The following is a 57,671-nucleotide window of genomic DNA, read 5'->3' as shown; positions in this document are numbered from 1 at the left end:
TATAAAAAAAGGTAAATTACAATTCCAAATGCCGAGTGTAGAAGATGTTCAACGTCATTTGACAGACAATATTAATGCGATTACTTGGGCGGGATTAGAAATAAGAGGGACAACATATCATTTTAAGATTGTTGAAAAAAATGAGCCGAAAAAAGAAAGTGAACAACAGCCACAAAACTTAGTAGCAAAAAAAGAAGGGATTATTACAAAAACATTTGTGGAAGTTGGGAAGCCGGTTGTCATGAAAAATGACCATGTAGAAAAGGGGCAACTTCTCGTATCCGGGATGTATGGTAATGAGGAGAATCCGACAGTTGTTTCGGCTAAAGGGATTGTATATGGAGAAACGTGGTATAAATCTGAGGTGGATGTTCCGTTAAAGACACAATTTCAAGTGTATACTGGTAATTCATACAATGAATATTTCCTTAAATTTGGGAGTACTAAAATAAAAATATGGGGATTTCTACAGGATAAGTATAAGCGCTCTCGTACTGAAAGTGTAAAACATGATGTGAAATTATTTGGATTTACATTACCAATTGCATACGAGAAAGATATTGTACGAGAAGAGGAAGAAGCGAACCGAGAATATACCGAAAAACAAGCAATGAAAGTAGCGAAAGAGATGGCAGAAAAAGAACTGAAGAAAAAATTGGATGAACATGCTATGATTGTAAGTGATAACATTTTGAGTAAAGAGGTTGAGGCGGATCACCTAAAGGTCACATTACATTATACAGTGATTGAAAATATTGCAGAGCCACAACCAATATCTGAATCCGATATTCAAGGAGACTGAGTAATGGCAGAACAATTAGTAGAAATGAACCAACAATTGGAAAACCCCAACGAAGCAATCGCTCTTTTTGGGGTAAATGATGCTCATTTAAAAGTAATTGAACGAGAACTTAGTGTATCGATTGTGACTAGAGGAGAATCTGTTCGTGTATCTGGGGCAGATGAAACTGTGGTGCTCGTAGAAAAAATCTTACAACAGTTACTTGTTGTTATCCGTAAAGGTGTATCAATTTCGGAAAGAGATGTTGCGTATGCGATTCAGCTTGGGCAACAAGGGAAAATTGCTCAATTCGAAGAATTATATGAAGAGGAAATTTTTAAAACGGCAAAAGGTAAATCCATTCGTGTGAAAACGATGGGGCAAAGACGATATATTCATGCAATGAAAAAGAATGATATTGTGTTTGGGATAGGACCTGCTGGGACAGGAAAAACATACTTAGCCGTAGTAATGGCTGTGAGAGCTTTAAAGCAAGGGTATGTAAAGAAAATTATTTTAACAAGACCTGCTGTAGAAGCTGGAGAGAGCTTAGGGTTTTTACCAGGTGATTTGAAAGAAAAAGTAGATCCGTATTTACGTCCACTATATGATGCGTTACATGATATTCTTGGACAAGAATATACACAACGTATGATGGAACGTGGTGTAATTGAAATTGCACCTCTTGCTTATATGAGAGGGCGTACTCTTGATGATTCATTTGTTATATTAGATGAGGCGCAAAATACAACTGGTGTTCAAATAAAAATGTTTTTAACACGATTAGGTTTTAGTTCTAAAATGGTTATTACGGGGGATCCCTCACAGGTAGACTTGCCAAAAGGGGTAAAGTCAGGTCTTTCTATTGCTGCTAATATTTTATCTGGTGTATCAGGTCTTTCGTTCATTACATTGGAACAAACGGACGTTGTGAGACACCCGTTAGTGCAACGTATTATTGAGGCATATGATAAAATGGAATGATCCTATTTGTCAGGATCATTTCTTTTTGTATGATAAGGTTGGCGAATGACATATTTTTTACTATCATTAAAGACGAGGGAAATAAACTATAGGTGAGAGTGGATAAAAATGTTGTCCAAAAAGTATCGTTACCTAGAAGAAATGAAAGCTATAAATAGTTTCACTTTATTTCTGGAGAGGAGAAGGTATTGAAATCATGTCAAGATCTCAAGAAATTTCTAAGTGGTTTCGTAATTTACAACATTCGAAAAAACTAAGTTGGATTTCTTACGTTTTATTAGGGGCAGTGCTGTTTTTTGCACTTATGAATAATGTAAAACCAGAGCAATTAGATGTTACAACATATTCTATTGCGAAAAAAACAATCCATTCTCCTATTAAAATTGAAGATAAAGTTACAACGGACAAAAAGAAAAAAGAAGCCGCTACAAAAGTTGAAGATCAATATACATATAAAAGTGAGTATAAACAAAATAAAGTGGATATTGTGAATGACGTCTTTGCTAAAGTAGATGAAGTGATACAAGAGATTAAAGCGGTTGGACCGGATGAGCAAAAAAAGATTACTGATGCTGAAAAAGTGGACAAGTTGAAAAAAAAATTGCCTACTGATTTAACGAAAGAATTATCTGATTCAAACTTACTAAACTTAATTAATGCGGATTCGAACCAATTAGTATTAGCGAAAGATGCAACAGTTACAGCTATTAATAGTATCATGACTGAGCATGTTAAAATGGATGAATTGAAGGATGCGAAGGAACGATATGTAAGTGAGATGAATAGTGTTAATGTTGATAATGGTTTAAAGGAATCTATTAAGGCGTTAGGGAAATATGCGATTTCTGCAAACTATTTTTATGATCCGACCTTAACAAAAGAGAAGAGAAAAGCGGAAGAAGATTTAGTTCCACCTGTTTATATTCTTCAAGGGCAAGTCCTTGTTAGAGAAGGTGAAACGATTTCAAGTGATATGTACAATCAGTTGAAATTAGTTGGCCTGTTAGAAAAAGGGAACAGTTTTCAACCCTATGTTGGGTTAGCGGTACTCATTGGTGTGCTATTGTACTTTATGCATAAGCAGTTTGAAGTGTTTTTACAGCGGAAAAGAGAAGATAGGCCGTATGTCTTAGCGTATATTACAATTTTGTCTATCACGATTGTTTTAATGAAAATCATTAGTTTGTTTCAAAAGCTTGAGTATGCAGGAATCGCGTATGTTGTTCCAGTTGCAATGGGAACAATACTTGTAAAATTAATGATTGGTGATCGATTTGTATTTTTAACGAGTATGATCTTTTCTGTATGCGGAAGTATTATGTTTAATGAAGGTGTAACGAGTACACTGAATTATAGTGTGGGGATTTATGTTTTATTAAGTTCATTATCAGTTAGTATTTTCTTGAGAGAAAAAAATCGTCGTACGATGATTTTACAAGCTGGTATACTCGTTTCTGTATTAAATGTAGTCGTATTAGCGGCTTTGCTATTATTACGTAACGGGAATTTTTCGCCTCTTGAAATTGGGGTGCAATTATTAATGGCTGCTGTTTCGGGTATTATCTCTTCTGTTCTAGCTATGGGGATTTTACCGTATTTAGAAAGTGGTCTTGGGATTGTATCGAGTATGAAATTGATGGAACTTTCAAGTCCGAATCACTCGCTTTTGCGTAAAATTTTATTAGAAGCACCAGGTACATATCACCATAGTGTAATGGTAGCTAATCTCTCAGAAGCTGCTTGTGAAGCAGTTGGAGCAAATGGAGTATTAGCGCGTGTAGGGGCGTATTATCATGATGTAGGGAAAACGGTACAACCACAGTTTTTTATTGAAAACCAAATGGGTATTGAAAACCCGCATGATAGATTAGACCCTGTAACGAGCAAAGATATTATAATTGCTCATGTAACCGATGGGGTGAGAATGTTAGAAGAACACCATATACCTCAAGAAATTATCGATATTGCTGGACAGCATCATGGTACAACGTTACTTAAATATTTTTATTATAATGCGATTAAAGAAGATAAAGAGAAATATACGGAGGAAATGTTCCGCTATCCAGGATCAAAAGCAACTTCTAAAGAGTCGGCGATCGTTGGTATTGCTGATAGTGTGGAAGCGGCGGTACGTTCGATGAACCATCCAACACCAGATCAGATTAATAATTTAGTGCAAAGTATTATTAAAGATCGCCTGCAAGATGGTCAATTTAGTGAATGTGATTTGACATTTAAGGAACTACAAATCGTTGGAAAAACGTTATGTGAAACGTTAAATGGTATTTTCCATTCCCGTATTACATATCCGGAACCGCCGGAAGAAAAGGAGAAAGAATGAGTTTATTAATTGATTTTATTGATGAAACAGAAGAAGTGAAAGACGAATATATAAGTTTGATTCGAGGTTTAGTAGAGAAAGCAGCCCAAATGGAGAACATAGAAGAAGGCGCAGAATTATCGGTTACATTTGTAGATAATGAACGTATTCGTGAAATAAACCGTGATTACCGAGATAAGGATCAGCCTACGGACGTTATTTCTTTTGCTATGGAAGAAATGGGAGAAGGCGAAATGGAAATTGTCGGTGCAGAGATGCCGCGTATGTTAGGAGATCTTATTATTTCTATTCCGAGAGCAAAAGAACAAGCTGAAGAATATGGACATTCTTTTGATCGAGAACTTGGGTTTTTAGCACTACATGGCTTTTTGCATTTGCTTGGTTATGATCATATGACAGAAGAAGATGAGAAAGAAATGTTTGGAAGACAAAAAGAAATTTTAGAGGCCTTTGGATTAGGACGATGAAAACAGGAAAACTTTTAGATAGTTTTGGATATGCTATAGCTGGTATATACTTTTGTCTTCGTCATGAACGAAATATGAAAATTCATTATTTAGCCGCAGTCATCGTTATATGCTGCGGCTTTTATTTCCATATTACAACAATGGAATGGATTGTCGTACTTATTGTGATAGGGATTGTAATGAGTTTAGAGATGGTGAATACGGCTATTGAAAAAACAGTAGACTTAGCAACCGCCGATATTCATCCGGTTGCAAAAATTGCAAAGGATGTTGCAGCAGGTGCAGTTTTATTATTTGCAATTATAGCTGCTGTAATTGGTGCTATTATCTTTTTACCGTATATGGTATAGTTGCATTCCGAAGCTTTTATTAAGCTTTGGGAGCGCCGTGAAGGCCTTTAATGAAAGAGTGTATCTATTCACATCTATGAACGGAAAGGATGCGGGAATATGAATAGCGAACAATTAATTCAGGAAGCAACCGAAGCGCGTAAACGAGCGTACGTACCATATTCTAAATTTCAAGTAGGTGCAGCTTTACTAACTCAGGATGGAAAAATATATCGTGGATGTAATGTTGAAAATGCATCATATGGTTTATGTAACTGTGCAGAAAGAACAGCGTTATTTAAGGCAATTTCTGAAGGGGATAACGAGTTTGTAGCTATTGCAGTCGTAGCGGATACAAAGCGTCCAGTACCTCCTTGTGGAGCATGTCGACAAGTTATGATAGAATTATGTAAACAGGATACGAAAGTATACCTATCAAACTTACATGGTGATGTTCAAGAGACAACAGTCGGAGAATTGTTACCAGGAGCATTTTTAGCGGAGGATTTACATGAATAGAAAAGGTTATAAATCAGGTTTTGTCTCTATTATTGGCAGACCGAATGTTGGGAAATCTACATTTTTAAATCGTATTATTGGCCAAAAAATTGCCATTATGAGCGATAAGCCACAAACAACTCGTAATAAAATTCAAGGTGTATATACAGAAAATGATTCACAAGTAGTTTTCATTGATACACCAGGAATACATAAACCTAAACATAAACTAGGCGATTTCATGGTGAAGATGGCTCAAACGACATTAAAAGAAGTTGATATTGTTTTGTTTATGGTCAATGCAACTGAAGGATATGGTCGTGGTGAGGAATTTATTATTGAGAAATTACAAGAAACGAAACAACCGGTATTTTTGGTAATTAATAAAATTGACCAACTTCATCCAGAGCAATTGCTGGAGTTGATTGATCAATATCGTAAATTATATGAGTTCGCGGAGATTGTGCCAATTTCTGCATTGGACGGTAATAACGTTGAAGCGTTAATCGGAGCAATTAAAAAGTATTTACCAGAAGGACCGCAATATTACCCGGATAATCAAGTAACGGATCATCCAGAGCGATTTATTATTTCAGAGCTTATTCGTGAAAAAGTATTACATTTAACACGTGAAGAAGTACCGCATTCTGTAGCGGTTGTTATTGATGCAATTCAAAAGCGTGAGGGCGGAGCGGTTTATATAAACGCAACGATTGTTGTTGAACGTGCATCACAAAAAGGAATTATTATAGGCAAGCAAGGGAAGATGTTAAAAGAAGTCGGTAAGAGAGCTCGTTTTGACATTGAAGCACTTCTTGGTTCTAAAGTATTTTTAGAAGTATGGGTGAAAGTGCAAAAAGATTGGCGTAATAAGATGTCACAGCTTCGTGACCTTGGTTTCCGTGAAGACGAGTATTAATATGAAGTAAAGTTGTGATCAGTGGATGTTTTGTTCATCCGCTGATTATTGGTTTTTATGAACCTTGATAAATTAGGAAAAATTTTTCTCACATGAAAATGAACAAAATGGGTCAACTTAATAACAACAAAAGAAATTGGTTTATAGGCTACGCTTATTGAGAAAGGTGGATTCTTATGCTAGATTTTACCTGGAAGTTTTTCTCCAAAACAGGAAGCATTGAAACGTATTTGCTTTTGAAAGAAATGGAAAAAGACGTAAACGATGAGATGGATCAACATGAAGAGGAGTTAGCGCATCTAGACTCTCCAATTTCTTGACCCGTTTTGTTCAAACCTTGGATGGTGACGAACATGTTTCAAAAAGTTGAGGGCATTGTTATCCGTACGACAGATTACGGAGAAACAAATAAGATTGTTACAATATACTCACGGGAATTTGGTAAGGTAAGTGCAATGGCAAGAGGGGCGAAAAAGCCGAAGAGTCGGTTAGCAGCTATTTCGCAACTTATGACACATGGTCATTTTCTTATTCAAATGGGATCTGGACTTGGAACTTTGCAACAAGGCGAGATTATTTCATCTATGAAAGAAATTCGTGAGGATATATTTTTAACTGCTTATGCATCATTTATTATTGAATTAACCGATAAAGCAACAGAAGATAAGAAGCATAATCCGTATTTATTTGAAATGTTATATCAAACGTTGCATTATATGTGTGAGGGTGTTGATCCAGAAGTATTATCATTAATTTATCAAACGAAAATGCTTCCGGTATTAGGGATGCGCCCGTACTTTGATACATGTGCTATTTGTCATCAAGAAACAGATTTTGTCGCCTTCTCTGTCCGGGAAGGCGGTTTTCTGTGCTCGCGTCATGCGGAGCAAGATCCGTATCGTATTCCGGTGGGAGAGGCTGTTCATAAATTATTACGTCTCTTTTTTCACTTTGATTTACACCGGCTCGGTAATGTATCGGTGAAGGATAGTACAAAAAAACAAATGCGCACAGTATTGAATACATATTATGACGAATATTGTGGGATTTATTTGAAAACAAGGCGTTTCTTGGAACAACTTGATAAGTTTCAAATATAAAAAGGGCCGTATACGGTCCTTTTTACATACTTTCTTTTTCGAATAGCATATTTAGTATATAATATTTAAGAGATAGTATAACTTTTTTCGTTGTGCATTAAAGGTGGTGATTATCATAGAGCTGAATAAACGGCAAGAGCATATCATTCAGATTGTAAAAGATCACGGTCCTATTACAGGGGAGTCAATTGCTGGGCAATTGGGTTTAACACGTGCAACGCTAAGACCAGACTTAGCAATTTTAACGATGGCTGGTTATTTAGAAGCGCGTCCACGTGTAGGTTATTTTTATACGGGTAAAACCGGGGGACAGCTATTATCTGAAGCTGTTAAGAAAATTAAAGTGCAAGATTATCAATCTAGACCGGCTGTAATTGATAAAAATGTATCAGTATACGATGCAATCTGTACTATGTTTCTAGAGGACGTTGGTACATTATTTGTTGTAGATCAAGCTACTTTATTAGTTGGCGTTGTATCTCGTAAAGATTTATTACGAGCTAGCTTAGGAAAGCAGGATTTAACCTCTCTTCCGGTTAATATTATCATGACAAGGATGCCAAACATTGCGATGTGTCGCAGGGAGGATTCTTTATATGATATTGCGATGGAATTAATAGAAAGACAGATTGATGCGATGCCGGTTGTGAAGGATACGAAACAAGGTTTAGAAGTGATTGGACGAATTACAAAAACAAATATTACACGTGCGTTTGTAAATTTAGTAAATAACGAATAAGTGTAATTTGTTTAAAGTGAGGTAATGTAATGGATAATAAAATCGTATATGTCGTATCTGACTCTGTAGGAGAAACGGCTGATTTGGTTGTTAGAGCGGCAATGGGACAGTTCCCATTCGCTCCTGATATTAGGCGTGTACCGTATGTAGAAGATACAGGGACATTAAAAGAAGTAATCTCGATTGCCAAGAGCAATCAAGCGCTTATTTGTTTTACGTTAGTAAAGCCTGATATGCGTCAATATTTATTGACAGAAGCGGCAAAAGAAGGAGTAGAGGCATACGATATTATCGGACCTCTTATCGATCAAATTGAAGAAATTACAGGGCAAGTACCAAGGTATGAGCCAGGTGTCGTTCGAAGATTAGATGAAGAGTACTTTAAAAAAATTGAAGCGATTGAATTTGCAGTTAAGTATGATGATGGTAGAGATGCACGTGGTATTTTAAAAGCTGATATCGTGTTGATTGGAATTTCACGTACATCAAAAACACCACTTTCACAATATTTAGCGCATAACAAACGTTTGAAAGTTGCTAATGTACCACTTGTACCGGAAGTGGATCCGCCTGAGGAATTATATCAAGTGGCAAAAGAGAAATGTTTCGGTTTGAAAATTATACCAGATAAGTTAAATCATATTCGAAAAGAACGATTGAAATCACTTGGATTAAGTGATGGAGCAACATATGCAAATATTAATCGTATTCAAGAAGAAATTGATCATTTTGAGGAAGTAATTAGTAAAATAAATTGTCAAGTGATTGATGTATCAAATAAGGCAATTGAAGAAACAGCAAATATTATTGTGAATGCAGTGCAAAACCAAAAAATGTTTTAGCACATTTACCAAAGGTGAATGTGCTTTTTTCGCTCGTGAGAAGGCGTTAGAGGAAGATGCGAAGTAGAGCATGAACTTTCGGCTTAGTAATAGAATATAGCGGAATGGTTATACTTATATTCTTCTGTTTTTTAATTATGCTAAAGGAACGATTTCGTTATCTTTAAGTGTAAGATGAAAATTAAAGGGATATGTAGCGTAGTTGAAGAAAATATATTATAATAAAAAATTGTGATAAAAACCTATATTTTACGTTTAGACTTTAATTTTTCAGAATAAACTAGGGATAGGATTTTCGAAAAAGACATGTATTTACGTTAAATCGACAAAATCTAGACAAGAAAACGCACATTATGGAAGGATTCACAGAAGGGATGTAGAATACAGAAATATGCAAAACATCAGATAAGATATTATTTGATGCAGATGCGTATCCCGTGAAGAATGCAATTGTGCAAGTTGGAACAAAATTTTATGTCGAAATTTTGTTTGTCGTATCCTATGCTCATCGTTCAAGAAAACAGCAAGGTAATTGGGTCTATGTAGATTCTGAGCAAGATGAAGTTGACTGTTATATTTATTAACATGCAAAAGCTACAGATCTCATGATCATACAGGCTATAGTGCTTCTTGCTAGTCTTCTTGTGAAAAAGGAGTATATGTATTGTCTCCAGGAGATACATTTGTAACAGATGAGCAAATGTATACAATTTTATATAGTAGTATGTATCTGCGAATTTACGCAGACTGGGGACTTATACGAAAGGTCCAAAATCGTTTACACAATGTGATCGACAGTACTTTCTAACAAATTTAGAAAAATATTGTCGAATTATAAAGGAATCTTTTAATTTATATCGAATACAAAATACGACACGGAGATGGAGTTATGGGGAACAGAATTCCTGAAGAAGTTGTTGAACAGATTCGGACATCATCCGATATTGTAGAAGTGATTGGTGAGTATGTTCAACTTAGAAAGCAGGGGCGTAACTATTTCGGCCTTTGTCCATTTCATGGTGAGAATTCTCCTTCATTCTCTGTTTCATCTGATAAGCAAATTTTTCATTGTTTCGGATGTGGAGAAGGTGGAAATGTATTTTCTTTTCTTATGAAAATGGAAGGACTTGCTTTCACAGAGGCTGTTCAAAAGCTTGGCGAAAGAAATGGAATTGCAGTTGCAGAATATACATCAGGGCAAGGACAACAACAACAAGAAGACATATCTGATGACACTGTCATCATGCAACAGGCTCATGAACTTTTGAAAAAGTATTATCATCATTTATTAGTAAATACAGAAGAAGGAAATGAAGCACTTTCATATTTATTAAAACGTGGTATTACAAAAGAGATGATTGAGAAATTTGAAATTGGTTATGCATCACAAGCTTGGGATGCAGCGACGAAAATTTTACAAAAAAGAGGTTTGTCGCTATCTAGTATGGAACAGGCTGGCCTTCTTGTAAGAAGTGAGAAGGATGGCAGTCATTATGACCGCTTCCGCGGAAGAGTTATGTTTCCGATTTATACTTTACAAGGTAAGGTGATAGCGTTTAGTGGAAGGGCATTAGGAGATGACACTCCGAAATATTTGAATAGTCCTGAAACACCGATTTTTTACAAAAGTAAGCTGTTGTATAATTTCCACCAAGCAAGGCCGTTTATTAGAAAACGTGGGCAGGTTGTCCTTTTTGAAGGTTATGCCGATGTACTAGCCGCGGTGAAAAGTGGTGTGGAAGAAGCTGTTGCGACAATGGGAACAGCTTTAACTGAAGAACAAGCGAAACTTCTGCGACGTAACGTTGAAACTGTTGTTCTTTGCTATGATGGTGATAAAGCAGGGCGAGAAGCGACGATGAAAGCAGGGCAATTACTATTGCAAGTTGGTTGCCAAGTAAAAGTTACATCCTTGCCAGATAAGCTTGACCCTGATGAATATGTGCAACAATATGGGACAACCGCTTTTGAAAATCTTGTGAAATCAAGTATAAGTTTTGTTGGTTTCAAAATAAATTATTTGCGTTTAGGGAAAAATTTGCAAGATGAGTCTGGCAAAGAAGAATATGTAAAAAGTGTTTTAAAAGAGTTATCATTGCTACAGGATGCGATGCAGGCGGAATCATATTTAAAATCATTATCGCAAGAATTTTCGTATTCAATGGAAACACTTTTGAATCAATTGCACCAATATCGCAAAGAACAAAAGGTACAGCAAAAACAAATAAAGCAGGTTTCTAAGCCATCTCAAATTGTTCAAACGAAACCGAAATTAACAGGTTTTGAAAGGGCAGAAAGAGAAATTATTTACCATATGTTGCAAAGTGCAGAAGTGACAGTGCGTATGGAACCTCATATAGAAGATTTTTATACAGAAGAACATAAAGGGATTTTATATGAACTATACGCATATTATGAAAAGGGAAATGAACCTTCAGTCGGAACATTTTTAAGTTGGCTCTCTGATGAAAAGTTGAAAAATATTATTACTGATATTTCGACGGATGAATTTATTAATCCAGAGTACACAGAAGAAGCGTTACAAGGTCATTTGGAGGCGCTAAGACGCCATAAAGAAAAACTTGAAAAGATGGAAATTATCTTTAAAGTAAAACAAATGGAAAAAACAGATCCTGTAGAGGCTGCTAAATATTATGTGGCATATTTACAAAGTCAAAAAGCAAGAAAATAGCTTTTTCGATAAAGTTTTAGTATAATGAATGTTTGTATCTCGCGTAAGGAGGGGAACAGATGGCTGATAAACCAGCTCGTTCTAAACAAATTGAAACTGAAATGACCCTTGAGCAAGTGAAAGAACAACTCACTGAGCTCGGAAAAAAACGTGGCGTTCTTACATATGAAGAGATTGCAGAACGCATGAATGGATTTGAAATTGAATCCGATCAAATGGATGAATACTATGAATATTTAGGTGAACAAGGGATTGACTTAGTTGGTGACAATGACAACGACGAAGGTCCTAATAATCGTCAAATTACAAAAACGGAAGAAGAATTTGACCTTAATGATTTAAGTGTGCCGCCAGGTGTGAAAATTAATGACCCTGTTCGTATGTACTTAAAAGAAATTGGTCGTGTAGACTTACTATCTGCTGAAGAAGAAATTCGACTTGCGACACGTATTGAAGAAGGCGATGAAGAAGCAAAACGCCGTCTTGCGGAAGCAAACTTACGTCTTGTAGTAAGTATTGCAAAGCGCTACGTGGGCCGTGGTATGCTTTTCTTAGACTTAATCCAAGAAGGAAATATGGGTCTAATTAAGGCAGTTGAAAAGTTCGACTACCGTAAAGGTTTTAAATTTAGTACGTATGCAACTTGGTGGATTCGCCAAGCTATTACACGTGCGATTGCAGACCAAGCGCGAACAATTCGTATTCCAGTTCATATGGTTGAAACAATTAATAAGTTAATCCGTGTACAACGTCAATTATTACAAGATTTAGGACGCGAACCATCTCCTGAAGAGATTGGTGAAGAAATGGATCTTGCTCCAGAAAAAGTACGCGAAATCTTAAAGATTGCACAGGAGCCAGTTTCTCTTGAAACACCAATTGGTGAAGAAGACGACTCCCATTTAGGTGACTTTATCGAAGACCAAGAAGCAACATCGCCTGCGGACCATGCAGCGTATGAATTGCTAAAAGAACAATTAGAAGATGTGTTAGATACACTAACAGATCGTGAAGAAAATGTTCTGCGTCTTCGTTTTGGTTTAGATGATGGACGAACTCGTACGCTTGAAGAAGTTGGGAAAGTATTCGGCGTAACGAGAGAACGTATTCGTCAAATTGAAGCGAAAGCACTTCGCAAATTAAGACATCCAAGCCGTAGTAAGCGTCTTAAGGATTTCTTAGAATAGGCTACCTTTAAGTTTACTTCACTTTTGTGAAGTAAACTTTTTTGTTTTGTTAATTTTTGTTAAAATTTAGCTATCGGCAACGATTACAATTTCTTGTAATTTATTTTACAGAATTGTCTTTTGATTTGCAAATGCTCATTTTTCGATTTTTCGATTTATTTTGTTTATTATATACAAAATAATATGTAGAAAAGTAAAAAATATGATGAGAAACGTTAGTAATTATCGAAATAATATGCGATATAATAGTGAAAATCAATAAAATGAATTTACGGAATATTTTTAACAAATGGTAGTTTGCTCTTTTCTGATAGGGTGTTTTCAAGTACAATATAAATGACTGAATCATCTAACTATTTAGCGGTATAGAGGGGGGAGAAGAGATATGAAACGTAATCCGTTGATTCCGTTCGCTCTTATTGCAGCATTAGGTATTATCGTTATGTTTGTATTTTCATTTCAGGGGCTAAATAAATCTAAAGAGTTAGCTGATGCAAAAAATGGCGGGAAACCAGCACAAACAGCATCAAAGCCAGAGGATATTGTAAAGCAAAGCTGTACGARCTGTCACGGTGATCAGTTACAAGGGGCAGTGGGACCTAATTTACAAAAAATTGGTGGGAAACTTTCGAAAGATGAAATTAAAGAAGTTCTTTCAAAAGGAAAAGGAAATATGCCAGCTAATTTAATTCCAGCTGATCAAGCAACGAAAGTAGCTGATTGGTTATCGAAGAAAAAATAAAGTTTCGTATTACAAGCCTTTTGCTTTTGTGCAAAAGGCTTGTTTTTCTATACTTTCTAAAATACGATTAGTAATAGAGAATTGAAGTGTTGTTATGGACTTGCAACAACTACTATAAATTCATTATCATGGAGACAGACTGAGAAGAGAAGGAGTAATGGAAATACATGAATGAAGTAAAGCTTTCGAAACGATTAGAAGAAGTTGTGAGGGAGATTCCGGTAGGCTCTACAGTAGCTGATATTGGATCGGATCATGCGTATTTACCGTGTTATACAATTATAAATAATATTGCTACGAAAGCAGTTGCAGGAGAGGTTGTAGATGGACCGTTTCGCTCTGCACAAGCAACTGTAGCTGAAAGTGGCTTACAAGATAAAGTAGACGTTCGTAAAGGGAATGGATTAGCTGTTATAGTGCCAGGAGAAGTAGATGTTATTACGATTGCTGGTATGGGTGGAGCGTTAATTCGTGACATTTTAGAAAGTGGTAAAGAAAAATTAGAAGGTGTAACACGTTTAATCTTACAGCCGAATATTGCAGCACACCATATCCGTGAATGGTTTATTGAAAATGGATGGGAGCTTATCCGTGAGAAAATTGTAATAGAAGACGGAAAGATTTACGAGATTTTAGTCGGAGAACGAGGAGATACAGCAGTACCTTACTCTGAAAATAAACAAACTGAATTGTTTATGGGTCCATTTCTAATAAAAGAAAAAAGTGAAGCTTTTGTTGAAAAGTGGGAAGGGGAATTGAAAAACTTCCAAAATATTTTAAAACAGTTAGAGCGTGCAGCAGAGTCTGAAGAGAAGAAAGCGAAGCGTGCAGAAGTAGAAGCGAAAATGAAAATGATAGGAGAGGTTTTATCATGAGTAAAATTCCAAATGGCCATGAAATTATTTCTTTATTTGAAGGTATGTATCCGAAGCATTTAGCGATGGAAGGGGATAAGATTGGCTTACAGATTGGAGCGCTTAATAAACCTGTGCAGCACGTATTAATCGCATTAGATGTAACTGAGGAAGTTGTGGACGAGGCAATCCAATTAGGAGCAAATATCATTATAGCTCATCACCCTTTAATCTTTAATCCATTAAAAGCGATTCATACAGATAAGGCGTACGGAAGAATTATTGAAACGTGTATTAAAAATGATATTGCGGTTTATGCGGCGCATACAAATGTAGATATTGCTAAGGGCGGGGTAAATGATTTACTTGCTGATGCGTTAGGGTTACAAAATACAGAAGTATTAGCTCCTACATATGCAGAAGAAATGAAAAAAATTGTTGTATTTGTTCCAGTAACCCATGCAGAAGAAGTGCGCAAAGCTCTTGGAGATGCGGATGCAGGTCATATCGGTAATTATAGCCACTGTACGTTCGGTAGCGAAGGGGTAGGTACGTTTATCCCTCAAGAAGGTACAAATCCTTATATCGGAGAAACTGGGCAGTTAGAACGTGTGGAAGAGATACGTGTCGAAACGATTATTCCAGCTTCATTACAAAGAAAAGTTATTAAAGCGATGTTGGCAGCCCATCCATATGAAGAAGTGGCATATGATGTATATCCGCTTGATAATAAAGGTGAAACATTAGGTCTTGGTAAAATAGGGTATTTACAAGAAGAAATGACGCTTGAGCAGTTTGCTTTACATGTGAAACAATCATTACATGTAAAGGGTGCAAGAGTTGTTGGAAAGTTAGATGATAAGGTGCGTAAAGTAGCTGTACTTGGTGGTGACGGTAATAAATATATAAACCAAGCGAAATTTAAAGGAGCAGATGTATATGTAACAGGTGATATGTATTATCATGTTGCTCACGATGCGATGATGATTGGTTTAAATATAGTCGATCCAGGACATAACGTTGAAAAAGTAATGAAGCAAGGTGTACAAAAACAATTGCAAGAAAAAGTAGATGTGAAGAAATTCAATGTACACATTCACGCTTCGCAGTTACATACAGATCCATTCACATTTGTATAAGAAAAATAAAAACCGTTGCTCATGTAGGCAACGGTTTTTATTATTGTTCTTTTTTCACTTTTACACGAGGTAGTATCTTTTGAAGTGGTACTTTTCGAATTCTGTCCCATGTAGCTGGATTCATTGGGTCATATTGATCTAAGAAAGCAATAACTTCTTTTGTAATTGGCGTTGGAGTAGAAGCACCTGCTGTAACAGCTACGTTTTCTACACCTTGTAGCCATTCTAATTGGATTTCACTTACGTCTGCAACGCGGTATGCTGTCGTACCAGCGATTTCTTGTGATACTTGTGCTAAACGGTTTGAGTTGTTACTTTTCGGATCACCGACAACAATTGTTAAATCTGCAACATCAGCTTGTTTAGCGACAGCTTCTTGGCGAACTTGAGTTGCTAAACAAATTTCCTTGTGGAATTCTGCTGTTGGGAATTTTTTCTGAATGTCCTCCATTAAATGTTGAACATCCCATTGACTCATTGTTGTTTGATTCGTAACTAAAATTTTATCCGTTGGAATTTCTAGTGTTTTTAAATCATCAGCTTTTTCGATAAGATGAACGATATCAGGTGCGATACCAACTGCGCCTTCTGGTTCTGGATGATTTTTTTTGCCGATATAAATGACATGGTATCCTTCAGCTTTCTTTGCTTCGATAAGGTCATGTGTTTTTGTAACATCTGGACAAGTTGCATCAATTGTCGTTAAACCTTTTTCTTTTGCACGTTGTTTAACTTCTGGAGAAACACCGTGTGCAGTGAAAATAACAGTACCAGAATCGATTTTATCTAAAATTTCTAATCGACTTGGACCGTCTAATGTAATGATGCCATCCTCTTCGAAAGCATCTGTGACATGCTTATTGTGAACAATCATACCTAAAATATAAATGGGTCTCGGTAATGATTTATCTAATGCGGCGTTACGTGCAATAACCATTGCGTCAACAACACCGTAGCAATAACCACGAGGGGAAATTTTAACAATCTTCATGTGAGTAATCCTCTCCTTCTAAACAAGGGATACTTTTGTGCATAGTCCATTACATTATAAAGGAGGAGTGGATAGAAAACAAAGGATTGTTACACATATAGTTTTGGTTTTGTTGCTGATTGTTGAACGGGTTCTTTCGGAACCTCTTTTTCTATTACCGGTTCAAGCACTATTTTTTTTCGTTTCCTTTTTGGAGGTGGAGGAGGTGGAGTTGCTACCTCAACCTGTTCTGTTGCATCTTCAGTTTGATTTTCTTCCGTACTTTTTCCAGAGGTGAGGATTTTAACAATGCTTGGTAGACTACGCATAATGGGACCGTACTGTTCGACAACAGGACCGACAGATTGCACGACTTGAGATACTTTTTCGATATTATTTATCATATTAGTTGGGTTCGAAATTAAATTTGAAAAAAAACTACCGATGCCGCTGCTAGATGCCGCTGCAGTTGTAGCTGACGCAGCACCACGTGTATCATTTGATTCATACATTTGAGGTGGTATCATCTGCTCTGGATATTGCTGCATGTATGGTTGATATTGTTGTGTATATTGTTGTGTATATTGTTGTTGGTATGGCTGTTGCTGTTGATATTGGGGCGGCGGTTGTTGGTGCATCATCGGTGGCCCTTCCATTTGTCGATAAGGAGGGGCCATTTGCATGAAAGGTTCGGTTGGATCGTGTTTTTTAAAGAGTTTAGCAAGGAAACCTTTCTTTTTTTGAGCCATCGGTGGTAGTTGTGGAATCGGATATGGTGTGTAAGATTGTTGTCCTCGATTCGGATACATTTGTCTTATAGGGGATTTCGGAAACATGTGGGAAATCCTCCTTTCTTCAGTTAGGTATATACACATACAATATGCAATGGAAGGAAAGAAGGTTAGTTTTTGAGATAAAAACCTAAACTAAAGATGGATTTTACTTGTAGATTTCGATATAATGTAGACTTGACTGATTTGTGCGCAGTAGAAATTTTAGAAAGAAGGTGTAACTTATGACACTACAAACTTTTACACAGTATGATTTTAAACCATTTTTAATAGATGCAGTTCGTGAACTACGCTTTACAGAGCCAACAGGAATTCAAAAGAAAATTTTCCCGGTCGTGAAAAAAGGTGTGAGTATAATTGGACAATCCCAAACTGGTTCTGGGAAAACACATGCATACTTACTTCCTACATTAAACAGAATTGATGCAAGTCGTGAAGAGGTACAACTTGTTATTACAGCGCCTACTCGTGAGTTAGCACAACAAATTTACGAAGAAATTGTGAAACTAACAAAGTTCTGTGCAGAAGATCAAATGATTACAGCACGCTGTTTAATTGGTGGAACTGATAAACAACGATCAATTGAAAAGTTGAAAAAACAACCTCATATTGTAGTTGGAACGCCAGGACGTATTAAAGATTTAGTAGAAGAAAAGGCGCTATTTGTCTATAAAGCGGATACTATTATTGTCGATGAAGCGGACTTAATGCTTGATATGGGATTCATTCAAGATGTAGATAAAATTGCGGCACGTATGCCTAAAAATCTGCAGATGTTAGTTTTCTCTGCAACAATTCCTCAAAAATTAAAACCATTTTTGAAGAAATATATGGAGAATCCAGAACATATTCATATTAATCCGAAGCAAGTTGCAGCAGGAAATATTGATCATTACCTTGTGCCTTCAAGACACCGTAATAAAACTGAATTAGTGAAAAATATGCTACTTCAATTTAAACCATATTTAGCAATTGTCTTTACAAACACAAAGAAGAAGGCTGACGAAGTAGCCGATGGATTAGCAGAACGTGGATTAAAAGTAGGGCGTATACACGGTGATTTATCACCACGTGATCGTAGAAAAATGATGAAACAAGTTCGTGATTTAGAGTTCCAATACATTGTCGCAACAGATTTGGCGGCACGCGGTATTGATATTGAAGGAATTAGCCATGTTATTAACTATGAACTTCCACCAGATTTAGATTTCTTCGTTCACCGTGTTGGAAGAACTGCACGTGCGGGTCATTCAGGTATTGCAGTGACGATTTATGATCCAGCAAACGAAGAAGCGTTAGATAGTTTAGAAAAACAACGTCATATCGAGTTTAAGCATGTGGATTTACGCGGAGATGAATGGGCGGATTTAGGTGACCGTCGTCGTCGTAAGAGCCGTAAAAAACCAAGTGATGGACTAGATGTTATGGCAACAAAAGTTGTTAAGAAGCCGAAAAAAGTAAAACCAAACTATAAACGAAAACTTGCAACAGAACGTGACAAAGTGAAGAAAAAATATAGCAATAAAAAAAGATAAGGGATTTCCCTTATTTTTTTTTATCTCACTGCTTGAGAGAAAGTCGATTAATGCAGACTAATAATTAGTGAGGGGTAGAAAAAACGTTGACTAAAGTTTCGCTTTATTGGGTTAATTTAAGTATAGAGTCCAGATTGTTTGAATAGTCTGTTTAATTTATGTAGTGCCTTTTGTGTGAACAAACAATTCGCTACATATTTCTACAAATTATGCTATCATTATATCTATTGTATATTGAAGAGGTGATTGTATGTTAAAGATTGGATCTCATGTTTCTATGAGTGGTAAGAAAATGTTATTAGCAGCAAGTGAAGAGGCTGTTTCATACGGTGCAACGACGTTTATGATTTATACAGGTGCACCGCAAAATACACGAAGAAAACCAATTGAAGAATTGAACATAGAAGCAGGAAGAAAACATATGGAACTAAACGGTATTGAAGAAATTATCGTACATGCGCCATACATTATTAATCTTGGGAATACGACGAAGCCAGAAACATTCCAATTAGGTGTAGACTTCCTTCGCATGGAAATTGAAAGAACATCGGCATTAGGTGTAGCGAAACAAATCGTTCTTCACCCAGGTGCGCACGTTGGTGCAGGAGCGGATGCTGGTATTCAACAAATTATTAAAGGGCTTAATGAAGTATTAACGCCAGAGCAGACGGTTAACATTGCGTTAGAAACGATGGCAGGAAAGGGAACGGAATGCGGTCGTAGCTTTGAAGAAATTGCGAAAATTATTGATGGTGTGAAATATAATGAAAAACTATCTGTATGTTTTGATACGTGTCATACGCATGATGCAGGTTATGACCTTGTAAATGATTTTGACGGTGTGTTAAACGAATTTGATAAAATTGTTGGGATAAATCGTTTACAAGTACTTCATATTAACGATAGCAAAAATGTACGCGGAGCTGGAAAAGACCGTCATGAAAATATTGGTTTTGGTCATATTGGCTATAAGGCATTGCATCACATTGTGCATCACCCACAACTTACGCACGTACCAAAAATTCTTGAAACGCCGTATGTAGGTGAAGATAAAAAAGATAAGAAGCCACCATATAAATTAGAAATCGAAATGCTGAAAAATGGTACTTTTGATGAAGGAATTCTTGAAAAAATTAAAGCGCAATAAGGAGGGGATTTTCCCCTCCTTATTTTAATAGCTGCTGAAATAAAATATTTACTTGTTGGGCAGTGGCAGGAGTAGTTACTTTAGCGATTTGTTTTAACAAATCTAGTCGCTCAGTATTATCGTAAATGTTAATGTTTTTCCCTTTCATAAGTAAAACGATTTTATCAGCTTGTGCAGTTGTGATTGGAACTTCGTATTCTTTACTATATTTCAATAGTTCTTTTGTAGAAATATGATTTAATTTTTTGTTCACAATTTGTTTAATGAGGTTCATCGTGTTGTCCTCCTTCACACGTTCTTCTATCGAAATATRTGTACGCATAGCTTGTACATATTCGTATCAAGGTGCATTTTTTCAATGGGGAAAAGAAGCTTATGTTATAATATAAGAACAAAACTATAGATAAAGAGTATAAGGAGGACTTATGGAAAAAAAGCAACATCGAAAAGAAAGTGTTATTCATCTTGTATATCGTTTAGTTATGATTGTCTTTGGGGCAGCGTGTGCGGCGGTAGCGATTGAACTGTTTTTAATGCCAAATAAAATTATTGATGGTGGAATTATTGGTATTTCTCTTATATTAGATTATCTTACTCCTAATATTTGGTGGTTAAGCTTTTCTACTTTAGTTGTTATCCTCAACATTCCTTTTATGTACTCCGGGTATAAGCAAATTGGAAAAACATTCATGTTATCTTCAGCATTTGGAATTGTAGCTTTAGCATTTATTGAATCAACGTTGCATGCTATCCCGCCATTTACAACAGAGCCGATTTTAGCAACAGTTTTCGGCGGTCTTATTTTAGGGATTGGTGTAGGACTTGTTATTCGTCATGGTGGATCGTTAGACGGGACCGAGATTATGGGAATTCTATTAACGAAGAAATTACCGTTTTCTGTTGGTGAATTCGTAATGTTTGTGAACTTATTCATTTTTGCATGGGCAGCATTTGTTTTTGGTGTTGAACAAGCGATGTATTCTGTTATGACGTACTATATCGCATTCAAAACAATTGATACGGTAATTCAAGGATTAGACGAAACGAAAGCAGTTTTAATAGTATCGGATCAATATGAGGAAGTATCAAATGCAATTTTACACCGCCTTGGTCGTGGAACAACAAAACTTGTTGCTAAAGGTGGCTATACAGATAAAGAAAAAGAAGTTATTTATGCAGTTGTAACACGTCTGGAAGTGACGAAGTTAAAATCAATTGTGCATGAAATTGATGAAAACGCATTTGTTACGATTATGAATACACAAGAGACAAATGGTGGTAAGTTTAAATCAGCAATTCACTAAAAAGTTAATTGTAATATCTTTTGAAAGCAGAGAATTCTTCTCTGCTTTTTGTTATAATAATAAGGTTTCTTGAAATAAAGAATATATTTTAGGCAGATTGGTTTACAACTATAATAAGCTGTACTATAATTCAAATAGAGATAAATCGGAATCATTCTGAATTAAAATAGGTGAGATGCTATGAATAATATATTGGAAATAGAAGGATTAACGTTTCGGTATGAAGATCGCAACGTGTTAGAAGATATTAATTTGCAAGTTCCGAAGGGAGCTTTTTTAGGTTTAGTTGGACCGAATGGTTCAGGGAAATCGACTTTACTTAAATGCTTATTGGGTGTTTTAAAACCAAAGCAAGGAAGTATTAGATTGTTTGGCATTGATAGTAAGAAATTTAAAGAGTGGAATAAAGTTGGTTATGTATCCCAAAAGGCAAGTAGCTTTAACTCAGGTTTCCCGGCAACTGTTTTCGAGGTTGTTTCAATGGGGCTCGTTTCGAAAAAAGGGCTTTTTCGCTTTTTTACGAAAGACGATAATGCGAAAGTAGAAAAAGCGATTGCTGATGTAGGTATGAGCGAGTTTCGAGGTCGCAACATTGGAGAACTTTCTGGCGGACAACAACAGCGTGTATTTATTGCTCGTGCACTTGTAAGTGATCCGGAATTGCTTATTTTGGACGAGCCTACTGTTGGGATTGATGTGAAGAATGTGGCAAGTTTTTATGAGATACTAGAGGATTTAAACAAAAGATTGGGAATTACGTTAATTCTTGTTACGCACGATATGGGTGCTGTAACAGAGAAGGTGACGCATGTTGCATGTTTGAATCAGCATTTACATTTCCATGGGAATGTAGAGAAATTCCGAGAGTTAGAAGATGCAGAAATGTCGATTTTATATGGACATCATGTTCATCGCTTAGAACATGAACATGGGCATCACGGGAGGATATAATGATACAGGATTTTTTACAATATGATTTTTTACGTAATTCCTTATACGCTGGTATTTTAATAGGGCTTGTCGCACCACTTATCGGCGTGTTTGTTGTAATTCGCCGCATGTCGCTTATTGCGGATGCATTAAGTCATGTGACGTTATCAGGAATTGCAGCAAGTTTATTACTTGAAAAGACAATCTTTACCGGTGGGTTTTTAAACCCTTTATATATGGGGATGTTTTTTTCAATCGGTGGAGCATTGCTAATTGAAAAATTACGTACTGTATATAAACATTATCAAGAGTTAGCAATCCCGATTATACTTTCAGCAGGGATGGGGATTGGAGTTATCTTCATCTCACTTGCTAATGGATTCAATACGGATTTATTTAGTTATTTATTTGGTAGTGTAAGTGCTGTAACAAGTGCGGATTTAATTATTATTGGTATAGTAGCAATTGTTGTTATTGCGACGATTGTTTTATTATACAAAGAGTTGTTTTTACTATCATTTGATGAGGAATACGCTGTATCAACCGGTTTAAGTGCAAAGTGGATTCACTTTATCTTCATTATATTAGTTGCTCTTGTAATTGCGGTATCAATGCGTGTTGTAGGTGTTCTTCTCGTATCATCTTTAATGACGTTACCAGTTGCAGCAAGTATTCGTATTGCAAAAGGATTTAAACAAACAATTTTCTTTTCCATTTTATTTGGTGAAATTGCAGTAATTGGTGGAATGTTTGCTTCGTATCAACTTGATTTAGCTCCAGGTGGTACAATTGTTATGATAGCGGTTCTTATTTTAATTGGTGCAATTTTATGGAAAAAGAAAAAAACTGCATAAAGTAGGGATAGGTATGAATCTAACAGAAGCTTTACGCCTAATGAAGGAAAAGGGATACAAACATACAGGGAAAAGGGAAGAAATGCTGAGATTATTCGCAGCTCATAATCGTTATTTAACTGCGAAAGATGTTTTAGAGCATATGAAGGGTGATTATCCAGGACTTAGTTTTGATACGATTTATCGTAACTTAACGGTTTTTGCTGAAGTCGGTGTTTTAGAGCAAACGGAATTAAATGGTGAAAAGCATTTCCGTTTTACATGCCCCATTATGGAACATCATCATCATTTCATTTGTTTAGATTGTGGTGGTACAAAAGAGATTAATTCCTGCCCGATGGATTTTATGAATAAAGATTTTAAAGGTTATGAGGTAACGGGGCATAAGTTTGAAATATATGGTCGTTGTCCAAAATGTGCAAAATGAGAGGGCTCGTCAGTTATATAACTGACGAGTTTTTAATTTGAATGTAAAAAGAAGGTTGCTCACAAAAATTGTGGCAACCTTCTTTTTATTGTTCTTGTTTTTCTTTTTCTTTTTCTTTTTCTCGTTCGGCAGCCATTTCAGCAGCGATTACATCAATTTCTTTTTTCAGTTCTTCTACCATTGTTTCTTCTGGTACTTTACGAACGACTTGCCCTTTACGGAATAATAAACCTTCTCCGCGTGCACCGGCAATACCGATGTCAGCTTCACGAGCTTCACCGGGACCGTTTACGGCACAGCCGAGTACTGCAACCTTAATTGGAACTTTAAGTGTGGAGATGTATTCTTCGACTTCATTAGCAATGCTAATTAGGTCGATTTCAATACGACCACAAGTTGGACAAGAAATAAGTGTTGCGGCATTAGATGCAAGACCGAATGATTTTAATAGTTCACGTGCAACTTTTACTTCTTCAACTGGATCAGCGCTTAAAGAGATACGAAGTGTATTTCCGATGCCTTTACTTAAAATTGCTCCAAGACCGGCGGCGCTTTTTACAGTCCCAGCAAACAATGTTCCTGATTCTGTAATACCTAAATGTAATGGATAATCAAAAGCGCGAGCAGCTTTTTCGTATGCTTCAATTGCTAAGTTAACATCAGAGGCTTTCATTGATACGATAATATCGTGGAAATCTAAGTCCTCTAAAATTTTAATATGGTGCAGTGCGCTCTCAACCATACCATCAGCAGTTGGATATCCATACTTTTCTAAAATATGACGTTCTAATGAGCCGGCATTTACACCGATACGGATTGGAATGCCACGCTCTTTCGCTGCATTTACAACAGCTTCTACTTTATGGCGACGTCCAATGTTACCTGGATTGATACGTACTTTATCAATGCCGCCTTCGATTGCTTTTAAAGCAAGGCGGTAATCAAAATGAATATCAGCAACAAGTGGAATGTTGATTTGTTTTTTAATATCAGCAATAGCATTTGCTGCGCGTTCGTCTGGAACAGCAACACGAACAACTTGACAGCCAGCTTCTTCTAAACGTTTAATTTCAGCAACTGTAGCCTCAACATCATGCGTTTTTGTTGTCGTCATACTTTGTATAATTAATTCATTGTTACCGCCAATTGTTAAATTACCGACTTTAACTGGACGTGTTTTTGTGCGTTGAGTTATTTCATTCACGAATTGATCGCTCTCCTTATAAAAGAAGTTTCTTATTTTAGTCCCTTACATCAATGATAGTATGTGTGAGAAAGGGCTATAGAAACCAAAGTACTCGGTTTCACTTTTACTATTGTATCAGCGCTTTTATGTAATTGACAAGGATTAAGTGATTGCTTATTGATATAAGGGGAATTTATAAGACTTTCCAACTTGGATTTTTGTAGCAGATGTATTTTTATTTAATTGCTTAAAATCATCAATTACTTTTTCAATAGAAGGAATTTTTTTCTTATTAATAGCTTCTGTAATAGAAAGAACTGTATCGCCAGTTTTTACTTCGATTGCTTTATAAGCTGTATCCGTTTCTTTTTCTGTTTCTTTCTCTTTATTTTGTTTTGTATCTGTATTTTCTTTTTTTATCGTTTGGGCAGCAGATGTTTTTTTGTATGAACTTAACATCGGTAAAGTACCGATTTTTATGTCGTAATAAAATATATAACCGAGGACAAGCACGAATAAGAGTACACCTAATCTCTTCATATCCTTCACTCCTTTGCTAGGAATATATGCTTGTCCAAAAAAAAAATGCCTATTTAGGCATTTTTTTTATAGTTCTTGTTTTTCTTTCGGCTTTGGAACTTCTTTAATTGTTAAGTATAGAACGATTAAAACAACTGCAATGTAAATGAATGTTGCGCCAGGTACGTTTATTTTGAATAAATCCATAATCATAAAGAAGATTGTTGGAATTGTGTAGCTGTAAGCAGTTAATGTCCAAACTTGTTTATAAGATAATTTGCGTTGACCGCTCATCGCAGAACCGATGAAGGCAAGCAATGTAACTCCTACAAAGGTAATAAATAATTGGAACAAGTACAGTAAGAACCCAATAACGAATAATAAGATTGGATAAATACTGTCAAATAACGAAATGAAATCTTGTAAATCTTTTTTCTCAAGAGATGCGCCTAATAAGTCATTGTAGGAGTATGTTTGTGTTTGACCATTCCCCATGGAGACTACTTTATCTTTTAAAACAAATAAACCTGTTTTATTTTGATATTTTTCTAAGTCTGTTGAATTTGGATCAAATACGAAAAGGGCATTTCCATCTTCTTTTTCGATAGGTTGATCAATATCAGCTGTTAGCTCGCCATTTTCAATTTTAAAATCAGGTAAATCTTTTTCGATTACTTTATTTACCATGTTAACACCATCTTGAATAACGCTACCGTACAAGAAAGTTCTTGGAATAGTAGTGATTAGGCAAAGAAGCATAATATACAAAATGGTTTTACCGATTTTTTGAAAACGGAAAAGCGCCATATCTTTAGGCGAATATACGCTTTTTGCTAGCTGTGTAAAAATGGACATAGATTCACTTCCTTTATGTATGTATAAAATCATTGTAACGTACGAATCTAGAGAAGCTCAAGATATATTATATTTACATATAGTAGAGAAGACTAAATTCCTTCTTATTAATTTACTTCTTTTAGTAGAGAAAAATACAATTGACACTTTTCTTTCGTATATGGTAAATTTATCTTACATTTTTCAAACGATATATCCGATTGGAATTTAGTTGTTTTTAATGGTACATACATAATCGTGGACCCTTAGCTCAGTTGGTTAGAGCAGACGGCTCATAACCGTCCGGTCGTAGGTTCGAGTCCTACAGGGTCCATATCCATTTCATATGTTTATTATGTCAGCAGGAAGCTTCCTTGTAGAAGGAAGCTTTTTTTCGGAATATATGAGCATTTTAATTGAAAAGAAGTGGGAATTTTGCTACTTTAATGATAGCAAGACAAAGCGATTTATTTGTTTGCACCCTATGGCAATTAGGGTAGAATGAAGTTGTAGGTCACATATGTAGTGACAATACATAAACCGGGAGGAATATAACAATGGCAAAACACGAATTACCAAATTTACCTTATGCGTATGATGCTTTAGAACCTCACTTTGATAAAGAAACAATGAACATCCATCATACAAAACATCACAACACGTATATTACAAACTTAAACGCTGCTTTAGAAGGTCATGCAGAATTAGCTGACAAAAGCGTTGAAGAATTAGTTGCAAACTTAAACGAAGTACCTGAAGCAATCCGTACAGCAGTACGTAACAATGGTGGCGGACATGCTAACCATACATTCTTCTGGACAATCCTATCTCCAAACGGCGGGGGACAACCAGTAGGCRAACTTGCAACTGCGATTGAAGCGAAATTCGGTAGCTTCGATGCATTCAAAGCAGAATTCGCAAAAGCTGGCGCAACTCGCTTCGGTTCTGGTTGGGCTTGGTTAGTAGTAAACAATGGTGAATTAGAAGTAACAAGCACTCCAAACCAAGATTCTCCTCTAACTGAAGGTAAAACTCCAGTTATCGGTTTAGATGTTTGGGAGCATGCTTACTACTTAAATTACCAAAATCGTCGTCCTGACTACATCGGTGCATTCTGGAACGTTGTAGATTGGAACGTTGCTGAAAAACTTTACCAAGAAGCAAAATAATTAAAGTTAATACAGCTAGAAAAAAGCTAGGGGGTTTTCTCCTAGCTTTTTTCTATGTTCTCCTTTTACATAATTGAGCTTGTCTTTGGAAGACTAGAAAATGAAGTAAAGGAGAGTTGTGTATGAAGTGGAAACATGTAATCGGTGATGTTGAAGTGAATCGGGATTTAGTATTATTGCTCGTTATAGGAGGTTTATACACGCTCGCAATTTCTTTATCGAATACGTTTGTAAACATTTATTTATGGAAGCAAACACAAAATTATGTGAATCTGGGCTTGTATAATTTGGCCAGCGTTGTATTGCAGCCTCTAACATTTCTTGTGGGCGGGAAATTAGCGAAACGTATTGATCGCTCGATTTTATTGAGAATCGGTGTAGGCACGTTAGCTGTTTTTTTTATCGTCGTTTTAGTAGCGGGAAAAAGTGCATCTCACTATATTTTATTAATGGGAGCTCTTTTAGGAGTTGGTTATGGTTTTTATTGGCTCGCTTTTAACTTGTTAACATTTGAGATTACAGAACCAGAAACAAGAGATTTTTTTAACGGTTTTCTAGGACTTCTTACATCGTTCTCTGGAATGATTGGACCGATAGCGGCAGGATATACAATTTCACGTATGGAAAAATGGAGTGGTTATACTGTCGTTTTCTTCCTCTCGTTAATGCTATTTGCGGTTGCAGTCGTTCTAAGCTTTTTTTTATCGAAGAGGGAATGTGAAGGACGCTATGAAATTGTGCAAGTATTGAAAGAGCGGCAAGTTGATGAAAACTGGGGAAGAATTACGCGCGCTCATTTCTTCCAAGGTTTGAGAGAGGGAACGTTTATTTTCGTTATTTCAGTATATGTCTATTTAGCATCTGGTAGCGAGTTAGCACTAGGGAAATATAGTTTAGTGAATTCTGCAGTATCATTTGTATGCTATTATTTAGTTGCTCGTATGTTAAAGAAAGAATGGCGAAAAAAAGCAATTTTACTTGGTGGCATTATTTTATATGCGGTCGTATTTTTAGTTATTTTTAATGTTACATATACGAAATTACTTATTTATGCAGCATGTATTGCGGTTGCATATCCGATTTTACTCGTTCCGTACGGCTCAATGACATACGATGTAATTGGTAGAGCAAAACAGGCGAGAGAATGGCGTGTAGAATATATAGTGGTCAGGGAATTATGGTTAAATGCCGGAAGAATTTGTTCCATTTTAAGTTTTTTATGTGCTGTCATATTTTTTCCGCCTGAAAAAAGTTTACCTTTCTTATTATGTATTTTAGGAGCTGGACATTTTCTTATTTATTTTGCAGTTAAAAATGTCAAATATGATGAGGGGAATGTGAACAAAACCAGTGTTGTAGCGCAAGGAAGCACGCAGAATCAAACTGAACCAGAAGGTTAACTTATCGCGTGTTTTATGCTAGAATAGAAAAAGATGTAAGACAGCAGTGAGGGCACCTGTATGAAGGTGTCCCTTTCACATTACATAGCTGTTGGTAGAGGGGGTTTGTATGAGCAAGAAGCAGAAACAACAAAAGAAAAAGACCCACGTTCCTTTTCGGTTAAACGTGTTGTTTTTTTGCGTGTTTTTAATGTTCTCCGCGGTTATTGTAAGGCTTGGATACGTACAAATTGTTCGTGGTGAGGAATATAAAAATGAAGTTGAGAAAAAAGAAAACTCAACGATAAGTAATCCTGTACCACGCGGGAAAATATTTGATCGTAATGGAGAAGCGGTCGTAGATAATGAGCCTATTCGTACAATTACATTTACAAAAATGAAGGGATCAACTGCAGCAGATCGCTTAGAGACGGCGAAAAAGTTAGCAGATTTAATTGAAGTCCCAACAGATAAGTTAACAGATCGCGATAAGAAAGATTATTGGCTTGCTTTACATAAAGAAGAAGCAGAAGCAAAAATCACAAAAAAAGATCGTGAAGAGTTTAAAGTGAATAAAATTGACGATAAAGAACTAGATGAACGTCAACGAAATCGTGTAACAGAAGAAGAGATTAATCAACTGTCAGCAAAAGATTTAGAAATATTGGCGATCAAAAGTAAGATGGAAAGCGGATATGCAATGACGCCGCAAATCGTTAAAAAAAATGCAACACCGGAAGAATACGCGATTATTAGTGAAAATTTAGCGAAATTACCAGGTGTAGATACAAATGTTGACTGGGAGCGAAAATATAAGTATGACGATATGTTCCGAAGTGTACTTGGTGGTGTAACTTCTTCTGATGAAGGGTTACCGAGAGAAAGATTAGATCACTATCTTGTTCGTGATTATAATCGTAACGATCGCGTAGGAAAAAGTTACCTTGAGCAACAGTACGAAGATAGTTTACACGGCACAAAAGCTGAAGTTAGAAATGTTACAGATAAAGACGGTAATATTTTAGAAACTATTAATGTGTCACAAGGACAACGAGGTAATGATCTGAATTTAACGATTGATATGAAATTACAAAAGCGCGTAGAAGAAATTCTTACAAAAAACTTAATGAGATTTAAAGGGAGCGAGCCTCTTTTAGACCGTGCATTCGTTGTAATGATGAACCCGAAAAATGGTGAAGTTTTATCTATGGCGGGGAAACAATTAGTGAATAAAGACGGGGAAACGAAAGTAGATGATTTTGCATTAGGAACGATGACAAGTTCTTATCCGATGGGTTCAACTGTAAAAGGTGCGACAGTACTTACGGGGTATCAAACTGGTGCGATTCAACCTGGAGCTGTACAGTATGATGAACCGATTAAATTAAAAGGGACACCTACGAAGTCATCTTGGAAACAGATGGGGTATATTAATGACCTAACAGCGTTAAAACAGTCTTCAAACGTTTATATGTTTAAAACAGCGATGAATATCGCTGGGGTTCCATATGTACGAGGCGGTACGTTAGATATTCCGAAAAGTGCATTCGATACTATGCGTTACTATTTTGGTCAGTTTGGACTTGGTGTGAAAACAGGAATTGATTTGCCAAATGAAACTGCTGGTCAAATAGGTAAAGGAAATCAACCAGGTTTCTTATTAGATTTATCAATCGGGCAGTATGATACGTATACACCGCTTCAATTAGCGCAATATATTTCGACGATTGCAAATGGTGGATATCGTATGCAACCCCAAGTTGTAAAGGAAATTCGTCAGCCATCGGCGAAGCCAGAGGAAGTTGGAAAAGTTGTTCAATCCATGGAACCGAAAGTATTAAATCGTGTTGATATGCCTGAATCACAAATTAAACGTGTTCAAGAAGGATTTAGACAAGTGTTTAACGATACAGGTGGTACAGCTACAAAATACTTTGCAGGTGCACCGTATAAAGCCGCTGGGAAAACAGGTACAGCTCAAACTGTATATGGCGGAGATAAAGAGATTGGTAGAAATGCAAAGGGTGAGCGTGTTGAAACATATAACTTAACATTAGTAGGTTATGCGCCACTTGAAGATCCAGAAGTAGCATTTTCTGTTGTTGTGCCATGGGTACATGATGATAAAACAGGGATTAATGGATATATCAGTCGTGAAATTATGGATGCTTACTTTGATTTGAAAAACCAAGCATTAACTGGTGAAGCTCCGCAAGATGAAAAAGCGAAAAAAAATAAAAATCAAGATGATGAATAAAAAAGTTGTAAAAAAAGCACACTATCTGAAAAGATAGTGTGCTTTTTTTTATGCCTTACGCATATGGTTTAGTAAATGTGGACAAGCATAAAATATTGAAAAAACATGTAGTTTCAAAAACGATGAACGCAACAAGATTAGTGCATACGCTCTAAGTTTGTTGTGTGTGATAGGCGATAGCAGTTTTATCCCGCATTTGAGGGCGTTAAAACTCCCACCTCAAAATTCAGCTGGAGCAAAGAAGTTAGGTGGGAGCCCTGCTGCCCGTAAACGCCCGATTGGTGAGGGCTAATAATCAGTGGGGGGATGAACAAAACCCCCACTAATTAAAGTTTCGCTTTATGGATGATTAGAAAATTTCCTGCATCTAAAGTACAAAAGTGAAAATAAAGTTTGTGTATACAGTTGTTTTTGTGGGACTTTACAAAACTTTTACAAATAATTAAAACCGAATTAATAGTTTAGCAGTATTCTTATATCTGTAATCCTGTTATTTCCGGTTACTTCTAGGAGGAAGAACACGTGAAATGGATGAGCACATCGATTAAAGTTTTGACATTATCGACATGTTTCCTTTGTTTTAATATGTCTACTGCATTCGCTACAAATGAAATGGGAGAAGTGAGAGTTGATGGATCCTCAACGGTTTTCCCCATTATAGAGGCAGTAGCAGAGGAATATACAAAGGCCCATCCAAACGTGAAAATTTCTATTAGTATTTCTGGGACAGGGGGAGGATTTAATCGTTTCAGTAAAGGAGAAGTAGATATAAACAATGCTTCGAGATTGATGAAACCGGTAGAAGAAAAAGCAATGCAGAAAAAATTCATTCAATTTACACCATTTGAGGTTGCTTATGACGGTCTAACGATTGTTGTGAATCGTCAAAATACGTGGGTAAACAATATGACGATAGACGAGTTACGTCTATTATGGAGTGAAAATGGAAGATTGAAACGATGGTCACAAATTCATTCATCATGGCCTCGTGAACAAGTTAAATTTTATGCGCCAGGCGTAGACTCTGGTACTTATGATTATTTCCAAAATGTTGTCTTACAAAATAATCGCCTTGTAAAAACGGTTTCTTTGTCTGAAGACGATCAAGTTATTATGCAAGGGGTAATGAATGATAAAAATGCCATTGCTTTTGTAGGATATGCTTATTATATGGCCAATCGAGATAAGGTAAAAGCAATACAGGTGGATGGTGTATTTCCAACGAAAGAGACCATTCAGTCGGGTACGTATAAGCCATTATCTAGGCCGCTATTTACGTATGTGAATCATGCATCTATCAGAAATAAAATTAATGTAGCAAATTATGTTGAGTTTATGATTAAGCATGTTGGAAGCCTTGCTGAAGAGGTCGGATATGTAAAATTACCAAAAGAAAAATATAATGAACAGCTGCGAATGTTAACAGAAATAAAAAGGTAATGTCAGGGTGGAGAGGGGTTTTCATCTTTGGCTCATAAAGACAAAAGTCAAATTACATTTTCTGTACAACATTTGATTGAGAGAAATACAAATAGAAGAAAAAAAACGCAGCGAATCAATCGAATTGTTCCGTTAATACTAAAAGCCATTGCTAGCGTGTCCATTGTAACGACACTTGGAATTATTATTACGTTGGCAAATGAAACAATCATGTTTTTTCAAAAGATATCATTGTATTCTTTTTTGACAGAGAAGGAATGGTTACCTTTTTTTGAAGATCCAAAATTCGGTATATTACCACTTATATGTGGAACAATCCTTGTAACAGCAATTGCCATGTTCGTAGCAATTCCTATTGGTTTAGGTTGTGCCGTGTTTTTAAGCGAATACGCTTCGAATGGCGCTCGGAAAATATTAAAACCGTTGTTAGAGCTACTAGCAGGCATCCCGACAATTGTATATGGTTTTTTCGCGTTAACAGTTGTCACACCACTTTTACAACGGGTTATACCAGATTTGCAGTTTTTTAATGCTATTAGTCCAGGTATTGTTATAGGGTTTATGATGATACCGACGATTGCATCTCTCTCTGAAGATGCGATGAGAGCTGTAGCGAAAGGAATTAAAGAAGCCTCATTAGCGCTAGGAGCAACTCGTTTTGAGATGGTAAAACAAGTGGTGTTTCCATCGGCTTTTACGGGCATAATGGCAGCGATTATATTAGCAGCTTCCAGGGCAATTGGTGAAACGATGATTGTTGTTATTGCAGCTGGATCAACACCTAATGTATCGATAGATCCGACTCATTCTATTCAAACATTAACAGCCTATATTGTACAAGTGAGTTTAGGTGATGCTCCGCACGGAACGATTACTTATTACAGCATGTATGCTGTAGGTGCAACGTTATTTATGTTTACTTTTATTATGAATATCATTTCGCAATATATTATGCGCCGTTTTAGGAGGTTGACATAATATGCGAATGTTAAACCATAAGAACATACAAGAAAATATGGCATCGCGTTTTTTAAAGGATCGGATTTACAAGTGTTTGTTTTATATAGCAATTTTGTTTTCAGTAGTAATACTTTTTATATTGCTTTTTCAAATTTTTGAAAAAGGTATAAGTTATCTTTCAATAGATTTCTTTACAAACTTCGCCTCACGTAATCCGAGAGAAGCTGGGATTGTCGCTGCTTTGTCAGGAACAATACTATTTATGAGCATTGTTATACCAGTCTCTTTTATATTTGGAGTCGGAACAGCTCTTTATTTAGAGCATTATGCGAAGGAGTCCGTTTTTAAAAAGTTAATTGAATTAAATAATCAAACATTAGCAGGGGTACCTTCCGTTGTGTTTGGTTTACTCGGATTAACTATTTTCGTATACGCTCTCCATTTGGGAGAGAGCATAATGGCAGCGGCACTGACGATGAGTTTACTCGTCTTACCAACTGTTGTTGTAGCTAGTCAAGAAGCGATTCGAACTGTGCCGAGCTCATTACTAGAGGCTTCTTACGGATTAGGTGCTACGAAATGGCAAACGATGTATCAAATTGTATTGCCAGTCGCTTTGCCAGGGATTGTAACGGGATGTACGTTAGCGGTATCGAGAGCAATTGGTGAGGCAGCACCATTATTAGTTATTGGGGCCCTTGCCTTTGCAAATTATGTTCCGTTCAGTATGTTTGATAGATTTACGGTTTTACCAATTCAAATTTTTAATTGGATGAGTAGACCACAAGAAGAATTTCAGTATGTAGCAGCAGCTGGGATGATTGTTTTGCTAGGATTGTTGCTCTTTATAAATATATTTGTCTTATGGTTACGAAATCGAAAATAAGTTGGAAGTGGATGAAAGGGGAATTCAAATGGTAGCAACAGTAGTAAATGTACAGGTGAAAAATGAGAAAAAGATTGAGACAGCACCAAAAAAAATAGTATTTGATACGAAAAATTTAAATTTATGGTACGGAGAAGACCATGCTTTAAAAGATATCAACTTAAGTATTCATGAGAATGAAGTAACAGCGATTATCGGTCCAAGTGGTTGTGGGAAATCAACATACTTAAAAACGCTAAATCGTATGGTAGAGTTAGTGCCTATCGTTCGAACTACGGGCGTTATCGAATATAGAGAACGAAACATATTTGATAAATCATATCCGGTTGAAGAATTACGTACGCATGTGGGTATGGTGTTCCAAAAGCCAAATCCATTCCCAAAATCTATTTATGAAAATGTAGCATATGGTCCGAAAATCCATGGTGTTCGTGACAAAAAAACACTTGATGAAATTGTTGAAAATAGCTTGCGCGGCGCAGCTATTTGGGATGAGTTAAAAGATCGTTTGCATGATAATGCATACGGTTTATCTGGTGGTCAGCAACAACGTCTATGCATTGCACGCTGCTTAGCGATTGAGCCAGACGTAATTTTAATGGATGAGCCAACATCGGCGCTAGATCCAATTTCAACATCAAAAGTAGAAGAATTAATTCAGGAGTTAAAGAAAGATTTTAGTATTGTTATCGTAACGCACAACATGCAACAAGCAGCACGAATTTCAGATAAAACTGCTTTCTTCTTAAGTGGAGAAGTTGTGGAATATACAGATACGAACAAATTATTTACAACACCTGCAGATAAGCGTACAGAAGACTACATTACAGGACGATTTGGTTGATATCGCTAGCAAGGCTAAGAGTAAATGCCCTCTTAACAGAGGGCATTTCTCATTTTCACCTCATTTTAAATAGGGGAGTAATATTTCTCTTTTCTCAAGGCTTAATAAACATACAAGAGGCTGGGTAGGGGATTTATATAAAATGGCACATAATATTGAGGGGGAAGAAATGATGGTAAGAGAACAGTTTCAATGTGATTTAAAAACGTTACAGCAAAAGGTGATCGAGCTTGGTGAGTTAGCAAGTGGAGCTTTATTGATTGCTATGGAAGGTCTTCACAACAGGGATGTAGAGAAAGCGTTAGAAGTCATTGATGGGGATTATCGCATGGATAATTTAGAAGAGGAAATAAATGACCTTGCGCTTATGCTTATTACAAAGCAGCAGCCTGTAGCAAGTGATTTAAGAAGAATTTTCATTTCAATTAAAACAGCGACAGATTTAGAACGTATTGCAGACCATGCTGTTAATATTGCGAAATCAACAATTCGTCTTGGTGAAAAAGAAGTGGTTGTTAGTTTGCATAATCTTGAGGAAATGTTTGAGATTGCTCATAAGATGTTAAATTTAGCATTAGAAGCATATGAGCAAGAAAATTTAACTTTTGCTAAACAAATTGCTGAAATGGATGATTCAGTTGATGAAATTTATGGGAAGGCGATTCGTGAATTTATTTCATCTATCCCTGGACAACCAGAAGCGATTACACAAATTACACAACTATCCTTTGTTGCAAGATATATTGAGCGTGTAGCAGACCATGTTACAAATATTGCCGAGAATGTATTTTATGTAGTAAAAGGAAAGCATTATTTATTGAATGAGTAGGGGGAAAAGTAGGTGATGAGAAATCACCTGCTTTTTTTAGTCAAAACATGACAAAAAAAGCTCGTTGTTTCCTTTAGTCTATGATGATAAGATGTATCATAATTAATGGAAAAATAAGTACATATATGTTAGTTACGTCTTATTAATTATTTTACCAAGTTAATGGTAAGCGCTTTCTTTTTGGTGGGAGTTAAAAGGTACATTTATTTATAAAGTGAGGCTTTAATTAGTGGGGCTGTCTCTCGCTGATTGTTAGATCATACCAAACCGGACTTTTACTGCAGTTAATGTGGGGTAAATGATATACGGAGTTCTTGAACATTATATAAGTGGAGGCTGAAGTATATGAAGGGGGTTATTTTAGCTGGAGGAAAAGGGAGACGCCTTAGACCATTAACATGTAATACTCCAAAACCGATGTTACCATTGTTAGAAAAACCAGTTCTTGAATATAATATTGAATTATTACGTCAGCATGGTATTCGTGAAATTGCAATTACAGTTCAATATATGAGTACCGCTATTAAGCGATACTTTGGTGATGGTAGTAAGTGGGGAGTTAACTTGTATTATTTTGAAGATTCTCCTCCGCTTGGAACAGCAGGGAGTATTAAGCAAGCCGAAAGTTTTTTAGATGAAACATTTGTTGTTATTAGTGGGGATGCACTAACTGACTTTCAATTATCAGAAGGAATTGCATTTCATGAACAGAAGAAGAGAATGGTAACGATGTTTGTGAAAGAAGTAGAAAACCCACTCTCATTTGGCTTAGTTGTAATGAATAAAGAACAAGAAATTATACGATATATAGAAAAGCCGAGCTGGAATGAGGTAGTTTCTAATATTGTGAATACAGGTATTTATATAATGGAGCCAGAAATCTTTTCTTACATACCATCCATGGAATTTTCGGATTTCAGTCATGATGTGTTTCCTTTATTGGCAAATAAAAATGCTTTATTTGCATATTTATCAGAAGACTATTGGCTAGATATTGGTACATTTGATCAATATCGGCAAGCTCAATTCGATTTGTTGACGAAAAAATTGAAGGTGCCTATTCCATATACAGAAGTATTACCGATGGTGTGGATGGGAGAAGGTGTAACGATAGGAAAAGGGACGAAAATTCATGGCCCTTCTTTTATTGGAGAAGGAGCAATGATTGGTGCAGGGGCTGTAATTGAACCGTACTCTATTATCGGGAAAAATAGTATCGTTTCAAGTTATTCTCATCTTCAAAAAAGCATCATTTTTGCAAATTCTCATATAGGAAAAAATTGTGAGTTGTTAGAAACAACAATAGGAGATCATACAATGGTCGAAGATGATGTTACACTTTTTCAAAAAAGTATTGTAGCGGATCATTGTCATATAGGGAAAAGTACAGTAATTAAGCAAAAAGGAAAAATATGGCCATATAAGGAGATAGATAGTCATTCGATAGTAGGTTCTGCCGGTGTTAAAGAGAGTGAAAAGAGTGCAGGATGGTTACAAAAAAGCCGAATTGTAGGAAGGGGTAATGTTGAAATTACTCCTCAATTTATTGTGAAAGTTGCAATGGCTTATGGATCTCTTTTTGCCAAGGGGGAGAGTATATTGATTGGAAGTCAGGAAAATATAGAAACAACTTCCTTTAAAAATTTATTCCTCCATGCCATTCATGGCAGCGGGATTCATACGATGGAATGTAAAGAAATGAATGAGTCGCTTTTTCAGTATGCCATTCATAATTTGCAATGTGCAGGTGGAGTTTTCGTTCAAATGGAAAGCGAAAGAGGGATTGTTATACAACTGTATGGCAAGGAGGGCTCGTTTTTAACGTATAAGCAGCAAAAAGAGATAGAACAAGTATATATGTCTGAGTCGTTTTATTACGCTTCTGAGAAAGAACTGGGGCGAAATAAGCTAGTTCACGTTTCTGCAAATAATTATGTAGAAGCTGTGTTAGAGCGTATTGATATTGAAACGATACAAAAACAGAAGTTTCATCTTCTTATTAATAAGAGAAATGATATGTTACAACATTTACTTATGATTTTTTTGCAAAGGCTCGGATGCACAGTTACATGGATTTATGCGGGCGAACAAAAGCATCATGTGAAAGCCTTGATGAAATCAAGTAAAGCAAATATGGCACTTATGTTTTCAGAGCAAGGAAATTATTTCGAGTTATATGATAATCATAGTAATATTTACCAGGGAACAGATTTTGAAGAGGTAGATATTCCAGATTTATTACTTGAATCGGCAGGAAATATTTACCCGATGTCTTTGAAATTAGGAGAATGTTACCTTCTATTTTATACGCAGGATGAAAAAAAGTCGTTTCAAGCGAGATGGAAGCGAGATATTTTATATCGAATTGGAAAATTATTCGAGCTAATAGCATTGCAGGGAAAAACATTTCTCAGCATAGTAGAGCAATCACCTCCGCTCTATCTACTTTGTGATGAAGTTGTATGTTCATGGAATGAAAAAGGGAAAATAATGAGGAAATTATTGGCTGATATGGAAAGAAAGGCAGAAGGTATATTTGAAGGAGTACAGTTCAAATATACCGAAAAAGAGTGGTCTTATATCGTTTCTGACACAAAACAACCGAAATTTTTAGTGTATTCGCATGCTAGAAACCCAGTAATAGCAAGGGAAAACATGAAAAATCTTATAGAAAAAATTAGACAATATCAAAAGGTGTAGAATTTTTATTTTAAAAGTGGTATTATAGTATAGTCTGATTTAAGTTATTAGTACTGGAGGGAAATAAGAATGCGTGTGAATATTACTCTAGCATGTACAGAATGCGGAGATCGTAACTATATCTCAAAGAAAAACAAACGTAACAACGCTGAGCGTATCGAGCTTAAAAAGTATTGCAAGCGTGACAAGAAGTCTACGTTACACCGTGAAACAAAGTAAGCAGTAGGAATATTTTCCTACTGTTTCTTTTTTTATTCGGTTCCTCTGTTAAAAGTGATACACTATCATCGTAGAGCAAAGTGTCACTGTGAGGGGGAAAATGTGTGAGAGAAGAGAAACTACGTTTACGTAAACAAATAATAGAACACATGAATTCTTTATCAGAAGAACGGTATACAACTTTATCAGAGCAAATTGCAGCTTCGTTGTATGCGCAAAAAGAGTGGGTTGAAGCTAAAACAATTGGAATCACCCTCTCAATGGAAAATGAAGTGAATACATATCCTATTATCGAAAAAGCTTGGGAAGAAGGAAAGAAAGTTGTTGTTCCGAAGTGTAATAAAGGAACACGAACGATGTCTTTCCGGAAAATTAGTAATTTTGATCAATTAGAAACAGTGTATATGAATTTACGTGAACCAATTCCAGCGCTTACGGAAGAAGTGAATGCAGATGAAATTGATCTTCAAATCGTGCCAGGCGTAGCTTATACAGAGCGAGGAGAACGGATTGGATATGGTGGTGGCTATTATGATCGTTATCTCGTGCATTATAAAGGGAAAGCGCTATCATTAGCTTATAGTTTTCAAATGGTAGAACATATTCCAGTAGAGCCATTTGATAAAAATGTAGAAAAAATTATTACAGAAAAAGGAACAATGGTTAAAAATGGGCTTGTATAGACAAATAAAAATTGACGAGACTTTTTCTTCGTGATTATAATAAAATATGTGAACGTTTTCTTATTATAATTTTTTATAGTAAGTGAGCATAGAGGGTGATGAAATGGTATCTATTTATGATATTCAGCAATTGCTAAAGAAATTTGGTACGATTATTTATACGGGTGATCGAATTGCAGATTTACAATTAATGCAAGATGAATTGCGTGAATTAAATCAATCACAGCTAATCGACCCACAAGACTATCAAACAGCTTTATTTTTATTGAAGCAAGAAATTCAAAAAGAGCTAAATAAGAATTAGATAAAGGTAGGTAAGTAACATGGAAGAGAAATGGTTAGTTGGTGTTGACCTTGGTGGTACAACGATTAAATTAGCATTTATTAATGTGTATGGTGAAATTTTACATAAGTGGGAAATTCCTACGAATACAAATGAACAAGGAAAACATATTACACTTGATGTAGCGAAAGCTATTGATAAAAAGTTAGAAGAATTAGGGGAATTAAAAAGCAAGCTAATTGGTATTGGTATGGGAGCTCCTGGTCCTGTACATGTGGCATCTGGAATGATTTATGAAGCGGTTAATTTAGGATGGAAAAACTATCCGTTAAAAGACTTGCTAGAAGTAGAAACAGGATTACCTGTTGTTATTGATAATGATGCAAACTTAGCGGCGCTTGGTGAAATGTGGAAAGGTGCTGGCGAAGGAGCAAAAGATTTAATTTGTATGACACTTGGCACTGGTGTTGGTGGTGGTGTTATCGCCAATGGTGAGATTGTACATGGTATAAGCGGTGCTGCTGGTGAGATTGGACATATTACAGTTGTTACAGAGAGCGCTTTTCCATGTAATTGCGGAAAGTCAGGTTGTTTAGAAACGGTAGCCTCTGCAACAGGTATTGTACGTGTTGCTATGCAACAAATACAAGAGACAGATAAAGAAAGTGTTTTACGTTCTATGTTAGCAGAAGAAGGGCTTATTACATCAAAAGATGTGTTTGAAGCGCTTGGACAAGGTGATGAACTAGCAGGTGAAGTAGTGGAAAAAGTAGCTTCTTATTTAGGATTAGCTGTAGCGAACCTTGCTAGTACGTTGAACCCAGAGAAAATCGTAATTGGTGGTGGCGTATCTAAAGCTGGAGATTCACTATTAGAACCAATTCAACGTTATTTCGAGCAATATGCTTTCTCTCGTGCTGTAAAGAGTACGAAGTTAGCAATTGCAATACTTGGTAATGATGCAGGTGTAATTGGAGGAGCGTGGCTTGTAAAAAAGCACAAATACGAGGCGAAGATGATATAAGTTGTGAATAATGAAAAGAGGAAGGGGCCCCCTTCCTCTTTTTATGCAAGATCTTGTTGGAGAATAAAAATGTAAATAGATTAAGCTGTTGGTGGGTACCCATTATATAGAACAGTCATGATTGTAAACCATCCGAAAACAAGTACGGTTGCAATAGCGAAGCCGCCCGCGAATAAGTTTTTTTCGCGAAGTGTTCTAAGCGTAGCAAATACAGCTAACAGAGTGACTAGCGTAAAAATAATAACAAGGCCCATACAATATCCTCCTCTGTCTACTCATTCCTTAGAATGAGTTTTTAGAATATTTACTCTTTTATATTGTACATGTTTTAAAAATGATTGTCGAGATGACACGCCTTCTTTTCCTAAGAGAAAGAAATGTTGTATCATTAAAAGTAAATTAAATAACTGGAGGAGATTTTCATATGAAATGGATACAAATGCCTTTAGGCCCATTACAAACAAATGCTTATATTTTAACGAATGATCAAAATGAGTGTATTATTTTTGATCCTGGTCATGAAGGAGAGAAACTTGTTACATATTTACAGGAAGCGCAGTTAAAGCCACTTGCGGTTTTATTAACACATGCTCACTTTGATCATATTGGTGCTGTTGATGCCGTGAGAGACGCTTTTCATATTCCGGTATACGTACATAAAGAAGAAGCGAATTGGTTAGGCGATGCAACTGTGAATGGCTCGCAAATTTTTATGATGAACCGCAGTATTACAGCAAAACCAGCAGATCATATTATTGACGAAGAGGGTACATTAACGATCGGTTCTTTTAGTTTTGAAATTTTTGAGACACCAGGACATTCTCCAGGAAGTATTTCTTATTATAGTAAAGAAGCGAATGCTGTATTTTCTGGAGATGTATTGTTCCAAATGAGTATTGGAAGAACGGATTTACCTGGTGGAAGTTTTGCTGAATTAATTGGAAGTATTGAAGAGAAATTATTTGTATTACCAGATGAAACAGCGGTGCTATGTGGACACGGTCCAGAAACAAGCATTGGTTTTGAAAAAGAAAATAATCCATTTTTACAATAAGGAGTCATTATGGGGATGGAGCTCAATTTAAGAGAATGGATGGGAAAAGAAAAGGATCATTCGATTTCATATAGTACGTATATGAACCTCGTATTATATGCAGAGGAACATGGGTATTATATGAGAGAACGTGAAAAAATTGGAAGACAGGGAGATTTTTTTACGAGTAGCAATGTATCTTCTGTATTTGCGAAGACTTTTGCTAAGTTTTTTATTCGGCTTGTTGAAAAGGGAGAAGTTTCTCCAAATATTTGTGAGATTGGTGGGGGAACAGGAAAGTTTGCCTATGATGTTTTACAAGAATGGAAACAATTATCCCCGGAAACCTTTATCAATTTAAACTATTCAATTATTGAAGTGAGCCCTTTTCATAGAAGGCTACAACAGGAGAGGCTTTGCTTATTTGATAATGTGTCGTATTATACATCTTATATTGAAATGGGAGAGTCTTTCGAAGGAATTATTTTTTCGAATGAATTATTTGATGCGTTTCCTGTTGAGATAGTTGAGAAAAGAAATGGAATTTTGTATGAAGTACGTATCACTTATACAGATGAGGGAAACCTTACAGAAGTATTTAGACCGATAGAGAAAAGAGTCGGTCGTTACTTATTGAAATATAACATTCATATTGCTGAGGGACAGCGCTTTGAAGTGCCTATTGCAATGGAAGAGTATATAGAAGAGATTGCGAAATGGTTTCAGAAAGGTATATGTATTACAGTTGATTATGGATATACAAAAGAAGAATGGATGCATCCTGCACATCGTGAAGGAAGTTTAAGAGGATATTATAAGCACAAGTTAATTCGTAATCCTCTTGCATATCCAGGAGAAATGGACCTTACTACGCATGTTCATTGGGATGAGTTGAAGATGAATTTTGAGCTGCAAGGAATTAATACGATATGGCATAGGAAGCAATCAGAGTTTTTGTTAGCAGCAGGAATATTAGATCAGCTTGCTAGCCATCAAGATACCAACCCTTTTTCTGAAACTCAAAAACTAAATAGAGCTATTCGCTCTATGATTTTGAACGGAGGATTAGGTAATGCTTTCGATGTTGTTATACACACAAAAGATATGAAGAATTTACTTTTGAATCAATATTTAACGATATGAAAAAAACAAGACACAGTATTTTCTGTGTCTTGTTTTTTAATACGACTTTTAATTATGTAGCATTATATATTTTCTCTCATGATATATATTTATATTAAAGATATGAGATGAAAAATATAGAATACACTCTTTTTCTCTGTCTATAGGTCCCTAACCTAATAATACGCGAACGAGTTGAATAATTGTTTCGTTTTCTACTTTGTAGTAAATTTCCAATCCTTTTCTTTCACTAGAAACGATTTTAGCACTTTTTAACTTTGCTAAATGCTGTGAAATTGTAGATTGTGGCATGTTTAAGCCTGTGTACATTGTAGAAACGTTGCTTGGGCCACGTTCAATTAATCCCTTTACAATACATAAGCGAACAGGATGAGCAAGCACTTTCAATAATTCTGCATTGCTTTCATATAGTTCTATTTCTTTTTGAAAGGTTTCTAACATGTTCTTTTCCACCTCCGTGTGAGCTGTTATACCATACTATACATACCAAAAAATCAAAGAAAAGAAAACAGTTGTTGCAGAAAAAAAGTCCTAAAGTAAAGAAATTGTAAGAAAAGAGACCCTGATGTAAATAAAATAGATAAATTTGCACAGTTTTGTAAAATGACATTTTTGAGTGAAAATTTTGATGCGTTTCAAAAATTGAAAGATATAGATATATTCGTAACACAATTTTATCATGATTTTCTTATTCTTTCAAATGAATATACAAAATTTTTAAAATAATATGACAAAGGAATTATAATGTTATATATAGAATATATAACAGGTTAAAAGAAAAGAAGCTGATTATGATCAGCTTCTTTATGATGATAATGAAATGTTTGGATGTAACTGATAAATCTTAGAATAATTAAGTCATTAGTCATTTATTCTAGAGTTCATCTTGTATCAATTTTAAAAATCTGTGATTCCATATATTCTCATAAAAATTAATTGTCTCTTTTGCGGACATAAATGGATTATTTAACGTAGAGGTTGTTTTCTGTACCATGAAGTTTTCGTATCCCAGTCCATGGGCAAATTTAATCGTAGCATCCATACAGTACTCTGTTTGGGCACCACAAAATTCAATACGATGTACAGATAATTGGTCTAAAATCTCTTTTAAGTTCGTTTTATAAAATGAATTTGCATGTGTTTTTCTTACAAAAAAATCTTGTTCTTGAACATCTAGATCGGTATGAATAGCCCAAAGTTCTTTTTCGGGTACTAAATCATCATCACAATGTTGAACAAAAATGATTGGTTTATTTGATTTTCTATAGGAAGAAATTCTTTTATTTACTTTTGTAAGCAAGTTTTGTAAATCAAATAAATGCTCTCCGCTATAACATACCCCATTTTGTAAATCGATAACGATTAAAACATCTGCACAAGTATCCATTATTTTTGCCCCTTTTTTACTTTTTAATATATCAATTAATTCATTACTTGGAAATAGATGGTGCTCTTTCGTTTTTTTATGAACTATACGAAAAGTAAAAAATATACTTAACGGCATAAAAAAGAAGATATGAAAACTTAATTTCATATCTTCTGTTCGTCCTATGCATTTACAGGTTCTTCTACATAAGAAAGGGCATTTTTAAAATCGGATATTAAATCGTCAACATTTTCAAGGCCAACGGATAACCGAAGTAATGAATTAGAAATACCTCTTTCATCACGAGCTTCTTGCGACAGTGCTGCATGTGACATTTTAGCTGGGTAGGAAAGAATCGATTCGACAGCTCCTAAACTAACTGCGAAGACAGGTAATTTTACTTTTGATAAAAATTGGCGGAGTGCGTCTTCTGATTGTAAAGTGAAAGATAGGACAGCTCCGGCTGATGTAGCTTGAGATTGTTGAATGTCAAATCCAAGATGTGTTTGTAAGCCAGGATAATAGACATTTTGAACTTTAGTGTGCTCTTGTAAATAGTGTGCAATTTTATTGGCGTTTGCAGCTGAATGCTCAAGACGTACATGCAATGTTTTTAGGCCGCGAAGTACGAGAGAACAATCTTGAGGACCTAAAATAGCGCCGAATGCATTTTGTAAAAATCCAAGTTTTTGAGCGAGTTCGGCATCTTTTACAACTGCTAATCCGGCAGTAACATCACTATGACCGGCAATGAATTTTGTGGCACTATGAAGAACGACATCTGCGCCAAGATCAAGCGGTTTTTGAAATAGTGGTGTCAAAAATGTATTATCAACAAAAGTAAGAGCACCAATAGATTTTGCAAGATTAGAAACAGCACGAATATCTGTCACTTTTAAAAGTGGGTTAGAAGGTGTTTCTACATAAAAGAGCTTCGTATTTGGTTTAATGTTTTCTTTTACTTCTTCCACATTGGTCATATCCACAAATGTATGTGAAACACCATAACGGGAGAGAACTTCAGTAACAATTCGATAAGTGCCTCCATATACATCTTCTGAAATAAGAACATGGTCACCTTGTGAAAGAAGGAGAAATGCAGTAGAAATGGCTGCAATGCCTGATGCAAAGGCAAATCCTTTTGTCCCGCCTTCTAATAAAGCAATGATATCTTCAAGAGCTTCACGTGTTGGATTTCCAGATCTACTATAGTCATACTTTCCGAAAGCATCTACATCAAACTGATGGAATGTTGATGTGTTATAGATGGGAACGTTAACAGCTCCTGTGTGTGTGTCATGCTTGTATTGATTATGCAGTAAAAGCGTATCTATGGAATAACTCATATTCTTACACCTTCTTTTACAAGTTTAATTGCTTGCTTTAAGTCTTGAATTAAGTCGTTGCTATTTTCGATGCCGACTGAAAAACGGAGAAGACGATTACACACACCACGTGCTGTTCGAACATCTTCTGGAATGTCGGCATGAGTTTGCGTTGCTGGATAAGTCATTAAACTTTCGACGCCGCCAAGACTTTCAGCAAATGTAATTAAGGATAAAGATTGTAAGAAAGGATTAATCCAAGTTTCATCTTGAAGGCGAAATGAAATCATACCACCTCTTCCTGGATAAAATACATCTGTCACACCATCTTCATCATTTAAATAAGCAACAATTGCATGAGCGTTTTCTTCATGCTGTTTCATGCGAAGTGCTAAAGTCTTCATCCCTCGAATTAATAGCCATGAATCAAACGGGCTTAAGACAGCACCAGAGGCATTATGATAATGAGCAAGCTCCTCGCAAAGAGATTTCCCTTTCGCAACGACAAGTCCGCTTAGTACATCGTTATGACCGCCTAAATATTTAGTTGCGCTATGAAGGACGATGTTTGCACCTTCTGTTAATGGTTGCTGTATATAAGGTGTATAGAACGTGTTATCTACAATAAGAAGTAGTCCGTGCCTTTTCGCTACACTTGCTACACTTACGATATCAGTTACTTGCATTAATGGATTAGTCGGTGTTTCTATGAAAATAGCCTTCGTTTGAGATGTGATTGCTTGCTCAATTTGTTTAATAGATTGTGTATCTACGTATCTACATCGAATATTCCACTTGTCTTCATGTTCGGAAAATAGACGATATGTTCCCCCGTATAAGTCTTCAGATACGATAAGCTCATCTCCGGAACGGAATAGTGAAAGGACAAGGAGAACAGCCGCCATTCCTGAACTACAGGCATAACCTTGCTCACCGCTTTCTAAGTCTGCAATTGCCTGTTCTAAAAGACCGCGAGTCGGATTTCCAGTTCTTGAATAGTCAAAACCAGTAGATTTACCAATTCCTTCGTGACGATAAGCAGTTGAGAAATAAACAGGTGGATTAACAGTTCCTGTTGTAGCTTCGCTACGGTTCCCGATTTGTGCTAGTTTTGTTTCGATTGTTGACATGTGAAAATTCCCCCTTTTTAAAGTGAACGACTAAGTGAAAATAAAAAAAGCCTTCTAAGAAGAAGGCTTTCGGATTGAATAGAGTCTTCTTCTCATCTGTCAAATCTTTCACAATTTGCTGGAATTAGCACCTTATTAACGAATGAATGTTAATGGTTGCTGAGGCGTCAAAGGGCCAGTCCCTCTACCTCTCTAGATAAGAATGTTCGTATGAAATTTTATTATGGTTTTAACTTTACAACAAAAGATAATTGAATTGCAACTTTATTTTAAATAATTTTTATTTTTCCGCAAGTGTCATTGACTTTTATTTTAGTGCGTGCTAAATTTATAAAAAATTAACAAACATTGTTAAAAGGGGAACGTATTTCCTTTTAGCTACATAAATAAAATAATAAAGACAAACTCTTATTGAGAGCGGTGGAGGGAAAGGCCCTGTGAAACCCGGCAACCTTCAAACTAAATGTTTGAAACGGTGCTAAAACCTGCAAAACGTGTGTTTTGCATGATAAGAGGAGGAACAATTATGTCCCCCTCTTCAAAGTGAAGAGGGGTTTTTTTATATTGATAGAAATGAGGGAGATTCGTGAAATTACTAGATTTATTATCAAAAGGAATTGTAATAGGTGATGGTGCAGTTGGAACTTTATTACATTCTCATGGTTTACAAAGTAGTTTTGAAGAATTGAATTTGTCTGATCCGGACTTAATTATATCGATCCATAAACAATATGTAGCTGCTGGAGCGGATGTTATTCAAACGAATACGTATGGTGCGAATGAAGCGAAACTCCGCATGTATGGTCTAGAAAATCAAGTTGTCCAAATTAATAAAGCGGCAGTGAATATTGCGAAAGCATCAGTAACAGAGCGGAATGCAATTTTAGGGACAATTGGAGGTATGAAACATATTGGTGCTGTTACAACGACTGATATAGAGCGAGAATTTATGTTACTTGAGCAGGCAGGTGCTTTACTAGAAGAACAGGTTGATGGATTACTATTAGAAACTTTTTATGATGAATTTGAATTATTGCATGCGGTTAAAGTATTGCGTAAACAAACGAATATTCCGATTGTTGCTCAGTTAGCGTTACATGAGGCAGGTACGACTCAAAATGGGAATGATGTCAATGAAATATTAAAACAGCTTTTAGATTACGGTGCCAATGTTGTTGGGTTGAACTGTCAACTAGGCCCGCTTCACATGACGGAAGCTTTCAAAATGATATCGATTCCTCAAAATGGCTATTTATCAGCATATCCGAATGCAGGTCTCCCGAATTATGTGGAAGGGCGTTACGTATATGAGGGAAGTCCAGCGTATTTTGAAGAAATGACACCAAACTTTATTGAACAAGGTATTCGTTTATTAGGTGGTTGTTGTGGTACTACCCCGGAACATATTGAAGGAATGAAACGTGCTATTGCAAATGTTGCACCTGTAATAGCAAAGGAGACGATTCAAAGGCCTAAAGTGGTCCATACACATGAGAAGCGTTCGAGAGCTCATGTTACTCTAGCAGAAAAGGCAAAGAAACAAACGACAGTTGTAGTGGAATTAGATCCACCGAAAACGTTAGACACGCAGCGTTTTTTTGAAGGGGCAAGAGCACTGAAAAGGGCTGGAGCGGATGCTATTACTCTAGCAGATAATTCATTAGCATCTCCTCGTGTTTCGAATATGGCTATGGGTGCATTATTAACGAAGCATGATATTCCAGTATTGACGCATTTAACGTGTAGAGACCATAACGTCATTGGACTACAGTCTCACTTACTTGGATTATCAGCATTAGGTATGGAGGAAGTGCTAGCTTTAACTGGTGATCCAGCGCGTGTTGGTGATTTCCCAGGTGCAACTTCTGTATATGATTTGTCATCGATAGAGCTCATTAAAATGATTAAAGAGATGAACGACGGTCGCTCTATTTTAGGGAAATCAATTGGTCCGGCAACAAGATTTTCTGTTGGAGGTGCATTCAATCCTCATGTAAGGCATTTAAAAGCAGCGGTCAAGCGAATGGAACGAAAAATTGATGCTGGTGCTGAATATTTCTTAACGCAGCCGATATATGATGTTGCTTTAATAGAAGAAGTATATGAAGCGACAAAGCATTTGGAACAACCTATCTTTATTGGAATTATGCCGTTAGTAAGTAAGCGGAACGCAGATTTTCTTCATTTTGAAGTGCCGGGTATTACTCTCCCTGAAGAGATAAGACAAAGAATGGATGGACATGAAACGAAAGAGGCAGCCATAGAGGAAGGGATTCGTATTTCACAAGAGTTGATCGATGCGGCGATGAAATACTTTAACGGTATGTATCTTATTACACCGTTTTTAAAATATGAAATTACAGAACATCTCGTGAAATATGTGAGAGAAAAGCAAGAAGTGAAAGAAGGTATTAATTGATGAAACGAATAGAAGAGAGATTACAACATGAAATTTTAATATTAGATGGTGCAATGGGAACGATGATCCAGCAAGAAGACTTAACAGCGGAAGATTTTGGAGGAGAAGAATACGAAGGTTGTAATGAATATTTAGTAAAAACAAGACCGGATGTTATTTTAAATATTCATAAAGTCTACATTGAAGCTGGAGCAGATATTATTGAAACGAATACGTTTGGTGCAACAAATATTGTATTAAGTGATTATGCATTGTCTCATTTAGATGAAGAGTTAAACGAAAGGGCAGCGCTTTTGGCGAAGCAAGCGGTTAAAGAAAGTGGGAAAGAAGTGTATGTTGCGGGAGCGATGGGACCAACGACGAAAGCGATTAGTGTTACAGGTGGTGTGACTTTTGAAGAGTTAATTGAAGCCTATACAAGGCAAGCGAGAGGACTATTAAGAGGAGAAGTTGATGTATTACTCGTTGAAACGAGTCAAGATATGCGTAATGTGAAAGCTGCGTACATTGGAATTCAAGCGGCGTTTGAAGAACTAAACAAAATAGTACCTATTATGATTTCTGGAACAATTGAACCGATGGGAACGACTTTAGCGGGTCAAACGATCGAAGCCTTTTATTTATCGGTAGAGCATATGAAGCCATTATCGGTTGGATTAAACTGTGCTACTGGTCCAGAATTTATGAGGGAACATATACGTTCCCTATCTGATTTATCGGAGTGTTATATTTCGTGTTATCCAAACGCTGGTCTTCCTGATGAAGATGGGCATTATCACGAATCTCCAGCGTCACTTGCTGAAAAAGTAAAACGTTTTGCTGAAGAAGGATGGATTAATATTATTGGTGGTTGTTGTGGCACAACACCAGAACATATACGTGTAATGAAATCAGCGCTTGCCTCGATTAATCCTCGTGAGCATCATGAAAGGGTTGGACATGGAATTAGTGGACTAGAAGCGTTGCAATATGATGATTCTATGAGGCCTTTATTTGTTGGAGAAAGGACGAATGTAATTGGATCGCGTAAGTTTAAAAGATTAGTAGCAGAAGGGAAATTTGAAGAGGCTGCTGAAGTGGCAAGAGCGCAAGTGAAGAAAAATGCTCATATTATTGATATTTGTATGGCAGACCCTGATCGTGATGAAATAGAAGATATGGAAAAATTCTTGGCAGAAGTTACGAAAGTGTTAAAAGTACCGATTATGATTGATTCAACAGATGAAAATGTTATGGCGAAAGCTCTTACTTATATTCAAGGAAAAGGTGTTATCAATTCTATTAATTTAGAGGATGGAGAAGAACGTTTTGAAAAAGTGACACCCCTTCTTCGGAAATACGGTGCTGCGATAGTTGTAGGGACAATTGATGAAGATGGTATGGCAGTTAGTGCAGAAAGAAAGATAGAAATTGCTAAAAGAAGCTATGAATTACTAACGAAAAAGTATGGTATACGCCCATCTGATATTATTTTTGATGCGCTTGTGTTTCCTGTAGGAACAGGTGATGAAGAATATATAGGTTCAGCGGCAGCGACTATAGAAGGGATTCGTCTTATTAAAGAAGCGTTACCAGAATGTTTAACGATTCTAGGTGTGAGTAATATATCTTTTGGTTTACCACCAGCTGGACGTGAAGTATTAAACTCTGTCTTTCTATATCATGCAACGAAAGCAGGATTAGATTATGCGATTGTTAATACGGAAAAATTAGAACGCTATGCGTTAATTCCAGAGGAAGAAAAACGTCTTGCGGATGCATTATTATTTGAAACGACGAAAGAGACGTTAGAAAAATTCACAAACTTTTACCGTGTTGCCAAAAAGAAAGAAGTCGCTACACAAGAAACGCTAACGCTTGATGAACGACTGGCAAATTATATTGTGGAAGGTACGAAGCAAGGACTACAAGAAGATCTAAGTCTCGCGCTTACAGAAGGACGAAAACCTCTGGATATTATTAACGGGCCGCTTATGACAGGAATGGATGAGGTGGGGCGATTATTTAATGGTAATGAGCTTATCGTTGCTGAAGTATTGCAAAGTGCTGAAAGTATGAAAGCTGCCGTAAGTTATTTAGAGCCACATATGGAATCTAGTGAGAGTGCAAAAAAAGGGAAAGTATTATTAGCGACTGTTAAAGGAGACGTACATGATATTGGGAAAAACCTCGTTGAAATTATTTTATCAAATAACGGATATGAAATTATTAATTTAGGAATTAATGTTCGTTCGGATCGAATTGTTCAAGAAGTACAAGAAAAGAAACCTGATATTATTGGCCTTTCTGGTTTGTTAGTAAAATCAGCGCAACAAATGGTAACGACTGCTGAAGATTTAAAAGCAGCGAATATTGATATTCCAATTGTTGTAGGTGGTGCAGCACTAACGAGGAAATTTACAGATAATCGTATTTCTCCATCTTATAAAGGGCTCGTATGTTATGCAAGTGATGCAATGACAGGTCTTGATATTATTAACAAATTACAAAAAGAAGAAGAACGTGAAAAGATGAAGCGAGATAAAAAGGAACGCCATCTTCATATTGTGAAACAAGAGGAGAAAAAAATAGAAATTCCCGCAGTTATTGAGCCGTTGCCAAAAGCAACTGTTATAGTGCCAGATTCGACGAAACGAGTTGTATTACGGGATATTCCTGCCCTTCATCTTGCACCGTTTTTAAATAGACAAATGTTAATTGGACACCATCTTGGGTTAAAAGGAAACGTAAAAAAACTCTTGCAAGAAGGGGATAAAAGAGCACATGAGCTAAATGATTTAATTGATGAATTATTACAAGAAGGACAATCTTGGTTACGCCCAAAAGCGGTGTATCAATTTTTCCCGGCGCAAAGTGATGGACAAAATATAATTATATACGATCCGGAAAATTACACACGTATTATAGAGCGATTTGAATTTCCGAGACAAGGGAAAGCACCATACCGTACTTTAGGAGATTATATACGCCCGATTGGAGATGAGATGGATTATGTCGCTTTCTTATCTGTTACCGTTGGAGAAGGGGTTCGAGATATTGCAGAGGAATGGAAGGCGAAGGGAGATTATTTACGCAGTCATGCGATTCAGTCGTTAGCACTTGAATTAGCAGAAGGACTTGCTGAAAAAACACATATGCTCATTCGTGATCGTTGGGGAATTCCAGATTCACCTGAACTGACGATGGAAGAGAGATTCCGTACAAAATATAGAGGAATACGCGTATCATTTGGTTATCCAGCATGCCCAGAACTTGCTGATCAAGAAAAATTATTTCGCTTAATTCATCCAGAAGAAATAGGTATTTCATTAACAGAAGGATTTATGATGGAGCCAGAAGCGTCTGTAACGGCTATGGTATTTTCTCACCCTGAGGCAAGGTATTTTAGTGTACTATAGTGTAGAAGGGGGAGACGTATGAAAAAAATAGTCTTTACAGGTGGCGGTTCGGCCGGGCATGTAACACCTAATTTAGCAATTATTCCACATTTACAAAAGCAGAACTGGGATATCTCTTATATTGGTTCTCATCAAGGTATTGAGAAAACGATTATAGAAAAAGAAGGAATCCCATACCATAGTATTGCAAGCGGGAAGCTACGTCGTTATTTTGATTTGAAAAATATAAAAGATCCTTTTCTCGTGATGAAGGGTGTTATGGATGCGTACGTAACAATTCGTAAACTAAAACCGGATGTTATTTTTTCAAAAGGTGGTTTCGTATCCGTACCAGTCGTAATAGGAGGGTGGCTAAATAGGGTGCCAGTTTTATTACATGAATCTGATATGACACCTGGACTAGCAAATAAAATTGCGCTCCGTTTTGCCTCGAAAATATTTGTTACATTTGAAGAAGCAGCGAAACATTTACCGAAAGAAAAAGTAATATATACAGGATCGCCTGTACGTGAAGACGTACTAAGAGGAAATCTTGAAAAAGGTTTAAAGTTTCTAGGGTTTTCCCGGAAGAAATCAGTTATTACTGTTATGGGAGGAAGTTTAGGCGCAAAGAAAATTAATGAAACGGTTCGATCGGCACTTCCAGATCTTCTGAAAAATTATCAAATTGTGCATCTTTGCGGAAAAGGAAATTTTGATGAATCCTTACAAAATAAAGAAGGATATAGACAATTTGAATATGTACATGAAGAGTTGCCGGATATATTAGCAGCAACAGATTTTGTTATTTCACGTGCGGGATCCAACGCGATTTTTGAATTTTTAACAATGCAAAAGCCGATGGTGTTAATTCCGTTATCGAAATTTGCAAGCCGTGGAGATCAAATTTTAAATGCTGAATCCTTTAAAAGACAAGGGTATGCATCGGTATTATATGAAGAGGATGTAACGGTGAACTCACTTATAAAGCATATAGAAGAGCTATCTCATAATAATGAGACGTATAAAACAGCATTAAAAAAATATAATGGGAAAGAAGCGATTAAAACTATCATTCAACATATTTCAGAGGCATGATTAAACAATCATGTCTTTTTTAGTAGGATGAAAGATTCCAAGAATTGATATTTTTATGTTACAATAACAAATGGTTAATAGGGAAATTCCAATTGATTAAGCGTGAAAATACGAATGGATTAGGAGTGACTGTGTTGGAGCTAAGTCTCTATGAAAATACTGCACTTATTATATGCTTTGTGTTGTACGTTGGTAGTGTTATTGTTTATATTTCACGGAAATTTTCACAAGAACGAGAGCTTGAAAAATCAGAAATAACAGCTGAACTAGAAATGTTAGCTGATGAAAGTTATAAAAAACAAAAAATAAAAGAAGATCATGAGGCACCCCATCATTGAAACGCAAATAAGTTCTAAGGATGGGGATTTTTTTTTGAAAAAATCCCATTAACGCTAAAAAAGGAGTTTCCCCATACATATTTAAGGAGTGAATATAAATGAAATTTTATATTGCTTCAGGATTTCAAAATAAACATCTTGTTCGTTTCGTATCAAGCCAGTTGAAAGAATTGGGATGGCATCATACATATGATTGGACGAAAAATGAAAGAGCAACCAATAGAGAACAATTGCAAAAGATTGGTGAAGAAGAACAAGAAGCGATACGAGAAGCTGATGTTTTCTTACTCATACTAGAGGGTGGGAATGGAAGTCATACAGAATTAGGGATGGCAATTGCTTTAGAAAAGAAAATTTATATATATCACAAGGGCAATGAGTTGCAAACTACATTCTACCATTTACGAGAAGTTGATATTTTCGAAGGAGAAATTGAGGGACTTGTCTCATATATATTGAATAAGGTGGAATGTTAGACGTGGGAATGCAGCGAGAAATATTTTTTGCAAAAAAAGAGTGAAGGTTACCATTAGGCTATTTTGGGCACAGTTATTATAAGTAAAGCATATAAAGGAGTTATAAATATGAAATTAGAAAATGGATGGGAAACAAGTTTTTTAGAGGTTGTACAAAACAGTGAATTTAAGAAAGATGCAATTCTTAGTCAATTGCTTTTTGCGGATAGTGAAGAAGTAGAAGAGCTTGTTGATGATTACGGTTATGAAGAGATTATTGAACGCGAACATGATGATGAGTTAGCAGGAATTTTAGGAGAAGAACTTTTCAGTGAGCTGGAGCGAAACGTATTCTTATCTCCACAGCCAGAAGAAAAACTTATTTCATTCGTAAATGGATTAGGTTTTCATGTGTTAGATTGGATTGTGCTTCTTGAAACAGAATTTGGCATTGATAGCGCAAACTTCACATCGGATGCAGTGAAAATGTTAGAAAAGCGCTTTAGACAGTTTCCCTATATAGAAGAGAAGACAATTTTTGATATGACGTTTGAAGAAGCGATGGATGTATTAGAATCTGTTACAGGATTACAGCTGAAGGGGAAAATGAACGTATAATGAAAAAGAACGTGATAGCTTCACGTTCTTTTTTTTACATAATAATAATTTTATCATCTAGCTTTGTTTGTCCAGTAAGAAGTGCATTTAAATACTCTACTTTTCGTATGCAAGCTTGTATATGTCTTTCAACCTCTTGTAACTCTGCTTGGTGATGCGTTTCAATTGGATGAATTTGTACGTTAAATTTTTCGAATTGACTACTATATGTTATTTCTGCATAGCCGCTCATAATATCGGTTTCGTTATGAAATAAAAATTGCTTCGTTTCTTCACAGAATGATACATCCTGAAAGCCATATACTTTTAATGCTTCAATTACTTTGTTAATCATGTTTGTATTCATTTTTTAACCCTCTTTACGAAGTTCTACTTTTATATTATAACATAAAAAATTACGTAGAAAGCGCTTCCAAGTGTATTTTATTATAAACTTTACGTTTCAATCATAAAAATGAAACAAAGAAAAAATAATTGTAAAGAAGGAAGGACTCTTTTATTGTTTCGTCATATATATAGAGAAATAGTGCAATGAAAGGAAATTTTCCGAGGTGGAGATTGTATTTCCAATTTGAGCGCAGTAAAAGAGGTGAGAATCTTGAACTTTGATATTGTAGGACAAAAAGCATATATAAAAGATGGGCCGCATCGGAACCGAATTGGAACTGTAAAGAAAAATGAAAAACAATTAGAATCCCATTTTGCTATTGTAATTGGGGAACAAAGTATTGCTGTAGAGCTAAAGGATATCGTGTTAGTTGGAGTAGATGTAGGACAATTTCATACATGGTGCGAGCAAAATGGTTATTTGTGAAAGGGACGGGCTGTGAGATAATGAAATATATTTGAGAAAAGAGAATATGTTATTATATTCTCTTTTTTTATGTGTAAGGAGATAGAAATGAAGTATAAAGAACGAGATTTTACATTGGAGTTAAAAGAGCAACTAGAAGAGTTTTTAGTAGAAGTATAAAGATTGGTTTTTATAAAAATCCGAAAAGATATATAATTTATTTATAATTATCTATTCTAATATACAGGTGGTGTTTTACTATGGTTGAAGTAATCGGTAGAGCTTTATACATAGTGTTTGAAACAATATGTTATGCCTTATGTATAAAAGATAAAGAGGAAGATGAAAAGAACTAAAAAAGGACGCTAACAGTTTTTGTTAGCGTCCTTTTTTATTATGAAGCAATCTCACCAGTTTTTACATCATCTTGATTGTACGTATCCTGATCTAATTCACCAAGCCATTTACTAGAAATAAGACCAGCTGTCATCGAACCACTTACGTTAAGAGCTGTACGACCCATATCGATTAATGGTTCAACTGAGATAACAAGAGCGACAATGCCGATTGGTAAGTTCATTGTAGATAGTACGATTAACGCTGCGAATGTTGCACCGCCACCAACGCCGGCAACACCGAATGAGCTAATAGCAACGACAGCGATTAAAGTTAAAATAAATTGTGGTTGTAATGGATCGATTCCTACGGTTGGAGCGACCATCATAGCAAGCATTGCTGGATAAATACCTGCGCAACCGTTTTGACCGATAGATACCCCAAAGGATGCAGCGAAGTTAGCGATTCCTTCAGAAATACCAAGCTTTTCTTTTTGAGCTTCAATATTTAATGGCATTGCACCAGCACTAGAGCGAGATGTGAATGCAAATGTTAATACAGGGAACACTTTTTTCAAATATTGAATTGGATTTAAACCAGATAGTGCGATTAATAATAAGTGAATGATAAACATTACGATAAGAGCTACGTAAGACGCTAACACGAAGTTACCAAGTTTTAAAATAGCATTTATATCGCTACCAGCAACTGTCTTTGCCATAAGAGCTAATACGCCGTATGGAGTAAGACGTAAAATTAATGTTACCATACGCATTACGATTGCATATACAGCATCAAGCATTTTCTTAAATAGCTCTGCTTGTTCTGGATATTTTCGTTTTACACCTATAAAGGCAATCCCGATAAAGGCTGCAAATATTACAACAGAAATTGTTGATGTTGGACGAGCACCTGTTAAATCAAGAAAAGGATTCGTAGGCAACAGTTCTAACAATTTGTCTGGAATTGTTGTCTTTTCAATAGAAGTAAATCTTTCTTCTACTAATTTCAGACGAGCAGATTCTGCATCACCTTGTTGTAATCCTGTCGCTGATACATCAAATCCTGCGCTTGCTGCGATACCGACAGCTGCGGCAATTCCTGTAGTAAGAATTAAAATTCCGATAATAAGACCACTAATTTTACCAAGGTTTTTCGTTAATTGTAATTTTGTAAATGCTGAAATAATAGATACTAAAATAAGTGGCATAACGATCATTTGAAGCAACTTCACATAACCGTTACCAATTAAACCGAACCAGGTATTTGATTCGATAATTACTTTAGAAGTAGGCTCATAAATAAATTGTAATATAAGACCAAATATAATTCCGACTCCTAAAGCAGTAAATACACGTTTATTAAAAGATACATGCTTACGTTGCATATAATACAATACGCCAACTAAAATGAGCATGACTGTGATGTTAATTCCGACAAGCATTGTATTCATGTT

58 protein-coding genes, 1 tRNA gene and 2 riboswitches (1 of these 61 cut by a window edge) are annotated in these 57,671 nt (G+C 36.0%); of the genes, 46 read left to right on the top strand and 13 right to left on the bottom strand.

The annotated features are described in order from the left end of the window. The 17 genes from yqfD to AC1DKZ_RS03280 form a co-directional block, all read left to right on the top strand. A protein-coding gene (gene yqfD, locus AC1DKZ_RS03360; RefSeq protein ID WP_476995644.1) for a sporulation protein YqfD crosses the window boundary here: on the top strand, positions 1 to 802 show its 3' portion. It extends 398 nt beyond the left edge of the window; 802 of the gene's 1,200 nt are visible here — the last part of the coding sequence; the start codon falls outside the window, past its left edge; the stop codon is at positions 800 to 802. 3 nt (positions 803 to 805) lie between these two features. Beyond that, entirely contained in the window at positions 806 to 1,765 is a 960-nt protein-coding gene (locus AC1DKZ_RS03355) for a PhoH family protein (RefSeq protein ID WP_002015189.1), read from the top strand. A gap of 196 nt (positions 1,766 to 1,961) precedes the next feature. Continuing rightward, positions 1,962 to 4,106, top strand: a complete 2,145-nt coding sequence (locus AC1DKZ_RS03350) for an HD family phosphohydrolase (protein WP_476995643.1) — start codon at positions 1,962 to 1,964, stop codon at positions 4,104 to 4,106. Beyond that, positions 4,103 to 4,573: an rRNA maturation RNase YbeY gene (gene ybeY, locus AC1DKZ_RS03345; RefSeq protein WP_002088675.1), complete on the top strand. Its 471-nt coding sequence runs from the start codon at positions 4,103 to 4,105 to the stop codon at positions 4,571 to 4,573. Before AC1DKZ_RS03350 ends, ybeY begins: the two co-directional genes overlap by 4 nt. Continuing rightward, positions 4,570 to 4,923 carry a diacylglycerol kinase family protein gene (locus AC1DKZ_RS03340; protein ID WP_002190697.1) on the top strand — a complete coding sequence of 118 codons (354 nt, stop codon included), beginning with the start codon at positions 4,570 to 4,572 and terminating at the stop codon, positions 4,921 to 4,923. Before ybeY ends, AC1DKZ_RS03340 begins: the two co-directional genes overlap by 4 nt. A gap of 99 nt (positions 4,924 to 5,022) precedes the next feature. Continuing rightward, positions 5,023 to 5,421: a cytidine deaminase gene (locus AC1DKZ_RS03335; protein WP_113935594.1), complete on the top strand. Its 399-nt coding sequence runs from the start codon at positions 5,023 to 5,025 to the stop codon at positions 5,419 to 5,421. Beyond that, on the top strand, positions 5,414 to 6,319 hold the full coding sequence (gene era, locus AC1DKZ_RS03330) for a GTPase Era (RefSeq protein ID WP_002088672.1): 906 nt from the start codon (positions 5,414 to 5,416) through the stop codon (positions 6,317 to 6,319). Before AC1DKZ_RS03335 ends, era begins: the two co-directional genes overlap by 8 nt. 176 nt (positions 6,320 to 6,495) lie before the next feature. After that, positions 6,496 to 6,639, top strand: a complete 144-nt coding sequence (locus AC1DKZ_RS03325) for a YqzL family protein (protein ID WP_000883924.1) — start codon at positions 6,496 to 6,498, stop codon at positions 6,637 to 6,639. Positions 6,640 to 6,672: 33 nt separating this feature from the next. Then, complete coding sequence (gene recO / locus AC1DKZ_RS03320) at positions 6,673 to 7,419, top strand: DNA repair protein RecO (protein WP_002129136.1); 747 nt, start codon at positions 6,673 to 6,675, stop codon at positions 7,417 to 7,419. Positions 7,420 to 7,525: 106 nt separating this feature from the next. Beyond that, positions 7,526 to 8,158 carry a transcriptional regulator CcpN gene (ccpN, locus tag AC1DKZ_RS03315; RefSeq protein WP_002015181.1) on the top strand — a complete coding sequence of 211 codons (633 nt, stop codon included), beginning with the start codon at positions 7,526 to 7,528 and terminating at the stop codon, positions 8,156 to 8,158. Between the two features lie 29 nt (positions 8,159 to 8,187). Further along, complete coding sequence (locus tag AC1DKZ_RS03310) at positions 8,188 to 9,000, top strand: pyruvate, water dikinase regulatory protein (protein WP_002015180.1); 813 nt, start codon at positions 8,188 to 8,190, stop codon at positions 8,998 to 9,000. A 664-nt stretch (positions 9,001 to 9,664) separates the two neighbouring features. Next, complete coding sequence (locus AC1DKZ_RS03305) at positions 9,665 to 9,808, top strand: hypothetical protein (RefSeq protein ID WP_162836445.1); 144 nt, start codon at positions 9,665 to 9,667, stop codon at positions 9,806 to 9,808. 81 nt (positions 9,809 to 9,889) lie between these two features. Beyond that, positions 9,890 to 11,692 (top strand): DNA primase, encoded by a 1,803-nt coding sequence (gene dnaG, locus AC1DKZ_RS03300; protein ID WP_002015179.1) that lies wholly within the window; start codon positions 9,890 to 9,892, stop codon positions 11,690 to 11,692. Positions 11,693 to 11,751: 59 nt separating this feature from the next. Next, the gene (gene rpoD / locus AC1DKZ_RS03295) at positions 11,752 to 12,879 is read left to right on the top strand and encodes an RNA polymerase sigma factor RpoD (RefSeq protein WP_000764062.1); all 1,128 of its coding nucleotides are present in this window, start codon (positions 11,752 to 11,754) and stop codon (positions 12,877 to 12,879) included. A gap of 385 nt (positions 12,880 to 13,264) precedes the next feature. Next, on the top strand, positions 13,265 to 13,621 hold the full coding sequence (gene cccA / locus AC1DKZ_RS03290; RefSeq protein WP_476995642.1) for a cytochrome c550: 357 nt from the start codon (positions 13,265 to 13,267) through the stop codon (positions 13,619 to 13,621). 167 nt (positions 13,622 to 13,788) lie between these two features. Then, complete coding sequence (locus tag AC1DKZ_RS03285) at positions 13,789 to 14,496, top strand: tRNA (adenine(22)-N(1))-methyltransferase (protein WP_002015177.1); 708 nt, start codon at positions 13,789 to 13,791, stop codon at positions 14,494 to 14,496. Continuing rightward, on the top strand, positions 14,493 to 15,614 hold the full coding sequence (locus AC1DKZ_RS03280; RefSeq protein ID WP_002129128.1) for a Nif3-like dinuclear metal center hexameric protein: 1,122 nt from the start codon (positions 14,493 to 14,495) through the stop codon (positions 15,612 to 15,614). Before AC1DKZ_RS03285 ends, AC1DKZ_RS03280 begins: the two co-directional genes overlap by 4 nt. A gap of 40 nt (positions 15,615 to 15,654) precedes the next feature. On the opposite strand, the gene AC1DKZ_RS03275 is transcribed toward AC1DKZ_RS03280, so the two are convergent. Together AC1DKZ_RS03275 and vrrA are read right to left on the bottom strand one after the other, a co-directional pair. Then, positions 15,655 to 16,605, bottom strand: a complete 951-nt coding sequence (locus tag AC1DKZ_RS03275; RefSeq protein ID WP_002015175.1) for a 4-hydroxy-3-methylbut-2-enyl diphosphate reductase — start codon at positions 16,603 to 16,605, stop codon at positions 15,655 to 15,657. Positions 16,606 to 16,694: 89 nt separating this feature from the next. Beyond that, positions 16,695 to 17,420: a VrrA/YqfQ family protein gene (gene vrrA / locus AC1DKZ_RS03270; protein ID WP_476995641.1), complete on the bottom strand. Its 726-nt coding sequence runs from the start codon at positions 17,418 to 17,420 to the stop codon at positions 16,695 to 16,697. A gap of 179 nt (positions 17,421 to 17,599) precedes the next feature. On the opposite strand from vrrA, the gene AC1DKZ_RS03265 reads away from it, so the two are divergent. Together AC1DKZ_RS03265 and AC1DKZ_RS03260 are read left to right on the top strand one after the other, a co-directional pair. Further along, complete coding sequence (locus AC1DKZ_RS03265) at positions 17,600 to 18,910, top strand: DEAD/DEAH box helicase (protein WP_002015172.1); 1,311 nt, start codon at positions 17,600 to 17,602, stop codon at positions 18,908 to 18,910. Positions 18,911 to 19,160: 250 nt separating this feature from the next. Next, positions 19,161 to 20,057, top strand: coding sequence for a deoxyribonuclease IV (locus tag AC1DKZ_RS03260; RefSeq protein WP_002088660.1), 897 nt, complete (start codon positions 19,161 to 19,163; stop codon positions 20,055 to 20,057). A 19-nt stretch (positions 20,058 to 20,076) separates the two neighbouring features. Here AC1DKZ_RS03260 and AC1DKZ_RS03255 read toward each other — a convergent pair whose 3' ends face one another. After that, positions 20,077 to 20,331 (bottom strand): DUF2624 domain-containing protein, encoded by a 255-nt coding sequence (locus AC1DKZ_RS03255; RefSeq protein WP_002088657.1) that lies wholly within the window; start codon positions 20,329 to 20,331, stop codon positions 20,077 to 20,079. 151 nt (positions 20,332 to 20,482) lie between these two features. Here AC1DKZ_RS03255 and AC1DKZ_RS03250 point away from each other — a divergent pair, with 151 nt between their 5' ends. The 4 genes from AC1DKZ_RS03250 to AC1DKZ_RS03235 all read left to right on the top strand — a co-directional run bounded on the left by AC1DKZ_RS03250 (position 20,483) and on the right by AC1DKZ_RS03235 (position 23,572). Then, positions 20,483 to 21,361, top strand: coding sequence for a YitT family protein (locus AC1DKZ_RS03250; RefSeq protein ID WP_002015168.1), 879 nt, complete (start codon positions 20,483 to 20,485; stop codon positions 21,359 to 21,361). Between the two features lie 180 nt (positions 21,362 to 21,541). After that, positions 21,542 to 22,312 (top strand): metal ABC transporter ATP-binding protein, encoded by a 771-nt coding sequence (locus tag AC1DKZ_RS03245; RefSeq protein WP_002015167.1) that lies wholly within the window; start codon positions 21,542 to 21,544, stop codon positions 22,310 to 22,312. After that, the gene (locus AC1DKZ_RS03240) at positions 22,312 to 23,145 is read left to right on the top strand and encodes a metal ABC transporter permease (protein ID WP_002015165.1); all 834 of its coding nucleotides are present in this window, start codon (positions 22,312 to 22,314) and stop codon (positions 23,143 to 23,145) included. Before AC1DKZ_RS03245 ends, AC1DKZ_RS03240 begins: the two co-directional genes overlap by 1 nt. Positions 23,146 to 23,158: 13 nt before the next feature. Next, positions 23,159 to 23,572: a Fur family transcriptional regulator gene (locus AC1DKZ_RS03235; RefSeq protein ID WP_476995640.1), complete on the top strand. Its 414-nt coding sequence runs from the start codon at positions 23,159 to 23,161 to the stop codon at positions 23,570 to 23,572. An 85-nt stretch (positions 23,573 to 23,657) separates the two neighbouring features. Here the strand turns inward: AC1DKZ_RS03235 and ispG are convergent, their stop codons facing one another. From ispG to yqgB, 3 genes are all read right to left on the bottom strand, one after another. Further along, complete coding sequence (gene ispG / locus AC1DKZ_RS03230) at positions 23,658 to 24,776, bottom strand: flavodoxin-dependent (E)-4-hydroxy-3-methylbut-2-enyl-diphosphate synthase (RefSeq protein WP_404454054.1); 1,119 nt, start codon at positions 24,774 to 24,776, stop codon at positions 23,658 to 23,660. A gap of 156 nt (positions 24,777 to 24,932) precedes the next feature. Next, positions 24,933 to 25,298, bottom strand: coding sequence for a hypothetical protein (locus AC1DKZ_RS03225; protein ID WP_002129120.1), 366 nt, complete (start codon positions 25,296 to 25,298; stop codon positions 24,933 to 24,935). 66 nt (positions 25,299 to 25,364) lie between these two features. Beyond that, on the bottom strand, positions 25,365 to 26,132 hold the full coding sequence (yqgB, locus tag AC1DKZ_RS03220) for a protein YqgB (protein WP_002034056.1): 768 nt from the start codon (positions 26,130 to 26,132) through the stop codon (positions 25,365 to 25,367). A 239-nt stretch (positions 26,133 to 26,371) separates the two neighbouring features. Here yqgB and AC1DKZ_RS03215 point away from each other — a divergent pair. The 14 genes from AC1DKZ_RS03215 (at position 26,372) to glcK (ending at position 40,784) form a co-directional block, all read left to right on the top strand. Further along, a tRNA-Ile gene (locus tag AC1DKZ_RS03215) sits at positions 26,372 to 26,445 on the top strand. A gap of 223 nt (positions 26,446 to 26,668) precedes the next feature. After that, on the top strand, positions 26,669 to 27,280 hold the full coding sequence (gene sodA, locus AC1DKZ_RS03210; RefSeq protein ID WP_476995639.1) for a superoxide dismutase [Mn]: 612 nt from the start codon (positions 26,669 to 26,671) through the stop codon (positions 27,278 to 27,280). Between the two features lie 122 nt (positions 27,281 to 27,402). Then, on the top strand, positions 27,403 to 28,680 hold the full coding sequence (locus tag AC1DKZ_RS03205; RefSeq protein WP_002015154.1) for an MFS transporter: 1,278 nt from the start codon (positions 27,403 to 27,405) through the stop codon (positions 28,678 to 28,680). Between the two features lie 109 nt (positions 28,681 to 28,789). Next, positions 28,790 to 30,916 (top strand): peptidoglycan D,D-transpeptidase FtsI family protein, encoded by a 2,127-nt coding sequence (locus AC1DKZ_RS03200; RefSeq protein ID WP_476995638.1) that lies wholly within the window; start codon positions 28,790 to 28,792, stop codon positions 30,914 to 30,916. A gap of 522 nt (positions 30,917 to 31,438) precedes the next feature. Beyond that, positions 31,439 to 32,356 (top strand): PstS family phosphate ABC transporter substrate-binding protein, encoded by a 918-nt coding sequence (locus tag AC1DKZ_RS03195; protein WP_098635939.1) that lies wholly within the window; start codon positions 31,439 to 31,441, stop codon positions 32,354 to 32,356. A gap of 27 nt (positions 32,357 to 32,383) precedes the next feature. Next, positions 32,384 to 33,334 (top strand): phosphate ABC transporter permease subunit PstC, encoded by a 951-nt coding sequence (pstC, locus tag AC1DKZ_RS03190; protein ID WP_476995637.1) that lies wholly within the window; start codon positions 32,384 to 32,386, stop codon positions 33,332 to 33,334. A gap of 1 nt (position 33,335) precedes the next feature. Further along, complete coding sequence (gene pstA / locus AC1DKZ_RS03185; RefSeq protein ID WP_002088645.1) at positions 33,336 to 34,202, top strand: phosphate ABC transporter permease PstA; 867 nt, start codon at positions 33,336 to 33,338, stop codon at positions 34,200 to 34,202. 28 nt (positions 34,203 to 34,230) lie between these two features. Beyond that, positions 34,231 to 35,046, top strand: a complete 816-nt coding sequence (pstB, locus tag AC1DKZ_RS03180) for a phosphate ABC transporter ATP-binding protein (protein ID WP_002088644.1) — start codon at positions 34,231 to 34,233, stop codon at positions 35,044 to 35,046. Positions 35,047 to 35,218: 172 nt separating this feature from the next. Further along, on the top strand, positions 35,219 to 35,875 hold the full coding sequence (phoU, locus tag AC1DKZ_RS03175; RefSeq protein WP_002015145.1) for a phosphate signaling complex protein PhoU: 657 nt from the start codon (positions 35,219 to 35,221) through the stop codon (positions 35,873 to 35,875). Between the two features lie 345 nt (positions 35,876 to 36,220). Beyond that, positions 36,221 to 38,575, top strand: a complete 2,355-nt coding sequence (locus AC1DKZ_RS03170; RefSeq protein ID WP_476995636.1) for a sugar phosphate nucleotidyltransferase — start codon at positions 36,221 to 36,223, stop codon at positions 38,573 to 38,575. Positions 38,576 to 38,644: 69 nt separating this feature from the next. Beyond that, positions 38,645 to 38,794 (top strand): 50S ribosomal protein L33, encoded by a 150-nt coding sequence (gene rpmG / locus AC1DKZ_RS03165; protein WP_001265616.1) that lies wholly within the window; start codon positions 38,645 to 38,647, stop codon positions 38,792 to 38,794. A gap of 104 nt (positions 38,795 to 38,898) precedes the next feature. Further along, the gene (locus AC1DKZ_RS03160; protein WP_002034038.1) at positions 38,899 to 39,477 is read left to right on the top strand and encodes a 5-formyltetrahydrofolate cyclo-ligase; all 579 of its coding nucleotides are present in this window, start codon (positions 38,899 to 38,901) and stop codon (positions 39,475 to 39,477) included. 103 nt (positions 39,478 to 39,580) lie between these two features. Further along, positions 39,581 to 39,781, top strand: a complete 201-nt coding sequence (locus AC1DKZ_RS03155) for a YqgQ family protein (protein WP_000253699.1) — start codon at positions 39,581 to 39,583, stop codon at positions 39,779 to 39,781. 19 nt (positions 39,782 to 39,800) lie between these two features. Then, complete coding sequence (gene glcK / locus AC1DKZ_RS03150) at positions 39,801 to 40,784, top strand: glucokinase (RefSeq protein ID WP_476995635.1); 984 nt, start codon at positions 39,801 to 39,803, stop codon at positions 40,782 to 40,784. An 80-nt stretch (positions 40,785 to 40,864) separates the two neighbouring features. Here the strand turns inward: glcK and AC1DKZ_RS03145 are convergent, their stop codons facing one another. Then, complete coding sequence (locus AC1DKZ_RS03145; protein WP_002015138.1) at positions 40,865 to 41,038, bottom strand: DUF2759 domain-containing protein; 174 nt, start codon at positions 41,036 to 41,038, stop codon at positions 40,865 to 40,867. Between the two features lie 170 nt (positions 41,039 to 41,208). Between AC1DKZ_RS03145 and AC1DKZ_RS03140 the strand changes: the two genes are divergently transcribed. Both AC1DKZ_RS03140 and AC1DKZ_RS03135 read left to right on the top strand, forming a co-directional pair. Next, the gene (locus AC1DKZ_RS03140) at positions 41,209 to 41,838 is read left to right on the top strand and encodes an MBL fold metallo-hydrolase (protein WP_002143145.1); all 630 of its coding nucleotides are present in this window, start codon (positions 41,209 to 41,211) and stop codon (positions 41,836 to 41,838) included. Positions 41,839 to 41,847: 9 nt separating this feature from the next. After that, positions 41,848 to 42,960, top strand: coding sequence for a class I SAM-dependent methyltransferase (locus tag AC1DKZ_RS03135; RefSeq protein WP_002088639.1), 1,113 nt, complete (start codon positions 41,848 to 41,850; stop codon positions 42,958 to 42,960). Between the two features lie 150 nt (positions 42,961 to 43,110). Here the strand turns inward: AC1DKZ_RS03135 and AC1DKZ_RS03130 are convergent, their stop codons facing one another. The 4 genes from AC1DKZ_RS03130 to metI all read right to left on the bottom strand — a co-directional run bounded on the left by AC1DKZ_RS03130 (position 43,111) and on the right by metI (position 46,781). Beyond that, on the bottom strand, positions 43,111 to 43,401 hold the full coding sequence (locus tag AC1DKZ_RS03130) for an ArsR/SmtB family transcription factor (RefSeq protein WP_000894375.1): 291 nt from the start codon (positions 43,399 to 43,401) through the stop codon (positions 43,111 to 43,113). A 433-nt stretch (positions 43,402 to 43,834) separates the two neighbouring features. Then, entirely contained in the window at positions 43,835 to 44,347 is a 513-nt protein-coding gene (locus AC1DKZ_RS03125) for a cysteine hydrolase family protein (RefSeq protein ID WP_242308246.1), read from the bottom strand. A 161-nt stretch (positions 44,348 to 44,508) separates the two neighbouring features. Continuing rightward, a complete protein-coding gene (metC, locus tag AC1DKZ_RS03120; protein ID WP_476995634.1) occupies positions 44,509 to 45,672 on the bottom strand; it encodes a cystathionine beta-lyase in 1,164 nt (387 codons plus the stop codon). Continuing rightward, complete coding sequence (gene metI, locus AC1DKZ_RS03115; protein ID WP_002143142.1) at positions 45,669 to 46,781, bottom strand: cystathionine gamma-synthase/O-acetylhomoserine thiolyase; 1,113 nt, start codon at positions 46,779 to 46,781, stop codon at positions 45,669 to 45,671. The genes metC and metI overlap by 4 nt, the downstream gene beginning before the upstream one ends. Positions 46,782 to 46,870: 89 nt before the next feature. Continuing rightward, positions 46,871 to 46,984, bottom strand: a riboswitch (SAM riboswitch). Positions 46,985 to 47,186: 202 nt separating this feature from the next. Then, a riboswitch (SAM riboswitch) is annotated at positions 47,187 to 47,296 on the top strand. 71 nt (positions 47,297 to 47,367) lie between these two features. Here metI and AC1DKZ_RS03110 point away from each other — a divergent pair. The 6 genes from AC1DKZ_RS03110 to AC1DKZ_RS03085 all read left to right on the top strand — a co-directional run bounded on the left by AC1DKZ_RS03110 (position 47,368) and on the right by AC1DKZ_RS03085 (position 55,086). Further along, a complete protein-coding gene (locus AC1DKZ_RS03110; RefSeq protein ID WP_476995633.1) occupies positions 47,368 to 49,200 on the top strand; it encodes a bifunctional homocysteine S-methyltransferase/methylenetetrahydrofolate reductase in 1,833 nt (610 codons plus the stop codon). After that, positions 49,200 to 52,598 carry a methionine synthase gene (gene metH / locus AC1DKZ_RS03105; RefSeq protein ID WP_476995632.1) on the top strand — a complete coding sequence of 1,133 codons (3,399 nt, stop codon included), beginning with the start codon at positions 49,200 to 49,202 and terminating at the stop codon, positions 52,596 to 52,598. Before AC1DKZ_RS03110 ends, metH begins: the two co-directional genes overlap by 1 nt. A gap of 18 nt (positions 52,599 to 52,616) precedes the next feature. Beyond that, positions 52,617 to 53,675 carry an undecaprenyldiphospho-muramoylpentapeptide beta-N-acetylglucosaminyltransferase gene (locus AC1DKZ_RS03100; RefSeq protein ID WP_476995631.1) on the top strand — a complete coding sequence of 353 codons (1,059 nt, stop codon included), beginning with the start codon at positions 52,617 to 52,619 and terminating at the stop codon, positions 53,673 to 53,675. Positions 53,676 to 53,770: 95 nt separating this feature from the next. Continuing rightward, complete coding sequence (locus AC1DKZ_RS03095) at positions 53,771 to 54,013, top strand: DUF3966 domain-containing protein (protein WP_085960924.1); 243 nt, start codon at positions 53,771 to 53,773, stop codon at positions 54,011 to 54,013. A 98-nt stretch (positions 54,014 to 54,111) separates the two neighbouring features. Further along, a complete protein-coding gene (locus AC1DKZ_RS03090) occupies positions 54,112 to 54,489 on the top strand; it encodes a nucleoside 2-deoxyribosyltransferase (protein WP_002088632.1) in 378 nt (125 codons plus the stop codon). A 108-nt stretch (positions 54,490 to 54,597) separates the two neighbouring features. Next, positions 54,598 to 55,086 carry a hypothetical protein gene (locus AC1DKZ_RS03085; protein WP_002015119.1) on the top strand — a complete coding sequence of 163 codons (489 nt, stop codon included), beginning with the start codon at positions 54,598 to 54,600 and terminating at the stop codon, positions 55,084 to 55,086. 34 nt (positions 55,087 to 55,120) lie between these two features. On the opposite strand, the gene AC1DKZ_RS03080 is transcribed toward AC1DKZ_RS03085, so the two are convergent. Next, positions 55,121 to 55,432 (bottom strand): hypothetical protein, encoded by a 312-nt coding sequence (locus AC1DKZ_RS03080; protein WP_002129099.1) that lies wholly within the window; start codon positions 55,430 to 55,432, stop codon positions 55,121 to 55,123. Between the two features lie 252 nt (positions 55,433 to 55,684). Between AC1DKZ_RS03080 and AC1DKZ_RS03075 the strand changes: the two genes are divergently transcribed. Beyond that, complete coding sequence (locus AC1DKZ_RS03075) at positions 55,685 to 55,900, top strand: DUF3912 family protein (RefSeq protein WP_219303540.1); 216 nt, start codon at positions 55,685 to 55,687, stop codon at positions 55,898 to 55,900. A gap of 373 nt (positions 55,901 to 56,273) precedes the next feature. On the opposite strand, the gene AC1DKZ_RS03070 is transcribed toward AC1DKZ_RS03075, so the two are convergent. Beyond that, positions 56,274 to 57,668, bottom strand: a complete 1,395-nt coding sequence (locus AC1DKZ_RS03070; protein ID WP_219303538.1) for an L-cystine transporter — start codon at positions 57,666 to 57,668, stop codon at positions 56,274 to 56,276. Between the last annotated feature and the right edge of the window lie 3 nt (positions 57,669 to 57,671).

Source organism: Bacillus sp. 05T21 (assembly GCF_056396785.1).
Note: the sequence above shows the minus strand (reverse complement) of the source record. Positions and strands in the feature narration are given on the sequence as shown.

Excerpts from the sequence above, each read along its gene's own strand:
- AC1DKZ_RS03355 (WP_002015189.1), top strand. The coding sequence starts at position 806 with ATGGCAGAACAATTAGTAGAAATGAACCAACAATTGGAAAACCCCAAC.
- AC1DKZ_RS03350 (WP_476995643.1), top strand. The coding sequence starts at position 1,962 with ATGTCAAGATCTCAAGAAATTTCTAAGTGGTTTCGTAATTTACAACAT.
- ybeY (WP_002088675.1), top strand. The coding sequence starts at position 4,103 with ATGAGTTTATTAATTGATTTTATTGATGAAACAGAAGAAGTGAAAGAC.
- AC1DKZ_RS03340 (WP_002190697.1), top strand. The coding sequence starts at position 4,570 with ATGAAAACAGGAAAACTTTTAGATAGTTTTGGATATGCTATAGCTGGT.
- AC1DKZ_RS03335 (WP_113935594.1), top strand. The coding sequence starts at position 5,023 with ATGAATAGCGAACAATTAATTCAGGAAGCAACCGAAGCGCGTAAACGA.
- era (WP_002088672.1), top strand. The coding sequence starts at position 5,414 with ATGAATAGAAAAGGTTATAAATCAGGTTTTGTCTCTATTATTGGCAGA.
- AC1DKZ_RS03325 (WP_000883924.1), top strand. The coding sequence starts at position 6,496 with ATGCTAGATTTTACCTGGAAGTTTTTCTCCAAAACAGGAAGCATTGAA.
- recO (WP_002129136.1), top strand. The coding sequence starts at position 6,673 with ATGTTTCAAAAAGTTGAGGGCATTGTTATCCGTACGACAGATTACGGA.
- AC1DKZ_RS03310 (WP_002015180.1), top strand. The coding sequence starts at position 8,188 with ATGGATAATAAAATCGTATATGTCGTATCTGACTCTGTAGGAGAAACG.
- dnaG (WP_002015179.1), top strand. The coding sequence starts at position 9,890 with ATGGGGAACAGAATTCCTGAAGAAGTTGTTGAACAGATTCGGACATCA.
- rpoD (WP_000764062.1), top strand. The coding sequence starts at position 11,752 with ATGGCTGATAAACCAGCTCGTTCTAAACAAATTGAAACTGAAATGACC.
- AC1DKZ_RS03285 (WP_002015177.1), top strand. The coding sequence starts at position 13,789 with ATGAATGAAGTAAAGCTTTCGAAACGATTAGAAGAAGTTGTGAGGGAG.
- AC1DKZ_RS03280 (WP_002129128.1), top strand. The coding sequence starts at position 14,493 with ATGAGTAAAATTCCAAATGGCCATGAAATTATTTCTTTATTTGAAGGT.
- AC1DKZ_RS03275 (WP_002015175.1), bottom strand. The coding sequence starts at position 16,605 with ATGAAGATTGTTAAAATTTCCCCTCGTGGTTATTGCTACGGTGTTGTT.
- vrrA (WP_476995641.1), bottom strand. The coding sequence starts at position 17,420 with ATGTTTCCGAAATCCCCTATAAGACAAATGTATCCGAATCGAGGACAA.
- AC1DKZ_RS03265 (WP_002015172.1), top strand. The coding sequence starts at position 17,600 with ATGACACTACAAACTTTTACACAGTATGATTTTAAACCATTTTTAATA.
- AC1DKZ_RS03260 (WP_002088660.1), top strand. The coding sequence starts at position 19,161 with ATGTTAAAGATTGGATCTCATGTTTCTATGAGTGGTAAGAAAATGTTA.
- AC1DKZ_RS03255 (WP_002088657.1), bottom strand. The coding sequence starts at position 20,331 with ATGAACCTCATTAAACAAATTGTGAACAAAAAATTAAATCATATTTCT.
- AC1DKZ_RS03250 (WP_002015168.1), top strand. The coding sequence starts at position 20,483 with ATGGAAAAAAAGCAACATCGAAAAGAAAGTGTTATTCATCTTGTATAT.
- AC1DKZ_RS03245 (WP_002015167.1), top strand. The coding sequence starts at position 21,542 with ATGAATAATATATTGGAAATAGAAGGATTAACGTTTCGGTATGAAGAT.
- AC1DKZ_RS03240 (WP_002015165.1), top strand. The coding sequence starts at position 22,312 with ATGATACAGGATTTTTTACAATATGATTTTTTACGTAATTCCTTATAC.
- AC1DKZ_RS03235 (WP_476995640.1), top strand. The coding sequence starts at position 23,159 with ATGAATCTAACAGAAGCTTTACGCCTAATGAAGGAAAAGGGATACAAA.
- AC1DKZ_RS03225 (WP_002129120.1), bottom strand. The coding sequence starts at position 25,298 with ATGAAGAGATTAGGTGTACTCTTATTCGTGCTTGTCCTCGGTTATATA.
- yqgB (WP_002034056.1), bottom strand. The coding sequence starts at position 26,132 with ATGTCCATTTTTACACAGCTAGCAAAAAGCGTATATTCGCCTAAAGAT.
- AC1DKZ_RS03205 (WP_002015154.1), top strand. The coding sequence starts at position 27,403 with ATGAAGTGGAAACATGTAATCGGTGATGTTGAAGTGAATCGGGATTTA.
- AC1DKZ_RS03200 (WP_476995638.1), top strand. The coding sequence starts at position 28,790 with ATGAGCAAGAAGCAGAAACAACAAAAGAAAAAGACCCACGTTCCTTTT.
- pstA (WP_002088645.1), top strand. The coding sequence starts at position 33,336 with ATGCGAATGTTAAACCATAAGAACATACAAGAAAATATGGCATCGCGT.
- pstB (WP_002088644.1), top strand. The coding sequence starts at position 34,231 with ATGGTAGCAACAGTAGTAAATGTACAGGTGAAAAATGAGAAAAAGATT.
- phoU (WP_002015145.1), top strand. The coding sequence starts at position 35,219 with ATGGTAAGAGAACAGTTTCAATGTGATTTAAAAACGTTACAGCAAAAG.
- AC1DKZ_RS03170 (WP_476995636.1), top strand. The coding sequence starts at position 36,221 with ATGAAGGGGGTTATTTTAGCTGGAGGAAAAGGGAGACGCCTTAGACCA.
- rpmG (WP_001265616.1), top strand. The coding sequence starts at position 38,645 with ATGCGTGTGAATATTACTCTAGCATGTACAGAATGCGGAGATCGTAAC.
- AC1DKZ_RS03155 (WP_000253699.1), top strand. The coding sequence starts at position 39,581 with ATGGTATCTATTTATGATATTCAGCAATTGCTAAAGAAATTTGGTACG.
- glcK (WP_476995635.1), top strand. The coding sequence starts at position 39,801 with ATGGAAGAGAAATGGTTAGTTGGTGTTGACCTTGGTGGTACAACGATT.
- AC1DKZ_RS03145 (WP_002015138.1), bottom strand. The coding sequence starts at position 41,038 with ATGGGCCTTGTTATTATTTTTACGCTAGTCACTCTGTTAGCTGTATTT.
- AC1DKZ_RS03140 (WP_002143145.1), top strand. The coding sequence starts at position 41,209 with ATGAAATGGATACAAATGCCTTTAGGCCCATTACAAACAAATGCTTAT.
- AC1DKZ_RS03135 (WP_002088639.1), top strand. The coding sequence starts at position 41,848 with ATGGGGATGGAGCTCAATTTAAGAGAATGGATGGGAAAAGAAAAGGAT.
- AC1DKZ_RS03130 (WP_000894375.1), bottom strand. The coding sequence starts at position 43,401 with ATGTTAGAAACCTTTCAAAAAGAAATAGAACTATATGAAAGCAATGCA.
- AC1DKZ_RS03125 (WP_242308246.1), bottom strand. The coding sequence starts at position 44,347 with ATGGATACTTGTGCAGATGTTTTAATCGTTATCGATTTACAAAATGGG.
- metC (WP_476995634.1), bottom strand. The coding sequence starts at position 45,672 with ATGAGTTATTCCATAGATACGCTTTTACTGCATAATCAATACAAGCAT.
- metI (WP_002143142.1), bottom strand. The coding sequence starts at position 46,781 with ATGTCAACAATCGAAACAAAACTAGCACAAATCGGGAACCGTAGCGAA.
- metH (WP_476995632.1), top strand. The coding sequence starts at position 49,200 with ATGAAACGAATAGAAGAGAGATTACAACATGAAATTTTAATATTAGAT.
- AC1DKZ_RS03100 (WP_476995631.1), top strand. The coding sequence starts at position 52,617 with ATGAAAAAAATAGTCTTTACAGGTGGCGGTTCGGCCGGGCATGTAACA.
- AC1DKZ_RS03090 (WP_002088632.1), top strand. The coding sequence starts at position 54,112 with ATGAAATTTTATATTGCTTCAGGATTTCAAAATAAACATCTTGTTCGT.
- AC1DKZ_RS03085 (WP_002015119.1), top strand. The coding sequence starts at position 54,598 with ATGAAATTAGAAAATGGATGGGAAACAAGTTTTTTAGAGGTTGTACAA.
- AC1DKZ_RS03080 (WP_002129099.1), bottom strand. The coding sequence starts at position 55,432 with ATGAATACAAACATGATTAACAAAGTAATTGAAGCATTAAAAGTATAT.
- AC1DKZ_RS03070 (WP_219303538.1), bottom strand. The coding sequence starts at position 57,668 with ATGAATACAATGCTTGTCGGAATTAACATCACAGTCATGCTCATTTTA.